This window comes from Flavobacterium daemonense (assembly GCF_007341385.1).
Lineage (GTDB): Bacteria > Bacteroidota > Bacteroidia > Flavobacteriales > Flavobacteriaceae > Flavobacterium > Flavobacterium daemonense.
In genome coordinates this window covers 1-57,671 of record NZ_VJYD01000004.1, presented here as the reverse complement: position 1 = coordinate 57,671, position 57,671 = coordinate 1, and the positions used below count along the sequence as shown (strand labels likewise).

Sequence of the window (57,671 nt, the reverse complement as noted above, 5' to 3'; positions counted from 1 at the left end):
GGATATACATCAGGAGCAGTAATGCAGGCTATTAAGCAATATGCTGAAGAAGGCGAGTTTACAAAAGACAGCAACATTATTGCTATTTTCCCTGATCACGGTTCTCGTTATATGAGTAAAGTATTTAGCGATGACTGGATGAATGAACAAGGATTCTTTGACAGCATCAACGAAGAAGAAGTTCAAAAAATTGAATTCGTAAAATAAGAGAAAGATCATTAGATTTTATATAACAAAACTCCATCGTAATGATGGAGTTTTTTTTTGTTCTTGATTGGTTCAATTTTTTAAAGTTTGATATTTTTTCAAAAACGCCTAAAAAAGACGATTTGTAAAAATCAATAATTATTATAAATACCGTATTTATACGTAAGAAAGTTTAAGTTTGATTGAAGTAATACTATTATTTTAATAATATTACTGAAAGTATAAAAAAATGCAATTGATCGTTTAAAATCATCAATTTTGGTTATTTAAACGATTATTTAGGTTAGTTATCGAAAAAATTTTCGGTGAAAAGCATAAAAATATAGTTTAGCAGTGTTAAAATGACACAATGTTTTTTAATAACCCTAAATCTATCGCTATGAAAAAATTACTGCTCTCTTTAATGTTTGTAAGTTATTTGAATGCAACTGCGCAAAATCCTATTCAGGAGTTTAACTTCAACGGAACTTTAAACAATACTCAAAATACAATTACCTTCATGGGAACAAATAATTTTGTTCCAGATCGTATGGGAAATCCAACTGGTGCACAGCGTTTGAACAATAAAGCGCTTGAAGCTGTAATTGATGATTTGCCTCAAAACAATGCTGCAAGATCAATTAGTGTTTGGGTGAAGTTAAACGATATTTCAAAAGCAAACTATATTTTAGGGTACGGAACAGCTTATAATGCTCAATATTACGGTTTGCTGCAACAAGGAACCCCTTCTTCAAATTCAGATTTAAGTTTAGCTGGCTGGGGTGCAAGTAATGATGTAATTGTTTCGGTTCCTTTAACGAAAGGAAAATGGTATAATTATACAATAACTTTTGATGGATCAGTTTCTAAAATATATCGTGATGGCGTACTTGTAAAATCATTAGATGGCATGACTCGTGCAACAAAAGGCAATATTTTTAGACTTGGTGAAATAAATACTACAGTAGGTATTAATGCAGATATTGATGATTTGAAAATTTTTAATGTTGCGCTAACAAATGAGCAAGTTGCTGCATTTTATGAAGAATCAAAACCTGTGATTGCTATTGCTGCCGACGCTGCGCCAGCAATAAAAACGGCAACTACTAAAACGTTGGCTGTAAAAAGTAAAACTCCAGTTAAAACGGCGCCTTCAACAACAATTATAGCTACTAGTGATGTAAATGTGTCTGGTAAAAATGTTGAGGTTTATTCGCAAGGGCAAAAAATAATTGGAGATAATTCAATGAGTATTAGTGATTTGCCGGAAGGAACGTATCTGTTGAAAATAACAAATGCACCATCAAAAAAAATCACTTCAAAGTAAGCATCAAAAATTTGGTTAATAGAAATAGTTAGTTTTTTAGTTTTTTATTATGTTGTTTAGTAAGCATTTATTTTGGATAGTGGAAAAAACCTTTTGAAATTCAGAAGGTTTTTTTTGTAAAGATGTTTTTACAAATAGCAGACTGAAATTTATCAGTTTTTACTTTATCATCATTTTAATAAGAATAATGTACTAATGAGTTGTGAATGTTTTGTAGCTTTGAATTAAATTTATATTTTTAACAAAATATTGAAATTATTTATTGAGAATGCTTTTGGTCATTCCATCCGTTTTAAGAAGATTTTTAAATACCCTAAATCATATCTATGAAAAAATTATTACTTACATTACTGTTTGTAGCTTTTTTAAATTCTAATGCCCAAAATCCTGTACAGGAATTTAATTTCAATGGTACTTTAAGCAGTGCTGATAATACGATCACACTATTGGGAGCTCCTAATTTTGTAAACGACAGAATGGGAACGCCAAAAGCAGCACAAAGGATTACCAATAAAGTATTGCAGGGAGTAGTGGGGGATCTTCCGCAGGAAAATAAGCCTAGATCAATTTCTTTTTGGGTGAAATTCAATACTGTTGCTTCCGCAAATTATATTTTTGGTTACGGTACGGCTGTCAATGGGCAGTTTTTTGGATTATTGCAGCAACCTACAACTTCTGGAAATTCCGATTTGAGCCTTGTGGGTTGGGGAGACGCTAATAATTTAATTGCTTCTGTTCCTCTTCAAAAAGAAGTTTGGTATCAATACAATATTACGTATGACGGCACTATATCTAAAATATATAGAAACGGAGAATTATTAAAATCGGCAACGGGAATTATTCGTGCTACAAAAGGATATATTCTTAGATTAGGACAAATAAATACTACAACTGTTCTTAATGCCGATATAGACGATCTTAAAATTTATAATGTTGCAATGACCGACGAGCAAGTTAAAGATGCTTTTATGAGTTCTAAACCAGCATCTATGGCTGTAGCGACTTCAGCTTCTAGTACGGCAAAAAAAGTAGCTGATGCTCCTGCAAAGACTGCCGTTCCAGCAAAAACACCAACTTCTAATACACCAACTTCGGCTGAAAACAGTGGAGAATCGAAAACCATTGAAGTTTTTTCGCAAGGGAAAAAAATAACTGGAAACGCTTCTAGCATTACTGATTTGCCAGAAGGAACGTATTTGCTTAAAGTAACTAAAAATCCTTCGAAAAAATAGTTTTATTTAGTCATAAATTTTTCGCTATTTATGTAAAAAAGCCTTCTGAATTATATCTCAGAAGGCTTTTTTTTTAGTTTTTCTTTTGTTGTCCTGGAGCGTATGCTTTTGCACTTTGGCTTCCTGACATTTTTTTAGCTTGTCCTGGTGGCACTTTTTTTGTTGTTGGTGCTGGTGCAGGAGCGCTCGTATGTACATAAGTACTACAGCTGATTACGCTTAAAGCTAAAAACAAAAGGACCAGTACAACGACTGCTATTTTGGTGTATTTTGATGTTTGCATTTTTTATTTTAATTTTTGTTTGAGGTTTGGCAAATATAATAGTAAATATATTTTTCTGACTATTTTGCTCTTAGTTTAAAACCATTACAAACAAAAAAGCCTTAGAAAAATCTAAGGCTCTATTTCAGTATTTTTTAGAATATTATTCTTCTTTCATTGTATGATAAACGTTCATGACGTCATCATCTTCTTCGATTTTCTCGATTAATTTTTCAACGTCAGCGATTTGAGCTTCAGTTAATTCTTTTGTGATTTGCGGAATACGTTCAAAACCAGAAGATAAGATTTCAAGACCTCTGTTTTCTAATTCTTTCTGTAAAGCACCAAAACTTCCAAAAGGAGCATAGATCAAGATTCCGTCTTCATCTTCAAAAACTTCTTCAGCACCAAAATCAATTAATTCTAATTCCAATTCTTCAGCATCAAGACCGTTATTAGCGATTCTGAAGTTGCAAGTATGATCAAACATAAATTCAACAGAACCTTGAGTTCCCATTGTTCCGTTGCATTTGTTGAAGTAGCTTCTAATGTTTGCAACTGTTCTGTTATTGTTGTCAGAAGCAGTTTCAATCAAAATTGCAATTCCGTGAGGCGCATATCCTTCAAACAAAATTTCTTTATAGTTGGCAGTATCTTTATTGCTTGCATTTTTAATAGCGCGCTCCACATTGTCTTTCGGCATGTTGGCCGCTTTCGCATTTTGTATTACAGCTCTCAATCTAGAATTGGCGTCTGGGTTTGGTCCGCCTTCTTTAACAGCCATAACGATATCTTTACCAATTCTGGTAAATGTTTTGGCCATTGCTGACCAACGTTTCATTTTTCTTCCTTTTCTAAATTCGAACGCTCTTCCCATTTCTAATTTTTAGTTTTGTGATGCAAAAATACGGTTATTCCTTATTTTTCCAAAAACAATGCAGTTCTTTTTTTGTTTGAAGTTTAAGGTTGAATGGCTTGTGTTGAATTAACCGCAAAGCACGCAAAGTTTTTTTGTTTGAGATTGCGCCTATAAACGCAAAGTTCGCAAAGCTTTGTATAAAATCTTTGCGAACTTTGCGTAAACTTAGCGTGCTTTGCGGTTAAACTTCAAACCTGAAACCTGAAACCTAAAACAAAAAATCTATTTTGAGCCATTAAATTCATTGATAACATTTACGGCTTCGTTCAAGTACGGATTAGTTTTTAGATTATCGATTTGGTATTGATTTACCGTTTTGTCGTTTGGATAAACGCCAAGTAAAAACTGATTTACAGTTGAGTTGTAAACATCCAGCGGATTATTCTCATCGTTGAAAGTATTGATTTCTTTCCAAAGCGAATTCACCAGTTTTTTTTGTTTGAAAACAGCGTCTAGTGTCATTGGAAGTTCGGCTTTTGGCGTGTTTACGATGTTGTCAATTTTTTGATTTATTTTTTTGATGTCGTTAAAATAGTAATTGTCAGCCAATCTTGCGGCAGAATTTTTGGCTAGTTTATCGATTAGAGCACGTTTTTCATACGGTCTGTATTTTAAAAATGGCGCAATGCTGTCATTTTTGATCGCAGTAGGGAAATCACTTTCTTTTTGATAAACATCCTCATAAAATTCCGGAAGTACCACATCAGGAGTCACGCCCACATATTGATGGCTTTTACCTGTAACGCGGTAAAATTTATTAATTGTAATTTTCAAAAAGTCGGTATTTTTTTGTTCGTCAAGCGAAAGGATTGTCTGCATGGTTGCTTTTCCTAAAGTAGTACTTCCCATTAAAAGCGCTCGATTATAATCTTGCATTATCGAAGCGAAAAATTCACTTGCCGATGCCGTATTACTGTTTACCAAAACTACAATTGGTCCTTTATAAATTAAGCCTTTATAAGGATCATTTATCACAGATTTTTCTTTTTTGTTGTCTATTACAATCGAAATCGGGCCGTAATCAATAAACATTCCGGCTAATTTTATGGCTTCTTCCATAGAACCGCCACCGTTGTCAATCAAGTCAATAACCAATCCTTTTATATTGTCTCTTTCGAGTTTCATTATTTCTCGTGCAACATCATCGGCACAGCCTTTTCTGTTGTTTTCATCTAAATCAGCATAAAAACTCGGAATTTTGATGTAGCCAATTTTACTGTCTTTTCCAATTATGAAGCTGAAAACCGAATTGTCTTCATCTTTCATAACTTGTTTTTCGATAAAAACATCAAAGCTTTTTCCTGAGTTTCTTTTCAGCGTAAGCGTAATGCTTTTATTCGATTCTGATAAAATCATGCTCGAAATTGATTCCAATGAAGCACAGGAAACTTTCAAGGTTTCTTTTTGGTTTGAGATCGAAATAATCTGATCACCTTTTTTAATAAGTCCGGTTTGATAGGCCGGGCCATTTGGGTCAATTTCGGCTATAATTATTTCGTTTTTTTCATTCAGATTAACGCTCATTCCTAGTGAAAGATGCTCTTTAGACAATGAAGCTACAAAACTGGTTTTAGAATCATCGCTGAAATAAGCCGTATGCGGATCGAAATACGTGCAAAAATAGTTGTATAGATTTTCTTCCTGTTTAAGTTTAGTTTCTAAAAGTGTATTGATTCTGCAAATTTCATTTGATAAAATCACACGCTTTGCTGATGCTTCAATTGAGGTAAAGTTTGCTTTAATCGAATCCAAATTGTCGCTTGTTTCGGCTATATCGTCTAAAATTTGATAGCGCAGTTTTTTACGCCAAACTTTTTCAAGATCTTCTTTTTTAAGATAAAAAGGAAAGGCTTTTTTGTAGAAACGAATAGTGTCTTTTGTTGTGTAATCAATTTTTTCTGCCTGAATTTTTTCTAAAACCGCTTTAGTTCTCAAAAGTCCCGTTTTATATTTTGAAGTAATGTCATCAAGAAAACTGCAGTCATTGCTCAAGATTAAATCATCAAGATTTTTGCGGTATTTAGTAGACATTTCGTCATATTCGGTCTTAAAGAAAATGTTTCTGGAAGGATCTAATTCATTGATCAGATTATCAAAAACAAACACAGATAAACTGTCGTCTACAGGTTTTGGCCGAATGTGTTCGGATTGAATAAGGGCATTGATTTTGTTTAAAATCTGGCACGTCTGAGTACTATTTTGACCAAATAGAACAGTTGAAGTCAGCAGAAATACTAATAATAGGTTTTTCATAGATCTGTAAATCATCAGTTACATTAAAATTACGGTATTTTTTTGATAAAAGACAGTAATTTCCGCAGAATATCGACAACGAAATGATTTTATCTATGAATGACATCAAATGAGAAAAATGCCAGCTGAAAAATGGAAAAACACTATTTATTATTTCAAAAAAAGTGCGTTTTTGGAAATAAAAAAATGCATTACAATTTTAAAACTGTAATGCATTTCAGATTTTTTTTAAGTCGAAAGTCAAAAGTCTAAAAGTTTTGTATTTCAACTTTATGACTTTAAGACTTTAAAACTTTAAGACTTATTGAAAACTATTTCTTGTAAAAAGGCAGTTTTACCACTTTTGCAGGAACGTCATTTTTTCTGATTCTGATAAAAATATCACTATCAACAGCGCTGTTTGCAACTGTCACGTATCCTAAACCAATTCCTTTATTCATAGAAGGCGACATTGTTCCAGAAGTCACAATCCCGATTACAGCTCCAGAACCGTCAACAATTTCATAATCGTGTCTTGGCACTGCACGCTCTTGCATTTCAAAAGCAACTAGTTTTCTAGAAACGCCTTCTTCTTTTTGTTTTTTCAGGTTCTCAGAATTAGTAAAATCCTTAGTGAATTTAGTAATCCATCCTAAACCAGCTTCAAGAGGAGAAGTCGTGTCGTTGATATCGTTTCCGTATAAGCAGAATCCCATTTCTAAACGTAAAGTATCGCGTGCTGCAAGTCCGATTGGCTTGATTCCGAAAGCTTCTCCAGCTTCAAAAACTTTGTTCCAAATTGCTTCAGCATCAGCGTTTTTGCAATAAATCTCAAATCCGCCAGAACCAGTATAGCCAGTTGCAGAGATAATTACATCATTGAAACCAGCAAAATCAGCCACTTCAAAATGGTAATATGCAATTGCAGACAAATCTATAGACGATAAAGATTGCATAGCTTCAACTGCTTTTGGTCCTTGAATTGCCAATAAAGAGTAATCATCAGAAAGATTCTTCATTTCAACTCCTAAATCATTATGAGATGAAATCCAGTTCCAGTCTTTTTCAATATTCGAAGCATTTACAACAAGTAAATATTCTTCATCTTTCATTTTATAAATGATCAAATCATCAACAATACCGCCTTCATTATTAGGAAGACAAGAATATTGCGCTCTTCCAATCGTTAAAACTGATGCATCATTTGAAGTTACTTTTTGAATCAAAGCCAAAGCATTTGGACCCGTCAATAAAAATTCGCCCATGTGCGAAACGTCAAAAACGCCCACGCTGTTACGAACCGTTTCGTGTTCAGCATTAACTCCTTCATAAGTAATAGGCATGTTATAACCAGCAAAAGGAAGCATTTTTGCTCCTAAACCTTCATGTATGTGCGTAAGCGCAGTATTTTTCATTGTGTTGTTTTATAAAATTGAGTCGCAAATTTATTCAAAAAATATCGAATTTTTATAGTCTAAATTATAAATTTCGCAATTATTTAGGGGTAATTCTTGTGATACTCTAGCTTTGGAATGGATTTAAAAGATTGAATGATTGAATGATTGAAAGATTGAAAGATTGAAAGATTGAATGATTGAATGATTGAAAGATTGAAAGATTGAAGAATTTAAAGATTTAATGTTTTGGTTTTAATCTTAGAATTCCGCCGCTTGCATCTTTTATATATTGGATGTACATAAATGCGTGAGCATCAAGCTGGCTTATTTCTTCTTTAATTCGAAGCAATTCAAGGCGCGTGACAATAGTTACGATAATATCGCAATCCCATTTTTCATCAAAACTGTCTGGCAAATAACCTCTTTCGCCTTTAATAATGGTAATTCCTTTTCGGAATTTATTGGCAATCAAATCTTTTATTTCATCACTTTTTGCCGAAATTATATGAAGCGAAATATACTGCTCAACGCCCTGCGAAATATAATCTAAAGATTTTACCGCTGAAAAATACGTAACGATAGAATATAAAGCAGTGGAAATTCCGAAATACCAAGCCGCTGCTAAAAATAACAAACTGTTGATTCCGAAAATTACTTCAGAAACATTTAAACCGATTTTTCGGGTAGTCAACAAAGCTAAAATCTCGATTCCATCGGCAGTTGAACCGCTTCTGATGCAAAATCCCATTCCAATCCCAATTAAACAACCACCAAATAAAGCGATCAATAATCGATCTGAGGTTACGGCTTCAATATGAACAAAATTAATGCTCAAAGCAATCAGAACAAACGTAATAAGACTTTGCAAGGCGAATGTATTTCCGAGGATTTTTTTTCCAATAAAAAGAAACGGAATATTTAAAACCAGCACCAATGCACCAAACGGAAGATGAAGAATTTCATGAAGAAGAATGGAGATCCCAATTACGCCACCGTCCAGAAATTTATTTGGAAGCATGAAACCTTTAAGCGCCAGAGTGATAAAAGCGACTCCAATTATATTTAGAGCAATGTTTTTAAAGTTGAAAATTTCGTTCCAATCTATCGTGTGTTTGTTTACGTTCATGAGCGTTTGTGTTAGCTGAAATTTATTCGAAGTAAACTTGTAATTGGTTTATAGATAGATAATTGTAATTATAAATATAGAGAATTTACTTGTTTTATTAACTAAAAATCCGATGAAACGATACTTTAATCCGATTAAAGCGCAACTTGAATATTTTATAATTCTTTAAATAAAAAAATCACTAAATTTGAGTGTATTAAAAATGTTACCCCTTAAAAATCAACCAGTTAATCATGAAGTCCTAAACTAATTTTTGGCCTGTAAAAAGTAAATTAATTAATTCTAAATGATTGAATTATGGGTAAAAATGTGCAGATAGTTTTGACTGTTGATGCCAGCAGACTCTATCATATGGCAAATCCTTCTCAGGATGATATTCACGAGAATTGCTCCCTCTCTGATGATAATGACGGAAAATCCGAAACAGGTAAAATCGTTGATTTTATAAGCGATGTTTACATAGCTCAAAATGTAGAATGGGTTGGAGAATCTAAAGATGTTGGATACGATATTGCGATTGAAAGTATTGTTTATGATTTTGATTTAAATGACCCGACTGACATTTATTTTCTAGATGACGATATTACCATTACAGGTTCTGGTGGGAAAAACAGCAAAGTGGTTGCAACCGTTAAAGATCAGGCCGAAATTGCTGAGACAAACAATATTTACAAAATCAATTTCAGCATTTACTACAAAAAGAATGTCAAAAAGTACCTGATTGATCCTAAATTAAGAGCAAATAGTTAAGCATTTTGAAGAAAAGTATCGCAGTAGCCAGAGTTTGTTTTTTGATCGCTGTTGTCTGTTTTTTGCCTTTTTTTAGTGAGGCTCAAAATCAAAAAGTAGCCGACAGCTTGAAGAAAATTTATATGGAGAATAAAGTTTCTGGCGAAGCAAAGCTCGAGTTATTGCGAAATTTATCATTCAACGAAGTCAGTGATCTCAAAACATCATTAAAATATGCTAACGAGCTCATTAGGTTATCAATAAAAGAAAAGAATTATCTCTATCTGCATCGCGGTTATCTGCAAAAAGGAAATTCGTACCGCGTTTTGGGCGATTTGAATACGGCACTCGAAGCTTATTTTAAAAGCAAAGATGCTGCAGTTCAAGCTGATTTTCCTGCTGGCGAAGGTGCCGCAAATATGTCGATTGCCGATGTATATTCGGTTATGGATAACGCTATCAACGCCCAAATTTACTATAAGCAAGCAATTTCAATTTTACGAAAAACTACCGATACAATCTCATTAGCCACTGCCTTATTGAATGCAGGCGAAGAATATTCGAAAAGTAAAAGGTATGAAAATGCATTAGCTTACTATAAAGAGTCCGGTATTCTTTTTAAGAGGGCTAATTATTTAATTGGTACAGCCTATAATTTAGGGAATACCGGAATGCTTTATGCAGAGCAAGGAAAAGACGATTTGGCGATGAAGAATATAAATGAAGCCATTGCGATTCTTGAAAAAGTCGGGGATTATTACGCCATTTCGGACTATCTAACTTATATGTCCGATATTTATTTGAAGCGAAATAATTGGAAAAAAGCATTGGGTTATGCCGAAGAAAGTTTGAGCTTGGCGCAGAAATACGGTTTGAAAGAGCAGCTGAGCAATACAAATTTAAAACTCTCAGAATTATATCAGAAATCGGGAAATTTCAGAGAATCACTTTATTATTTTAAAAATCACATTGTTTATCGCGACAGTGTAAATAATATTGAAATGGTTCAGAAAATGGCCGACATTCGTACAACGGCAGAAATTGCGCAAAAACAAGTTGAAGTCAATTTACTGAATCAGCAAAAAAAGACACAAAAAATTATAGCTATTTCGTCTATAATTTCTTTTGTATTGGTGCTTTTGCTGGCTTTTGGTTTGTACCGAAGATATAAATTTGTGCACAAAACCAACAAAATTATTGAAAATGAAAGAAATCGTTCGAATTCTTTATTGCTCAATATTCTGCCAGAAGAAACGGCTGCCGAATTAAAAGAAACCGGAAAAGTATTGGCTAAAAAATTTGAATCGGTTACGGTTTTGTTTACAGATTTTGAAGGTTTTACCAGTTATTCTGAAAATTTATCACCAGAAAAATTAGTAAAAACGGTCGATTATTACTTTTCGAAATTTGATGAAATAATTGAGAAATACGATTTAGAGAAAATAAAAACCGTTGGCGATTCATATATGTGCGCCGGCGGATTGCCATATCCGTCTGATAATCATGCAAATTTAATGCTTCTTGCTGCTTTAGAAATGCTTAAATTTGTTGAAGACTCAAAATCAAATTTAGATTTTAATGAAACTGGTTTTAATATCAGAATCGGAATTAATTCGGGACCTGTTGTTGCCGGAGTTGTTGGCACTAAAAAGTTTGCCTACGATATTTGGGGAGATGCCGTAAACATTGCCTCAAGAATGGAATCAAACTCGGAATCCGGAAAAATAAATATCTCCGAAAACACGTTTGAGTTGATAAAAGATAATTTCGATTGCAGTTATCGCGGCGAAATCGAAGTTAAAAATAAAGGCAGAATGAAAATGTATTTTGTAAATAAACATTTGAATTGAAAATTTCAGTCAAATTGATGATTATTTTTTGCCACAGATTATTGGATTTTAAAAGGATTTAAATTCTAAAAGAAAGAAAATAATTTTTTAGTGTAGCAAAAAAAAAATCTTTTTAATCCTTTAAATCTGTGGCAAAAAAACTTAAACAAAAATGAAAGCTCCATATTTAGTTACAAAAGAAGAAATCTTAAAAATCTACAAGCCTGTAAATCCGCAAACACATAAGGGAATTCAAGGTCACGCGGTGATTATTGGCGGAAGTTATGGCAAAATAGGTGCTGCAGTTTTGGCTTCAAAATCGTGTTTAAAAACGGGTTGCGGTCTCGTAACAGCGTTTGTGCCAAAATGCGGTTATCAAATTCTTCAAATTTCAATTCCCGAAGTTATGGTTGTGACTGATGAAAATGCAAATTTCATCACCAATATTCAGTTACCTTTACTTCCGCAGGCCATCGGAATTGGGCCAGGAATAGGAAAGGAACTCGGAACTCAAAAAGCATTATTTGAGTTTTTGAGGATAAACAAAATGCCATTAGTTCTTGATGCCGACGCTCTGAATATTATTTCCGAAAATTTGTCTTGGCTGGAATTAGTTCCTGAAGATACGATTTTGACTCCTCATCCTAAAGAATTGGAGCGTTTGATAGGAAATTGGAATTCGGAATCAGAGAAGTTTCAAAAAACAATTTCTTTTTCGGAAAAATACAAAGTGATTATCGTTATGAAAGGCGCACCGACATTCATCATCAACAAAACCGAAATCTACCAAAATACAACCGGAAACGCAGCTCTTGCCACAGCGGGAAGCGGCGATGGTTTAACCGGAATCATAACCAGTTTGCTCGCACAAGGTTACGAACCAAAATACGCTGCAAAACTAGGCGTTTTCCTCCACGGTTTAACAGCTGATATTGCGTTGCCAAAAACGGGTTATGAATCTTTTATTGCCTCGGATATTATTGAAAATCTGGGAAAAGCTTTTTTGAGTTTAGTTTAACCGCAAAGGGCGCAAAGGTTTACGCCAAGAACGCTAGTGTTTTAATATTGTTGCTGAATTTGCTCGCAAAGACGCAGAGTCGCAAAGAATATAAAACTTTGCGACTCTGCGTCTTTGCGAGATTAAAAAAACACTGCGAACCTTGCGTAAACCTTTGCGCTCTTTGCGGTTAAATTACTAAGTTTGTAATATGGAAAACAACTTCGATCTCAGAACGGTAAACGTCATGCGATATATCACGCCACTGCGCGAAGGTGGTTCTTTACCCGCTTTGGCAGAAGCCGATGACGATTTTAAATACGTATTAAAATTTAGAGGTGCCGGTCACGGCGTAAAAGCCCTTATAGCCGAATTAGTTGGCGGACAAATAGCAAAAGCTTTAAAACTACAATTACCAGAATTAGTTTTCGCAAACCTCGACGAAGCTTTCGGAAGAACCGAAGCCGACGAGGAAATTCAGGATTTACTACAAGGAAGTCAGGGATTAAATCTGGCGCTTCACTTTTTATCTGGCGCAATCACTTTTGATCCTGCAGTAACAACGGTTGATGCTAAATTAGCTTCACAGATTGTTTGGTTAGATGCTTATATCACAAACGTTGACAGAACTTTCAAAAATACCAATATGCTGATCTGGCATAAAGAATTATGGCTGATTGATCACGGCGCGTGTTTGTATTTCCATCATTCCTGGAACAATTGGGAACAGCATGCTAAAAGCCCGTTTGCGTTGATTAAAGATCATGTTTTATTGCCTCAAGCTTCACTTTTAAAAGAAGTTGATGCCGAATTTAAAGCGATTTTGACTCCGGAAATTTTGGAAGAAATTGTAAATACGATTCCAGTTGATTGGTTGCAATGGGAAGATGCAGATGAAACGCCAGAAGCATTACGAAATGTGTACCTGCAGTTTTTAAAAACAAGATTAGAGAATTCAGAAATATTTGTAAATCAGGCTCAAAATGCAAGATAATCACTTATACGAATATGCTGTGATTCGTGTTGTGCCAAGGGTAGAGCGCGAAGAATTCCTGAATATCGGAATCATTTTGTTTTGCAAAAAAGCCAAGTTTATAAATGTTCTTTTTCATTTGAATAAAGAAAAAATAGAAGCACTTTCTAACGATTTTGATATCGAACAATTAGAATGCAATCTAACCTCTTTAGCAAAAATCGCCAACGGTGCCAAAGATGGCGGTCCAATTGCTGCATTTGAGATTCCGGAGCGTTTTAGATGGTTAACCGCGATTAGGAGTTCTGCAATACAAACTTCCAGACCTCATCCTGGTTTGTGTCAGGATTTGGAGAAAACGATTCAGCGTTTGTTTGAAGAATTGGTTCTTTAAAGAGGGACAAAGTTACAGAGGGACAGAGCGACAAAGGTTTTTCGTAGAGACGCTCTGCAGTGCGTGTAACGTATTGTAAAAATCTCGCAAAGACACAGAGTCGCAAAGTTTTTAGACAAAGTTCCCATAACAGTTTGTCATTTCGAGGAACGAGAAATCCTCGCAAGAAACTCTACAAAGATTGGCAACATTTCTGTGCGGAGCTACTTGCGAGGATTTCTCGTTCCTCGAAATGACAATATTGAGGATAATGCGGGGATAAAAAAAAACTTTGCGACTCTGCGTCTTTGCGAGATTAAAAAAACGTAGATCAAAAACCCAATATTCCAACAAGACATTCATTAGAAAAATCAAGCATTATATTTTCCTTTTCTTGATTTTCAACTACCAATAAATCATAAGGTTCCAAATGGTATGATTTCTCATTAATTTTAATAACTGTTGTATCTAAAAAAAATAAAATTATTATTTGAGCATTATAATGCTGCTCACTATTCGTTTTTATCAGTTTGTGTTGGCTTATTTTTTCAGAAACCATCCAATTAAAATCAATCCCTTTTGTATAAGAAGTCACGTCATCATCCGAATTAAATTCCAAGATTTCATATTTCTCATACGTTCTTTTTTCTTTATTTATCTCAATATTTAAGCAGTTATCAAGCATAACCAAATATCGATAATAGCCTTTAAATTTGGTAAACTCTGAAGGCGCTTCCTCTATTGTAGCACTGCTAATTCTGAATAGAAAATCCTTATCAGCATAGTTTGCTGTTTTCGGATATATCATATATTCATATGTCAATCCGCCACTCCAAACAGAGGCTTTGCTACTTTCTTTAGATAAAAGATGTATGTTCATTTGTTTTCTAAATTTTCAAAGCTGTTTCTCTAAGAAAATAAATTCTAAAGGTTCTTCAGAAACCATAACATGAACACCGCTTTCAGGAAAAGCTTCTCTTTCGCCTGTATCCACATAACCATGACGTTTGTACCATGCAATAAGTTCTTCACGAACCGAAATAACCGTCATAATAATACTTGACAATCCCAAAGATTTGGCATGATTTTCGGCTTCAGCCAAAAGCTTTTTCCCGATGCCGCTATTTTGAAGTTCTGGAGAAACCGTGAGCATTCCCAAATACAATTGATGCCCTTTTTCAACCAATAAAGCCGAACCAATAATCTTTTTATTTTCAGTGAATTTCAGAATCGTATTTTTTGAATTTTGGAAAATTTCTGTCATTTCCTGTTCGTCGGTTCTTTTTCCCTCTAGCAAATGCGCTTCGGTTGTCCAGCCTTTTTTAGAAGTTTCACCTCTGTAGGCAGAATTTATGAGAGTTGTTAATGCGGGAATGTCTTGTAATGTTGATTTTGTAATCATTATGTATTAAAATGAAATGTATTTTATAAAATTAAATTGCCTCCAGCTTTAACAGGAGGAACAAAATTACATTAGAAAATGGCTTCAGCCTAATCTTTAACGTTTTTTGGCTAAAGCCGAATTATTCTATAAAACAAAACCTCCAGCTAAAGCTGGAGGCAATTGATTTTGTATTTGTTTTGAATAAAGAAATCAGATTTAATATTTTGCAGGCTCGCCAGCTTTAGGCAATGATTGTTTTATGAATGTTCTGATGTCTTCATTTGCAGCTTCTAAGTCAGCTTTTCTCAAATACATCATATGACCGCTTCTGTAGCCTTTCCATGACATTCTATCTGTTAGTTTTCCACTTGGATCCATTTGCCATAAATCGTATTTCGCATTAAAATAGTCACAGGCGCCATCATAATATCCGGATTGCACCATTACATGTAAATATGGATTTTGTGCCATCGCTTGTCTCAGGTTTTCGCCAGTTTTATCATTAGACCTGTCCCAAGGATGTACAGAGCCAAACATCATGTATTTAAAGTCCGTTTTGTAATTAAGATTATTGCGTACATACATATTGATTGCAGGAGTAAACGAATGCAACCAAGAAGTAAGCTCAGCATTAAAATCAACACTTTCGCCTGAGTCTTTACGGTCAATTCCTTTGTATCTTGAATCAAGTCTTCCTACAGTGTAACCTTTGTCTCTTAAGAGTTCTTTCCAAAAATAATCATAAGGAACGTCTAGATTGTTTTGCAGAATAACTTTCTCTGATATACCAGAATAACGTGCCATTTTAGTCGCAATTTCTTTTCTTTTTTGTTCTTCCAAAAATCCTCCTTTGCTCATTGCAGGAAGAAGTTCGTTTATAGTAAAATCTTCAACCTCGGGTAGCATATCTGTTAAATCTTTGTTTTGGAGATCAGGACTAAGCATTTTATGATACCAAGCAGTCGCTGCAAAATAAGGTAATTTAAGAGCAGCATCAGAAACAACACCACGAGTTATTCCTAAATCAGTAGGAGAGACCAAAATCACTCCATTTAGATACATCCATTGATTGTTTTGCAATTGAAGCGCTAATCCAGAAACACGAGTTGTACCATAACTTTCACCAATCAGATATTTAGGCGAAGCCCATCGATTCGTGCGGGTTACAAAACCATTGATCCAATCGGCTAAATATTTAATGTCGGCATTTGTGCCAAAGAATTTTGCAGCAGGGATTTCTTTGCTTGTAGGTCTTGAATACGCTGTGTTTACAGGGTTTACAAAAACGATATCAGCAACATCTAAAATAGAATACGGGTTTTCTTTGATTCCGTAAGGCTGTACCGGATATCCTTCATCATCAATATTTAATAAACTTGGTCCCGTATAAGCAATCTGCATCCAAACTGAAGCCGATCCAGGACCGCCATTAAATGAAATAACCAAAGGACGCGAATCCCTATCTTTTACGTCAGAACGCTCATAATACGTATAAAATAATCCAGCAATTGCTTTTCCGTCTTCGTCCCAAACAGGCATGGTTCCGGTTGTTGCTTTGTACGGAACTTTTTGTCCTTTTATCGTCGTTGTATGATTTGTTACGACTTGAGAATCTGGATTGAAAGTAAGGTTGGCAGGTGAATTTTCTTCTTTTTTAGCCGGAGGTGTATCCGTAGTTTTTGGTTTTGCTTCCTGCGCGTGTGAAGTAAGAAATCCCGCTAAAAGGAATAAAGTGAATATTTTTTTCATCGAATTTGGGTATGTTATTAGAGTTTTTAAAGATATAAAAAAATAATAAGCGATGATTTTTAGTCTTAAAGAGAGTTTTGTATGTGCTGCTAGCGCGAGCGTCTCGCTCGTGAACGTTCCAATTGGGTTTTGAATTTCTTTGTGTTCACGAGCGGGACGCTCGCGCTAGCGAGGAGCAACTTTTTTATATAAGGTCTAATTGAAATTATAATTAGATTCGCCTATTTGCAAAATTAGTTCATAGACAAAAACAAATACTTGTCAAATCTATTATTGTAGCAGTTCATGATAGTTATTTTGGATTTATAATTTTTTCAATTAAGTTTTTAGTTGAATTTATCTCATCCATTTCTTCTTTTGTAATAATTGTGGGGTCAACAATTGTAAAATTTCCTATATTATTCTTGTTAAAAACAGAAGATGTTTTTAATTGTTTGTCATAAAGAAATAAGTAGTTACTAGTTTCACCAATGTAAATTAAATTACTTTGTAATAATGTTGAATATTGTTTTTCATTGTCGCAGAACTCTATTTTTTTATTGCTTTTATTTTCTTTTAAATCCTTAGCGTCTTTGAATGCAAAAAAGATGAGAATTAGAAGAAAAAAAAAGAAAAACATCGAGGTAAATACTTCAGCCAAACTAATTCCAATATCTATTTTATCATCTTCGGGATTCCATTTCTTTACTAATTTGTGAAACTTTATGATAAAAAGACAAAAATAAATAGAAAAGGGGTAAACAAATTCTTTTGCAAAAAATATAGCCCAAATTAGAATAAAAGTTAAAATTATTAATGACGATCCTGTGTAATTTTCTTCCACTCTTTCTTCTACTTCTTTCTTATAAAATTCTTCGTCTGAATTATATTTTTTTCTTTGGGATTTATAAAAATGTTTAAAAAAGAATAATAAAGGATAATGAGTTAAGATCATAAGAATGATTTCTGTCAATAAAAGTAGAAATCCTATAAAAACAATAAAATTTACAGTAAAAAAGAGCAAATCACTAAATGATGTATAATATTCTATTTCAATTCCAAAATGAGAATAGAATATTTTTTGATATATATAACCAAAACCGTACATAATCAAGGCGATTATCGGGAGATATTCTTTGTAATTTAAAAGTTTTTTTATCAATTTTTTCCGTTTAATTTCTGATTTCAGTATAATTATCGCCAACTAAGTATATGTGAAATTTCCTTTACATGTTTTATAAATCCAGAGTTGGATTCTTAATTTCATTTATTTTACAAAGAAAAGAGTAGTGTTGTCCTGTAATTTCAATGGAGTAGAATTTCTTCTTATATTCTATCTCAATATATGGTTCTTCATTTATGTCAATTTCATAATTGTTATCTGACGTTTCTCTATTTATTTCTAGTTTATTTCCATTTTTTCCACGAGTATTAATCTTAATTCCGTCAATATTAGCTCCGCCAACTATAAGAGAATTAAAATAATATTTTAGAAACAAACCTTTGTCTAATATTGGATAATTTTCTAAGTATGGTAAATTAAAAGTTTTAACAATAATATCTTTATTACTTTCTTTTAAAAGTTGTTTTTGGCTTTTAGAATCATCTGAAAACCTTGATACCAGATTGTTACCGAATAATAAAACAGTAAATGCAATAATTAGACCTATCAAACTGATAATTGTTCCTTTCTCCCATTTTTTCTTTTTATCAGAATTTGCAATTGACTGATTATGAACATTGCTATTATTGTTAATTATTAAATTCCCAGAGTTTTTAATTTCCAAATCTTTTTCATTGTCAATTTTTACTCCTTTGGTTTTTAAATAATCTATAAATTCAGTTTTTTCATTTTCAAACCAATTTATGAATCCAACTATGTCATCTTTATTAAAATCTGGAACAAATTTTAAGTCTCCATCTTCAATTGCTAAATCTCCATCTTTAATCTGTAAATCAAACTCTTTGTTTTCTAGAAACCATTTTGTAAAATAGTCTTTTACTTTTTCCTTGCTTAGTTTAATTATTCCTTGTTCGATGAGAATGTCGAGAAAAAAATCAGCATCTTCTGTTCGTTTTTCAACTTTTTTCTTTGTGTATTCCTCAAATTTTTTTTCAAAATCTTTTCCAAGGAAAGAATTTCCCCACCAATTATTATTTTCCATTTGCGATGCTAGGTTGTTGAATTCTTGTGTTTTCAAACATAATAATTTTCCTTATAAAAAGCTAATACGAATTACAAATAAAAAACCACAAATTACACTAATATAAAGTCAGTATAATTTGTGGTTTTATTTTTTATAAAATAAATTCTTATCCCAAGAAATACTTCAACTCCTCATAAGTCCCAATCTTCACACTAACCTTCTCCTCATTAATAACACTCTCAATTTGAGCAGGAATAGGAAGTGTAATTCCTAAAGCAGGTTCAACAACATCCAAAAACTTAATAGGATGCGCTGTTTCTAAGAAAATACCAATTGCGTTAGGGTGTTTTTCCAATTCTTTTTTCAAACCTAAATAACCAACAGCGCCGTGCGGTTCTGCGATATAACCATCTATGTTATAGATTTTCTTTAGAGCAACTAGGGTTTCTTCGTCAGTATAACTATAAGAAGAGAAATCTTTTTCGAAAGCTTTTAAGTCATTATTGTACAATTCCTGAATTCTAATAAAGTTACTTGGGTTTCCAACGTCCATTGCGTTAGAAATTGTTGCTTTAGAAGGTTTTGGGTCGTATTTTCCGTTTTCCAAGAATCTTGGCACCGTATCGTTTACGTTTGTAGACGCTACAAAATGTTCAATTGGCAAACCTAATTTCTTTGTCATAATTCCGGCACAGATATTCCCGAAGTTCCCGCTTGGACAAGAGAAAACTAAAGGTTTGTTTTGGCTTTTCAACGCTTTGTAAGCAAAGAAGAAATAAAACATTTGCGGTAACCAGCGCGCAATATTAATAGAATTCGCCGAAGTCAGGTTTTTATGTGCCAAAGTTTCATCTAAAAACGCTTTTTTCACCATGTCCTGACAATCATCAAAAACACCATCCACTTCAAGCGCTTTAATGTTTTGTCCTAAAGTAGTCAATTGTTTTTCCTGAATATCGCTCACTTTTCCTGACGGATATAAAATGACAACATCAACGCCGTCAACGCCAAGAAATCCGCTAGCAACTGCTCCTCCAGTATCACCGGAAGTGGCTACTAAAACAGTGTTTTTAGCGTCTTTTTTATCTTTGTTGAAATAACCCAAACAACGTGACATAAAACGCGCTCCAACGTCTTTAAAAGCCATTGTAGGACCGTGAAATAATTCTAACGAATAGATTCCGTCTTCGACTTTCACCACCGGAAAATCAAAAACTAAAGTCTCGGCAATGATTTCTTTTAATTTGTCTGCAGGTATTTCATCGCCAACGAATTGTTTGATCGCTTCAAAAGCAATTTCTTCGTGGCTTAAACTTTCGATTTTATCAAAAAATGAAGGATCTAAAGCAGTAATGCTTTCTGGGAAATATAATCCTTTGTCAGTTGCTAATCCTTGTATTACGGCTTCTTTGAAAGAAACTTTTGGGGCATTATGGTTTAAACTGTAGTATTTCATTTCTAAATTTTAGATTTTAGACTTTAGATTTTAGATTTTTTGGAGGGAAATTCCAAATTTTTAAATTCTAAATTCCAATAATTATATTCGTTTTTCTTGTCATTTCGACGGAGGAGAAATCTCCGCAAGTAACTCCGCAACGAAATTCCAATCTTTGTCGAGCTTCTAGTGAAGATTTCTCCTCCGTCGAAATGACAAACTATGTCTTCTTCTTACTTAATACATCTCACATTTTACAAGATCCTAACGCCATCGGGATTGATTTTCGAAACGTGAATTTCATACGGTAAATTCATTTTTTCGTAAACGTCGCTCATGGCTTTTGCGATTTTTTCAGCGGTTTCTTTTCCTCTGCTTAAAGCAAAAATTGATGGACCAGAACCCGAAATTCCTGAACCTAAAGCACCATTTTCATAAGCCGTTTGTTTGATTTGATCGAATCCCGGGATCAAAACACTTCGTAAAGGTTCTACGATTTCATCATGAAGCGATCTTCCGATTAATTCGTAATCTTTAGTGTAAAGACCTGCTACAAGTCCGCCTACATTTCCCCATTGCATGATGGCGCTTTTTAGGGAAACGTTTTGTTTCAAAACCGAACGTGCGTCAGAAGTTTTTAATTCAATTTGAGGGTGAACCACCGTTGCGTATAATTCCTCTGGACTGTCAATTCTGATAATATCAAGTGGCGCATAACTTCTTACCAAAGTAAAGCCACCTAAAAGGGCAGGAGCAACGTTGTCGGCATGTGCGTTTCCGCTGGCCAATTTTTCCCCCTGCATCGCAAACTGAACTAAATCTTTACGAGAATACGGTCTTCCTAATAATTCATTAATTCCAAAAACTGCTCCGGCAGAACTTGCGGCGCTGCTTCCAATCCCGCTTCCGGCTTTTATGTGTTTATAAATTTCGATTTCGAAGCCAAAATCCAAATCGCCTAAAGTTTCAAGCATCGCCAAAGCAGCAACTCCAGAGACGTTTTTCTCGGTTTCCAAAGGCAAATCGGCACCGACAATTTTAGTGATTCGAACTCCTTTTTGATCGACTTTTCGAACAATCATTTCATCGCCCGCATTGTCTAAGCAAAGTCCAAGTACGTCAAATCCGCATGAAAGGTTTGCAATTGTAGCGGGACAGAATAATTTTATTTCCATTTCTTTTTAAAGGTTCATAGTGGCAAAGGCTCAAAGGTTTAGAGGTTTACTACTTATTGTTTTTTTAAGGTTCATAGTGGCAAAGATTCATAGGTTTAAAGGTTTTTAACTTTGTCCCTTTGTGCCTTTGCACCTTTGTACCTCTTTAGATATTTCCAATTCTAATAACGTCAGCAAAAATTCCTGATGCTGTTACCGCTGCTCCAGCTCCAGCTCCTTTTATCAATAAAGGCTGATCTACGTAGCGATCAGTGTAGAACAATACGATGTTGTCTTTTCCTTCTAAATTGTAGAAAGGATGATCTTTCGGAATGAATTGCAGACCAACGCTTGCTTTTCCGTTTTCGAATTGCGCTACATATTTCAATCTTGAATCTTTGGCTAAAGCTTCTTTGTAAATGTTCTCAAAATGAGCGGCGTGTTTGATTAACGAAGCAAAAAAATCATCGTTGTTTGTTGTTGCTAAACATTCTGCTGGTAAAAACGATTCATTTGCAATGGCATCGATGTCCATTTCGTAACCGCTTTCGCGAATAAGAATCAGGATTTTACGAGCTACGTCAACGCCACTTAAGTCAATTTTTGGATCTGGTTCTGTGAATCCTTGAACTCCGGCTTCTTTAACCACATCGTGGAAAGAATTGTTTTGATCGAAATTGTTGAAAATGAAGTTCAAACTCCCCGATAAAACCGCCTGAATTTTATGCACTTTATCACCAGATGCAATAAGGTTTTTTACAGTATCAATAATTGGCAATCCCGCACCAACATTCGTTTCAAATAAAAACGGAGCGTTGTATTGGCGAGATAAGCTTTTTAATTTTTTATAGTTGTCGTAAGCAGATGAACAAGCAATTTTATTACAAGTTACAACTGCAATACTTTCTTTCAAGAATTTCTCATACATTTCAGAAACGCTTGCATTTGCTGTAATATCTACGAAAATGCTGTTGCGTAAATTCAATTCTTTTGCACGCGCGATGAATTCTGTTGGAATTGCAGTTTCTCCTTTTTCTAAAGTTGATTGCCAGTCTTTTAATGAAATTCCGTCTTCGTCAAAAAGCATTTTTCTTGAGTTCGACAACGCAATTACGCGAACATTGATTTTTAAAACTTCTTTTAAGAACTTTCTTTGATTGTGAATTTGTTCGATGAATTTCTCGCCAACGTTTCCAACACCCATTACGAATAAATTCAGCTGTTTTGTGTTTTCTTCGAAGAAATTTTCGTGCAAAGTATTCAGCGCTTTTTTAACATCTCTTTCATTGATTACAGTCGAAATATTTCTTTCAGAAGCACCTTGCGCAATCGCACGAATGTTGACGTTGTTTTTCCCTAAAGTGCTGAACATTCTTCCACTCAAACCTTGGTGGTTTTTCATGTTTTCACCAACCAAAGCAATAATGCAAAGGTCTTTTTCTACATAGCAAGGATCGATTTTGTTCTGCGCAATTTCGATTTCAAAAGCTCTGTTGATCGCAGCTTCGGCATTATCAGCATCCGAATTTAAAATTCCGATACAAATTGAATGCTCAGAAGAAGCTTGAGTAATAAAAATTACGTTGATTTTTTCCTGAGACAATACTTCAAACAAACGTCTTGACGAACCAGCAACTCCAATCATTCCGGGACCTTCAAGCGTTAAAAGCGAAATATTGTCGATATGGCTGATTCCTTTTACAACAGTATCTTTTGATACAACAGTATCAGAAATTAAAGTTCCAACAGCTTCCGGTTCAAAAGTGTTTTTGATTAAAATTGGAATATTTTTTCTTAAAACTGGCTGAATTGTTGGCGGATACAAAACTTTGGCACCAAAATGCGATAATTCCATCGCTTCCTGATATGAAATGTTCGCAATAGGCTGTGCTTGTTTTACGATTTTAGGGTTTGCAGTAAACATTCCGTTCACGTCAGTCCAGATTTCAAGTTGTTCTGCATCAATTGCTCCCGCGATAATTGCCGCAGTATAATCCGATCCGCCACGACCTAAAGTCGAAGTGATTCCGTCTAAAGTCTGCGCGATAAAACCTGGTAGAATATTGATTTTTGAATCATTTGAAGCAAAATATTCCTGAATTAATTTGTTTGAAATTTCGAAATTTACAACCGCTTTCCCAAAATCAGCATTTGTTTTAATCAGTTCACGGCTGTCTTTATAAACCGCGTCATTGTTGATTTGCTGATACGCCTGAGCGATGATGTATGACGAAAGCAATTCTCCGAAACTTAAAATAGTATCAGCAGTTCTTGGAGATAATTCGCCAAGCAAGAAACAGCCGTCTAACAACGTTTCTAAGTGATTAATGATTCTTTTTACATGGCTCAACAAACTGCTTTGCCCGCTTACCGGAATCAATTCTTTTAGTGTATCAAGGTGTTTTTTCTCGATTTCGGCAACAACTTCTCTAAAGCTTTCATCGTTTGCTGCCGCTTTTGCCGCTGCCAATTGCAGTAAATCGGTCACTTTGCTTAAGGCAGAAACTACAACAACTAATTTGTCTTTTTCGGCTTTTTGCTTAACAATTTCGAGAACGAGTTTTATATTTTGAGCATTGGCAACCGAAGTTCCGCCAAATTTTAATACTTTCATTTTTTTGATATTTTTTAATAAGGTGCAAAGGTTTGAGTAACAAAGGTTCAAAGGTTATCAACTGTGAACTGAAACGGAAAACTTCGACTATTTTTTCTTTTATGCAATATTTTTTATGTATCCAATAACTCTCTTCTTTCAAGAAAAAAGTATAGGTAACCTAGGATTATATGTAAAAATGTATACCCCTAAGGGGTAGTTGTTGTTGTAGTAGAAATTGTTGTAGCAGCAATTGCAACTCCAGTTTGAGTTGTTATTGTAGAATGATATTTTGTGCTGTTACTTTTCATTTTTGATTTTTCAAAAGTACAGCTTTTAAGTAGGATTTAAAATTGTTATTGCCTTTTTACGAATATTTTAATAATTCAAATCTCAAAAAATCAATATTGAGTATTTGTTAAAATTAGATAAGCTAAATTGAAGTTTTGATATATTTAAGAATGCTTTTTTTGCTTGTAAACCTTATACATTGAATTGATTTTTAACGAAAATGTTGTCAAAAAATGTTGATTTTGGTGAAATCTCAGATTGCTGAATAAATAAAACGGAAGAATTGTCGGGATTCAAATTTTAATTATTGTGATAAAATGTTGCTTTTTAATATTGATTTGTTGAATTTTGACGTTTTAAATTTAAAATAATCATGAGAGAGATTCATTATATAAGTACGGAAACCATAACTTTAGAAACCCTGCAGGAGATTTTAGTAAACAATAAAATGCTTGAATTATCTGAAGAAGCAAAAGTAAACGTTCAGAAATGCCGTGATTATCTTGACAAAAAAATGGCAACACATTCTGCGCCAATCTACGGAATCAATACTGGTTTTGGATCACTTTATAGTGTAAAAATCTCAAATGAAAATTTATCTAAACTTCAAGAAAACCTTGTAAAATCGCATGCTTGCGGTACAGGCGAAGAAGTTCCTGCAGAAATCGTAAAAATGATGCTTTTGCTGAAAATCCAGTCTTTAAGCTACGGAAATTCTGGAGTTCAGTTGATTACTTTGCAACGTTTAGTACATTTTTATAATAACGATATACTTCCTGTTATATATACTCAAGGTTCGCTTGGCGCTTCTGGCGATTTGGCACCTTTGGCACATTTATCTTTGCCGTTATTAGGAGAAGGAGAAGTTTACTTTGAAGGAAAGAAAGTGGCTGCTGCCGAAGTTCTAAAACATTTCAATTGGGAGCCAATTGTTTTGCAGTCAAAAGAAGGTTTGGCTTTATTGAATGGAACGCAGTTTATGAGTGCTTATGGAGCTCATATTTTAATTAAAGGTTACAAATTATCTTATTTAGCCGATTTAATCGGGACGATTTCGCTTGAAGGTTTTGATGGAAGAATCGAGCCATTCAACGAATTGATACATTATATACGTCCGCACAAAGGACAAATTGTAACGGCGCAACGAATTACCGAGTTTTTAGACGGAAGTGAAATTATCGCTCAGGAAAAGAAACACGTTCAAGATCCTTATTCTTTCCGTTGCATGCCTCAGGTTCATGGAGCTTCAAAAGATGCGATTGATTATGTTCGAAAAGTATTCAAAACCGAAATCAATTCCGTTACCGATAATCCAAATATTTTTGTTGAAGAAGATCAAATTATTTCGGGAGGAAATTTCCACGGTCAGCCTTTGGCTTTAGCCTTGGATTTTATGGCAATTGCTTTAGCAGAATTAGGAAGTATTTCTGAAAGAAGAACGTATCAGTTAATTTCAGGATTGAGAAATCTTCCAGCATTTTTAGTTGATAATCCGGGATTAAATTCAGGATTTATGATTCCGCAATACACAGCAGCAAGTATTGCAAGCCAGAATAAACAATTGGCTACTCCGTCAAGCATTGACAGTATTGTTTCTAGCAATGGTCAAGAAGATCATGTAAGTATGGGAGCAAACGGAGCGACTAAAGCTTTACGTGTTTTAGATAATTTAGAGCGTATTTTGGCAATCGAATTGATGAATGCTTCTCAGGCAATTGCGTACAGAGAGCCTTTAAAATCAAGCGATTTTATCGAAATGTTCTTAAGCAGTTATCGTGAAGTTGTACCTTTGGTAAAAGAAGATAGAATCCTTCATTATGACATTGAGAAAACAGTTTCATTCTTGGCTAGTTTCCAAATTGAAAACGATTTGTTAACAATGGCTTAACATTATAGAACATTATTGAAGTAATTTTGCACTATCAAAAATATAAAAATGTCAATAAACAGTATTTTCCAATTTTTAGTGCCGAAAGACAAGAAATTCTTTCCACTTTTTGAAGAGGCTTCAAGCAATTTAATTGAATTAGCATCTAACTTACACGAAGCTGTAAACTTACCATTAAAAGAAAGAGAAGTTCTTTTTCAAAAAATTGATGAATTAGAGCAAAAAGGAGAAGATATTACGCGTCAAACCAATCTGGAATTGAGCAGAAACTTTATTACTCCATTTGATAGAGAAGATATTCATACGTTAATTACTTCAATTGACAACGTTGCAGATTACCTTCACGGAGCTGCAAGCCGTATGAGATTATATCAAGTTGACAAGATTACAAAATCAATCAGAAAAATGACAGAAATCAACCTTGAAGCTTGTCAAAATATTGATAGTGCTGTAAAGGAATTGAGCAACTTGAAAAACATGAAAGTTATTAAAGATTCATGTGCTAGAATCAACAAGCTAGAAAACAAATCTGATAACGTATATAACAAAGCAGTTTTTGAAATTTTTGAAAACGAAACAGACGCTAAAAATATTATTAAATATAAAGAAGTGTTATCTGTTTTAGAATCAGCAACAGATAAATGTAAGAGTGTTGCGAATATACTAGAATCTATTTCTGTAAAACATTCTTAATTCAATTTTTCATTCTGAAGTTATAATTTTATGACGCTACTTATATTAATTATAGTATTAGCCTTAATTTTTGATTACATCAATGGTTTTCATGATGCGGCAAATGCTATAGCGACAGTTGTTGCAACAAAGGTTTTGACGCCTTTTCAGGCGGTTCTTTGGGCAGCATTTTTTAACTTTTTAGCTTATTGGGTTTTCGGATTTGGTGTTGCAGATACTGTTGCTAAAACAGCGCACACAATGGAAATCAACCTAGTAGTGATTCTTGCCGGAGTTATTGCGGCAATCTGCTGGAACCTATTGACTTGGTGGCTCGGAATTCCTTCGAGTTCTTCACATACACTTATTGGGGGTTTTGCAGGGGCAGCCGTTGCGCACGCAATTGCAGTTCACGGATTTTCAGGATATATTGGTGAAGATGGTACAACACATTATTGGTACCAAATTGTAAGCTGGTACAAAGCCGGAAAAGACGGTGGGATGCCTTCTGGAGTAATAATTATTATTGCTTTTATTGTTTTAGCACCGTTAATAGGAGCAATAGCATCTTATTTGATTTCGATTTGGCTTTTAAATGCTTCACGTAAAAGTATTGGTCCTAAAATTTTTACTGTACTTTTAATGATTGCTACTGTTTGGTTTGTATATTCTCAAATGGTTCCGTTTTCTGAAATAGAAAAACCTAGATTTGAATCTCATTTTTGGAGTGTAGTCTTTGATTCTCATAATATTAAATGGTTTTTAGTTGCCTTTATTATTTTAACTGTTAGTGGTTTCTGTTTGATATTCAGCAGTCTGAATCTTCATCAAGCTGATGCTGCACTGAAAAAAATGCAGTTGATATCTTCTGCAGCCTTCAGTTTAGGTCACGGAGGAAATGACTCTCAAAAAGTTATGGGTATTATTGCTGCAGCTGTAGCGGTTTATATCAATACAAATCATGGCGTTCATATGGATCCTTGGTTAGATGTTGTATTGCCAAATGATGATACAGGAGTAAAAGGGGTAATGCCAAGCTGGATTCCATTAGCTTGTTATTCTGCAATTGCGGCTGGAACTTTGAGTGGTGGGTGGAAAATTGTGAAAACAATGGGTTCTAAAATCACAAAAGTAAGCTCATTTGAAGGAGTTGCTGCAGAAACTGCTGGAGCTTTGACATTATACTTTACGGAACACTTAAAAATTCCAGTAAGTACAACGCATACTATTACAGGATCTATCATTGGGGTTGGATTAACAAAACGTGTTTCTGCCGTTAGATGGGGAGTTACTGTAAGTTTGATCTGGGCTTGGATTTTGACTATTCCTATTTCAGCTATATTAGCAGGTTTGGTTTATTTTGTGCTAAGCGTGTTTATTTCGTAAAACGATTATTGTGAAATGTGAGATATAAAAATCGCATTTTCCTAAATATTAAAAAAGCCGATTTCAAATTTGAAATCGGCTTTTTTTGTTGAATAAATAATGATTTTTCATGCTTTGTAAAAGTCTTAAAATTGTATTTTAAGAACTTATTTGATTGATTGCTTTAGTTGTCAGAGGATATTTTTGTAAAAAAAAATCTAATGATTGTGTAATTATGTCAAACATTAAAAATAGTCTAAAATTATACTTAGCAATTATTATTTTCTCTTTGTTTTCATGTAAGTCAGATGATGTGAGGAAAGTTTATTTGGCTCAAGATCAAGAAAAGGTTACAGAGTTTCCTGATGCGAAAACAGATCCAGTTTCTTATTTTTTAAAAGGATTTGTAAATAGAACCATAAAAGGCATCAGCACCGATGAATTGGAGTATTATTCGCGAGAAAGAAATGATACTTTGTTGGTTATTGTTAAAGTCAGAGATATATTTAATATTGAGAGGTCTTCAAGAAAATCTTTGCTCTATTCTGTTCAGGATGGCTTGCATGCTTCTGAGCATGCATCCAATAAAACATTTTATATTGACATTGAAGGAAATTTCAATACGCTTTTAGTTAAAAGTCCTATAAAATATGATTTAGACGGCAGATTTGCTAATGAAGAGCTAATACTTCCTTTTTATGGAAAAAAACGACCGATAAATTAGCGTTCAAAGTTTGATTGCTTTGATGTAATAACTTTATTAAAATTTCTGTAGATTTTTATGATTGTGTTTTCTTTTGTAATGTGTTTGTTTTAGTTTTTTGTCATCTTCAGAAATGATGCTGATTGTTCCATCGATTTCTAACATTGCTAGTTTTACATTTTTAAAGAATTCGATTCCGTGTTCACGCATAGCTTCTTTTAATTCTTCGTCAGAAATATCAAGTCGGCTTAAGGCTTTAAAATCAAGTTTTCCGTCGTGAATCAAAACTTCTGGCTTGTCTAATATCAAATCTCCAATAACTTTATATCTGCGAGTAAGTTTTTTAATTGCAAAGTTGATTACAAACAAAACCAAAGCCGCTACTAAACCGCCCGCTAAACTCGTATCTGGGCCAACCATTGCATTTTGAACCGAGTTACTGATCAGTAAAATCAGAATAATATCGGCGGTATTTAATTGGGAAAGTTCTTTTTTGCCAAAAATTCTCAAAGCAATCGTCATGAAAAAATACACAGCGACACTTCTAATTATAATATCGAAATAGGGGAATTGTATCATTTTTATTCTTTTGTTTTATTAAAGTTAAATAAAAAAGCTTTGCCAAAGTTTTAAACTTTGACAAAGCTGCTAAATTATTTATGTGGAATTAAGTTGAAATGAACTTAATTATAGTTTGAAATTCTTTTCAATAGCTTTTATCATTTCTCCAGCGACATCTTTATTGGTTGCGCCTTCAATTCCTTCAAGACCTGGAGAAGAGTTTACTTCAAGCAATAATGGTCCTTTAGATGAACGAATAATATCTACACCAGCTACTTTTAAATCCATTGCTTTTGCGGCTTTAATGGCGATTTTTTTCTCTTCGGCAGTTACTTTTATCACAGATGCAGTTCCGCCAAGGTGAATATTAGCTCTGAATTCGCCTGGCATGGCTTCACGCTGAATTGCTGCTACTACTTTTCCGTCGATTACAAAACAACGTATATCTTTTCCGTTAGCTTCTTTGATAAATTCTTGAACTAAGATATTGGCATTTAAACTTTTGAAAGCATTGATAACACTTTCTGCAGCTTTTTTGGTTTCGGCTAAAACAACGCCTTTTCCTTGTGTTCCTTCTAATAATTTTACAATTAGAGGTGAACCGCCCACCATTTTAATTAAGTTGTCTGTATCGAGCGGAGAATTGGCAAATCCGGTTGTTGGAATATCGATTCCGCTGTTTAAAAGCAATTGAAGCGAATATAATTTGTCTCGTGATTGTGTGATGGCTGTCGCCGAATTTAAACAGAAAACTTTCAAAGCCTCAAACTGGCGTGTCAAAGCACAACCGTAAAAAGTAATGCTCGGTCTGATTCTCGGAATAATAGCATCAAACTGATTTAATATTTTTCCGCCTCGATAGTGAATTTCTGGCGTTTTAGCGTCTAGTTTCATATAACATTCTTTGATGTTCAAAAAATGCATTTCATGACCGCGCATTTCGCCGGCTTCCATGATTCTTTTATTGCTGTATAATTCGGGATTGCTGGCTAAAAGTCCAATTCGCAAACCAGAACTTGCTTTTTCTGAATTTTGATATAATTCCTTAAGAGATTCTGGAGTAGGCTGTCCTAAAAGGTATTTTTGTTCTGGATCAACTAATACGCGTCCGCTCATGGCTTCACGGCCTAAAAGCATACGGAAACCCATTGAATCACGATTGGTCAATGTCATTTCGATTGGCCATTTTGCATCGCCAATTTTTAAATGAGTTTGAATAACATAACGATGTTCTCTAAAACCGCTTGAACTTTTTACAATTCTCTTATCAACCAGCGGCGCTTCGCAATGAATGATAGTTTTAATATTATTCTGAATTGGATTAATGTCGAATTTTACCCAATTGGCATCATTTTTTATAAAAGGAGCTATGTTGATAGCGTGCATTGCCGAAGTTTTGGCACCAGAATCGACACGAGCTTTAATCGTTGGGATTCCAAGTTCTGGAAATGAGCACCATTCTTCGCTGCCTAAAATGACTTTGTGTTGAAGCATACGTTATTTTATTATAAAATTTAATATTCAAAAGTAGCTATTTGCTTTTACTAAAGATAGTAAATTATCTAAAAAAAACACCCGTTATGTTATGAAAACGTAACGGGTGTATTATTTTTGGTATAAATTTTAAGTAATTTATTGATTTGTCGGTTCTTCAGCTTTATGAATTTCTACTGAAAGTTCTTGCGAGTCATCTTTCAAATCCATCATGATTTCGTCACCAGAATGTATTTTCGAAGTAATGATTTCTTCTGCTAACAAATCTTCAACGTATTTCTGAATAGCTCTTTTTAGAGGTCTTGCTCCAAACTGTTTGTCGAAACCTTTCTCAGCAATAAATGCTTTTGCTTTGTCTGTCAAGCTTAATTTGTAGCCTAACTCAGCGATGCGAGAATATAGTTTTTTCAATTCGATTTCGATAATCAAATCAATATCAGCTTTTTCTAAACTATTGAATACAATTACATCGTCAATTCTGTTTAAGAATTCAGGAGCAAAAGTTTTCTTCAAAGCGTTTTCGATAATGCTTTTAGAGTTTTCATCGGCTTGAGCCACTTTTGCAGCAGTTCCGAATCCAACACCTTGACCAAAATCTTTCAATTGACGTGCACCAACGTTAGAAGTCATGATAATAATAGTGTTTTTAAAGTCGATTTTACGACCTAGACTATCTGTTAAATATCCATCATCTAAAACTTGAAGCATCATATTAAACACATCTGGATGTGCTTTTTCGATCTCGTCTAAAAGAACAACACAATATGGTTTTCTACGAACTTTTTCAGTTAATTGTCCACCTTCTTCATAACCTACGTATCCTGGAGGCGCTCCAACTAAACGAGAAATAGCAAATTTCTCCATGTATTCACTCATGTCAATACGAACTAAAGCATCTTCAGAATCGAATAATTCTTTAGCTAATACTTTTGCTAATTGCGTTTTACCAACACCAGTTTGCCCTAAGAAAATGAACGAACCAATTGGTTTGTTTGGATCTTTAAGTCCGGCTCTGTTACGTTGAATAGAACGTGCAATTTTAAGAACAGCTTCATTTTGACCAATTACTTTATTCTGAATCAATTCAGGTAATTGAGCTAATTTATTGCTTTCTGTTTGTGCAATTCTGTTTACAGGAATTCCAGTCATCATCGAAACAACATCGGCTACATTATCTTCAGTAACTTCAATTCTGTTGTTTTTAGAATCCTCTTCCCATTGTTCTTGAGCTAAAGCAAGATCTTTCTCAATACGTTTTTCATCATCGCGAAGTTTGGCAGCCTCTTCATATTTTTGTTTTTTGACTACCATGTTTTTGTTCTCGCGAACTTCTTCCAATTGACGCTCTAAATCCAAAATTTGTTTCGGAACATCAATATTAGTAATGTGAACACGTGATCCAGCTTCGTCCATTGCATCGATTGCTTTGTCTGGCAAGAAACGCTCAGACATATATCTGTTTGTTAATTTAACACAAGCTTCAATTGCTTCTGGAGTATAGGTTACGTTGTGGTGATCTTCGTATTTGTCTTTAACATTGTTCAAAATAGCGATAGTTTCCTCAACAGAAGTTGGTTCCACAATTACTTTTTGGAAACGTCTTTCAAGAGCGCCATCTTTTTCAATGTATTGTCTGTACTCGTCAAGAGTAGTTGCTCCAATACATTGAATTTCACCTCTTGCTAATGCTGGCTTAAACATATTTGAAGCATCTAGAGAACCAGTTGCTCCACCGGCACCAACAATAGTATGGATTTCGTCAATGAAAAGAATGATATCGTCATTTTTCTCAAGCTCGTTCATTACGGCTTTCATTCTTTCCTCAAATTGTCCTCTATATTTAGTTCCGGCAACTAAGCTCGCCAAATCAAGAGTTACAACACGTTTATGGAAAAGAATACGAGACACTTTCTTCTGGATGATACGCAAAGCTAGTCCTTCTGCAATAGCAGATTTACCAACTCCAGGCTCTCCAATAAGAAGCGGGTTGTTCTTTTTTCTTCGGCTTAAAATTTGCGAAACACGTTCAATTTCTTTTTCGCGTCCTACAACCGGATCTAGTTTTCCTTCCTCAGCCATTTCTGTTAAATCTCTCCCAAAATTATCTAACACCGGAGTTTTAGATTTTTTGTTTGACTTATTGGCGGGATTATTGAAACTACTTTCTTTAAGACTGTCATCTTGTCCTGAATCGTCATTGTATGACTCATTCCTTGGCAAGTTTTCTAAAAATTCTTCTTCGTTTGGCGTCATGTTTAGATATTGTTCTTTAGCTATGTCATAATCTATTTTAAGTTTATTCAATAGCTTGGTTGTTGGATCGTTTTCGTTTCGTAAGATGCATAAAAGCAGGTGAGCCGTGCTTATCGACGAGCTCTGAAATACTTTTGCTTCAAGAAATGTTGTCTTAAGGGCTCTTTCAGCCTGGCGTGTAAGATGAAGGTTTTTCTTTTCAGTGTTTATCTCAATGCTGTGATTGGCTGGACTCAGTATTTCTACTTTCCTGCGTAAATGATCTAAATCGACTGCTAGGTTATTAAGTATATGAATAGCTTTTCCGTTACCATCTCTTAAAATGCCTAGCATCAGATGTTCAGTACCAATAAAGTCGTGCCCTAAACGAAGTGCTTCTTCCTTACTGTATGTAATAACATCTTTTACTCTTGGTGAAAAATTATCATCCATAATATATAATTCGATATGTAAATTTAATTATTTACTGGTTGAAAAACAAAAATCATACCTATTGAGATCTGCTGTCAGCTAATTGACAAAAAAAATAACAATAAAAGAGTTAAAAAACGCTTAATTTATTAACTAAAATCGAAAATAAAGTTGTTAATAAATCATTGAAATAAGTGCAAGTAAATAGCGGAAAAAATTTCAAAAAAACGTATCTTGGCACGCTTTGAAACTAATATAATTATTTAAACATAACAACTTATGTCTGAAGGAGAAAAGTTAATTCCTATTAACATTGAAGATGAAATGAAATCAGCTTACATCGATTATTCGATGTCAGTAATCGTATCCAGAGCACTTCCTGATGTTAGAGATGGCTTGAAACCAGTGCATCGAAGAGTTCTTTACGGAATGTATGATTTAGGTGTAACTTCAAGATCTGCCCACAAAAAATCTGCGAGAATTGTAGGGGAAGTACTGGGTAAATATCACCCGCACGGTGATACTTCTGTTTATGATGCAATGGTTCGTATGGCTCAAGAATGGAGCATGCGATATTTATTAGTTGATGGTCAGGGTAACTTTGGTTCTGTCGATGGAGATAGTCCTGCAGCAATGCGTTATACTGAGGCTAGAATGCGTAAAATCTCAGAAGATATTATGGCTGATATCGAAAAAGAAACAGTTGATTTTCAGCTGAACTTTGACGATACTTTATATGAGCCAAAAGTAATGCCTACAAGAGTTCCTACTTTGTTAGTGAACGGAGCAACCGGTATTGCGGTTGGTATGGCGACAAATATGCCACCTCACAATTTAACTGAAGTTATCAACGGTACTTTGGCTTATCTTGGCAATAATGATATTGAAGTTGATGAATTAATGACTCATATCAAAGCTCCAGATTTCCCGACTGGAGGTGTTATTTACGGATACGAAGGTGTTCGTGAAGCTTTCAAAACAGGAAGAGGGCGTATTGTAATGCGTGCTAAAGTTGGTTTTGAAGAAGTTGACGGAAGAGAGTGCATTATTGTTACTGAAATCCCATACCAGGTCAACAAAGCCGAAATGATCAAACGTACGGCTGATTTGGTAAATGATAAAAAAATCGAAGGTATTGCCAATATCCGTGATGAATCGGATAGAACGGGAATGCGTATCGTTTATATCTTGAAACGTGATGCTACGCCAAACGTAGTTTTAAATACCTTATATAAATACACTCAATTACAATCTTCTTTCAGTGTAAACAACATTGCATTGGTAAAAGGACGTCCTCAATTATTGAATCTAAAAGATATGATTCATTATTTTATTGAGCACCGTCATGATGTTGTGGTTAGAAGAACGCAATTTGAATTGCGTAAAGCGGAAGAAAGAGCGCATATTTTAGAAGGTTTGATTATTGCTTCTGATAATATCGACGAAGTAATTGCGTTAATTAGAGGATCTAAAAACACAGACGAAGCAAGAGAAAAATTAATCGAAAGATTTAAATTGTCTGACATTCAAGCTCGTGCAATTGTTGAGATGCGTCTTCGTCAGTTAACTGGACTGGAGCAGGACAAATTAAGAGCTGAGTTTGAAGAATTAATGAAATTAATTGAGCACTTAAAAGCTTTATTAGCAGATGTTAATTTAAGAACTGATTTGATTAAGGAAGAATTAATTGAAATTCGCGATAAATATGGTGATGATCGTCGTTCGCAAATTGAATATTCTGGAGGAGATGTAAGTATTGAAGATTTGATTGCCGATGAAAATGTGGTAATCACGATTTCTCACGCAGGTTACATCAAACGTACAAACCTTACAGAATACAAAACGCAGAATAGAGGAGGAGTTGGACAAAAAAGTGCAGGAACAAGAGATCAAGATTTCCTTGAACATATGTTCGTAGCAACCAACCACCAATACATGATGTTCTTTACACAGAAAGGAAAATGTTTCTGGATGCGTGTTTATGAAATTCCAGAAGGAAGCAAAACAGCAAAAGGAAGAGCAATTCAAAACTTGGTAAATATTGAAAGCGACGATAAAGTAAAAGCTTTCATTTGTACACAAGATTTAAAAGACAAAGATTATATCAATACACATAACCTTGTAATGGTTACAAAACAAGGACAGGTGAAGAAAACTTCTTTAGAGAAATATTCTAAGCCTCGTGTAAATGGTGTTGCCGCGATTACAATTAAAGAAGGTGATGAGTTGATTGGAGCGCAATTGACAGACGGAGAAAGCCAAATTATTTTGGCGGTTAAATCTGGTAAGTTAGTTCGTTTTGAGGAAACTAAAACACGTCCGATGGGAAGAACAGCTTCTGGAGTTCGCGGAATTACCTTAAAAGACGATACTGATGAAGTAATTGGTATGGTAACTGTTGGTAAAAATGATGTGAACGATTCTCAGATTTTGGTTGTAACTGAAAACGGTTACGGTAAACGTACGAAGTTAGTTGATGAAGACGGAGAGGATGTTTACAGAATTACAAACCGTGGAGGTAAAGGGGTTAAAACGCTTAATATCACAGAGAAAACTGGAAAATTAATCTCGATCAACGCTGTAACAGATTCTGATGATTTAATGATTATCAATAAATCAGGATTAACAATCAGAATGGCGATTGAAGATCTACGTGTTATGGGTCGTGCAACTCAAGGTGTTAGATTGATTAATCTTAAAGGTAAAGATTCGATTGCAGCAGTTACGAAAGTAATGAAAGATGAGGCAGAAGAAGTGGTTGTTGATGAGGATGGAAATGTTGTGGAGTCTGCAATTGAAAGAGTGAAGCCAGATCTTGATGAAGTTCTTGAAGATGACGGAACCGCAGATGATGACGATGACGACGCTGATGATGTAGTTGAAGACGAAGAAGAAGAATCTGATGAGTAGGAATCTGAAGAATAATAAAAAAAGAGAAAATTAAAATTAAATACACAAATTGAACACTATGAAAAGTAAATATGTACTACTTGCTTCAGCACTATTGATTTCGGCAGCAACGTTTGCTCAAAAAGATCAAATCAAAAATGCTGAAAAAGCGCTGAAAAGCGGCGACGCACAAGGGGCAATTGCAATATTGAAAGATGCTGAAAATTTAGTAACAAATGCTAAAGATGTAGAGCAAGCACAATACTATTTTGTAAAAGGAAACGCTTACTTAGATTTAGCAAATAAAAAAGTAGAAGAAAGCAAAAACTTAACTGCTGCTGCTGAAAGCTATAAAACATTAATTGATGTTGAAAAAACTTCTGGAAAACAAAAGTATTCAACTCAGGCTGCAGCTTCAATTACTGAGATTAAAGGAAAATTGATCAACTCAGCTATTGCTGATTCTCAGGCTAATAAACACAAAGAAAGCGCTGCTAAATTATATGATGCTTATTTGTTAGATAAAAACGATACAATCAATTTATACTACGCGGCTTCTACAGCTGTAAATGCACAAGATTACGATACTGCATTGCCAATGTATGAAGAATTGAAAAAACTAAACTATTCTGGAAAAGGAACTCTTTATACTGCTGTAAACAAGATTTCTGGAAACGATGATGGTTTTGCTAATGCAAAAGATAGAGATTTAGCTGTAAAATTAGGAACTCACGAAAAACCTAAAACAGAAGCTATTCCTTCTAAAAGAGGAGAAATCTATAAAAACTTAGCATTGATTTTAGTTCAAAAAGGAAAAACTGAGGAGGCTAAAAAAGCAATTGCTGACGCAAGAAAAACAAATCCAGATGATTCTTCTTTGATTCTAACAGAAGCTAATTTATATCTTGAAACTAAAGATTATGATACTTATAAAAAATTAGTAAACGAAGCTTTAGAAAAAGAACCAAACAATGCTGATTTGATTTTTAACTTAGGAGTTATCAGTGCAGGTGCAAAAAATACTGCTGATGCTGAGAAATACTATTTAAAAGCAATCGAAATCAAACCTGATTATGTAAATGCTTACATTAACATTGCTGCTCTTAAATTAGAGGCTGAAAAACCAATCATTGATGAAATGAATAAATTAGGTACTTCAGCTAAAGATATGAAGCGTTATGACGTATTGAAAGCGCAAAGAGAAAGTGTTTTCAAAAGCGTTATTCCTTACCTTAAAAAAGCAAACGAATTAGATCCTCAAAACGAAGATGTTAAAAAGACATTAATTGGGGTTTATAGTGCTCTTGAAATGACAGCTGAAGTTAAAGCTTTAAAAGCTAAATAAACTCAAAATAGTTAAAAATGAAAAAACCATTCACTGCGGTGAATGGTTTTTTTATGGTATAAAGTCTTGATTAACTTTCTAAAGTTGCATTCAGCGTTATTGTAGTATTTAAAAGTTTTGAAATCGGACATATCTCTTTTGCTTTTGCAGCTGTTGCATTAAATTCTTCTGCAGAAATTGAAGGAACTTTTCCTTTTAATTCTAAATGAATTAAAGTAATTGTTCCGTCTTCAAAAGTCACTGTGGCTTCTGTAGTCAAATTATCTGCGGTAAAGCCACCTTCGTTTAACAAAAAACTTAATTGCATTGTAAAACATCCCGAATGCGCTGCTGCAACAAGTTCTTCTGGGTTTGTTCCTACTCCGTCAGCAAATCTTGTTTTAAATGACAATTGTGCGTTGTCTAAGGTAGTACTTTGTGTGCTAATTGTTCCTTTTCCTTCCATTCCGGTTCCTTGCCAGTTGGCGTGTGCTTTTCTAGTAAATTTCATTATTTAAGTATTTTGAATTAATAAATCGTATTTAAAGTATTGATTTTCAATTAAAATCAATCTATCAAATATAAGTATTATTTTGATTTGCAGTTTTATCAATTCGTTACCAGAAAGTGAAAAGCAAAAAAAATAGAGCGATTTTGGGAATGGCGCATAAAATAAAATTCCAAATTCCAATCAAAATAGTTTTAATTGGAATTTGGAATTTAAAAATTGGAATTTAAATAGTTGGTTTATTCCTGATTTAAATTTCTAAGTTGTTTCAGTTTATCTTTCCATACTTCAAGGCTTTCCTTGTGGATGGCAATATTTTTGCGTACTTCAAGAACAATTGAATTTTCTTTTTTAGCGTTTTTAGTATTTGTAAAAAACTGAATATTGTTTTCTAATTGAAAAATTTCATTTTGAACTTCTTCAATTTTACGCATTATAAAGATTTTCTCATTATCAAGCTTGCGTGTATCGTTACTTTCTGATAAAGTGTCAAGACGGTTTGAAAAACGCATCATTTCGCTTTCTTTTTTGCTCAAACTTAATTTTTCAAAAAGCGCATCTAGAATTTTATTGAATTTACCTTCAATATGACGTCTTGAAAACGGAACTTTTCCATAACCTTTCCAAATTTCAATATGCTGTTTAATAGCATCTAAGTCGGTTTTGTGATCGCCTGTAAGTTGATATGCTCTTAAAATATCTAAATAAGCTTTTTTATTATCAAAAGCAGCAACTTCATCTTGATTTTCTTCCGATTTATGCTCTTTTAATTTATCAAAATAATGATTGCAGGCATCTTTGAATTCTTTCCAGATTTTATCCGAATATTTTTTAGGAACGTGACCAATTTGTTTCCACTCTTCCTGAATTTGCTTCATAATTGGAGTAGTGCTACCAAAATCAGTACTTTCCTGTAATTCTTTAGCTTTTGCAACCAAAGCCATTTTTTTGTTCAAATTATCGTTTTGATCTTTTTTAATGTCTTTATAAAACGAATTTTTAAATGCATTAAAATTTCTAACGGCAGTTTTGAAAGCCGACCAAGTTTCTTCATTTACATCAGATGGGACTTTTCCAGCTGCAAAAAACTCATTTCTAAGTGCTTCAACTTTTTGGATTTGTACAAGCCATTGTGAATGAGAATTTACTTTTTCGGTTCCTAAAACTTCGATTTTGCCAATTATTTCTTTTTTGATTTCAAGATTTTTCTGTTCGTTGGCTCTTTGGCTTTCAAACAACAATTCTCTTTTATCATGTATTTTTTTGGTCAATTCACTGAATTTATTCCAGATTTCATCACGATGCTCTTTAGAAACAGGTCCAATATCTTCTTTCCAGATTCTATGTAAATCCTGAAGTTCACGGAAAGCTTTGCTGATATCAGTTTCGTTTGCTAATTCTTCAACGCGCGCTATAATTTTTTGTTTTTGTTCCAAATTATATTTGAAATCCAAATCTCTTGCCTCACGATCTAAATGAAGGTAATCATAAAAATTTTCAACATGAAAATGATAATTATTCCAAACGTGGTTGTATTTGTCTTTAGGAATTGCTCCAGCGTTTTTCCATCTTTCTCTCAAGTCATTAAAATGCTTCAGAGTATCCTTGATGTTTTCCTGCGGATTAATAAGTTCTTTTAATTCCTCAACAATAGCAAGTCTAGTCTCTAAATTTGTTTTTAAATTACTTTGTAAATGTTTAAAGTGAGCATTTCTTTTTTCTCTGAAAACATTATAATATTCGTCAAATTTAGATTTTAGTGGAGAATGGTATTCAAATTCTTCGTTAGGATCTTGTTTTGAAGCGTTAAATTCTTCTCTTTTTTCTTCAATCAAGTGATTGTATTGCAGTAAAAAAGATTTTTTAATTTCTTCAATATGATCTTTGACAGACATTACTTTATCTGTCTGAATTAATTTTCTTAGTTCATCTACAAGTGCATCTAATGAGAAAGTATCGTAATCCTGCATAGGAATATCATGACGCTCTTTCAGCGTTTCATCTTCACTTTCTTCTGCATTAGAGTTTGTAATGGCGTCTAGCGCATCTTGATGATTGTCTTCTTCTGCAACAGCTTTTGTTTCTGTTTCTGTAGCCAATGTTTCATCAATCGCGTTTTCTTGAATAGAATCAGTTGTTTCGATTCCTACTTTTCCGTCTGCATCCTGCAGGTTATCATTCTTTTCTTCTAACATTTTTAAATGTATAAGGTTTTTATTTAAACAGTGCGAAAGATAGTAAAGGTGTTTCTAAATACAAAATAAATCGCTTGTTTATACGCTATTTTACGACGAAATTCTTATTTTATACATTCATATTGTATATATCATATAAAGTTTTAAATCTTTATTTGAAGTAAATGTAAATTCAATGTGAAGAAAGAAATTAATAAAATGCTGAAATTACATTAAAGTATATTGAAATACTAAAACAGAATCAATACACCGCCTTCTATGCCATAATTGTATGTTTTATCGCCACCAAATGCAACACTTGGATGGATATACACTAGATTTGTTGGCGTAATTTTTCTTCCATATTCGACGTAAGCATTATTTTGATATCCTTTTATGGTACTATTATATCTTAGCGCGACGTCGCCGGCAATCCAGTTTTTGCCAAAGAAATGAAAGAGTACACTTTCGAGCACGCCAATGCTGATATCAGAACGCTGACTTGAGCCTGCAAAACTTTGCTGGTATTCAAAAGAAGAAATCCAAAGGTCTTTTTTCTCATTAAAATAGCGACCGTAGAAGAAAGCAGGCATGAACACCCATTTACCAGATCCAAAAGCAGGATCTACCGCAGAATTAGCATAAACTCTTGCTCGAACCGCAATACCTTGGCTGTTTTTCATAAAAGGTATGTAGCTGATACCTGCGCCAACATCTCCAAGACCTGTTTTGTTGGTTTCATTGGTATTTGCAGAAACCAATGGAAGATCAAATCTTAGATTCCAGGCTTTACTGCCAATAGGAATTAAAGCACGTGCTTGGGTAGTATTAAATGAACCGTTTTTAGTATCCAGATATTCGTTATAAAAAAGTAACGTTTGCAGGTAATAACGAAAACGAGGTTCGGTAAAAGGAATTTTTCCTTCAACTTCTGTTCCTTGTGCATTTGAAGTTGCGATTCCTAAAAAAACAAAAATAAAAAGTAAGTATATTTTTTTCATAACTACTTATTAATGAGTAGTCTAAGTTACGAAAAAAACGTTAACATTTAATTTGTGGTTATTTTTTTATTTATTCCAAATTTTCCATGCTTTTTCGGCTTGAAATATAAGCATATCGTAGCCATTTTTTATTATTGCGCCTCTTTCTTTAGCATTTTTTAAAAATTGCGTTTCAGCAGGATTATAAATCAAATCGTACGCAATATGCTTATCGGTAAAAAACTCGTAAGGAAGTTCAGGACACGCTTCAATATTAGGACTTGTTCCTACTGGTGTACAATTGATTATGATTTGGAAATTATCAAAAGTGGTAGCATTAATGAAGTTATAGTCAATAATGTTTTCTTTCGCTTCGCGCGAAACAAAAGTGTATGGAATATCAAGTTCTTCCAAAGCAAAAGCGACACCTTTCGATGCGCCTCCAGTTCCGAGGATTAATGCTTTTTTATGATGTGGCTCTAATAATGGTTTTAATGATTTTTTAAAGCCGTAATAATCAGTGTTATATCCTTTTAGTTTTCCTTTTTTGGTAAATTTAATGGTGTTTACAGCGCCAATCAGTTTTGCTTTTGTTGAAAGTTTGTCTAAAAAGGGAATAACTTGCTCTTTATAAGGAATAGTTACGTTTAAGCCTTTTAAATCAGGATTGTTTTTAAGTAATCCTTTAAAATGACTTATTTCTGAAATGTCAAAATTTTCATAGGTATTTCCGGCAAAAACCTCATTGTTGAATTTTTCTGTAAAATATCCTTTTGAGAAAGAGTAACTAATATTACGGCCAAGCAAGCCAAAACGTCTTTTTAGAGTATCAATCATTCTTATTTCTTATGTTTTTCAATATAATTTTTAACCATTTTTTTGGACCAGACAACCGGAAACAAATCTTCAATCAAAATATAATTGTCGAAGTTTAAACGTAAACCATTGCTTAAATGAAATTTAGCTTTTGTATTGTCCTGAATCATAAAATACAATCCAGCAAGACGGTACTCGATTTCGTTTTCTTCTGGAAAATATTCTGTTGCCTGCAATAAAGTTTGGATAGCACTTTCGAATTCACCCAAAAATTGAAGAATATCTACCCAAAACAACCAAGTATCTAAGGCATAATCTCCAAATTCTACCGCTTTTCTATAACCAAATTCAGCTTCTTCAAAAAAGTTCATCTGTTTGTTTATCGTTGCATAACGTTTCCAGTACAAACGATTTTGATTGTCAATTGCCAAAGCTTTATTGACAAAAAACAAAGCTTTCTGGAAGTTTTTCTGACGAACATAAAAATCAGTAATAGCAATCCATCCTTTGTCTAGCAATGGATCTTCATGCACAGTCTGATTGTAATATTGAAGCGCTTTTACTGCATTTCCAAGTTTTTCATAACATTTTCCAATACGCAATAATGCATAGGAAGTCGCGTCATCAAGCTCGATCGTGCGATTGTAGCTTTCAATTGCTTCGTTATATTTTTTAAGGCGCTCATAAGCTTTCGCTTTTTCCATAAACGCTCCTAAAAACTCATCATCAATCAACGTAGCATAGTCAAAAGCGCGAATTGCTGCTTCGTATTCTTTTACGCCATAATGCAGGCGCCCCAGCTGATGCCAAGCGATTTCGCTATACGGATTTCTGTTTATATATTCGTTAAGATAAACGATGGCTTCCTGATTTTGATCTAAAAATTCAAAACAGTAAACCACGTTGTATAAAGCCGATTGATCTTCTAAATCTTCCTCAAGACATTTGATGAAATTGTCTTTTGCCATCTCAAGATTATCCATAAAAAGATATTCCATTCCAATCAAGTTGTACACATCGGCGTAATCATCTGTATATTGCAGTGCAATTTTCAATAATTCTACCGCTTTTTCGTGTTGATCTCTCTTAGAACAGATATTTGCTTTCTGGATATAAATCTCTTCGTTGTTGGGTTCAATTGCATACAACTCATTCAAAAGCTTTTCAGCGATATCAAGTTTGTCGTCGTAAACCAGCATTTCTACTTGTACTAATTTTAAGCCTGTAGATTTTGGATGCTGATCTAATGCAAGTTTTAAGGCCTTTTTTGCTAAATTAGCCTTACCTATGTCTAAATAATGAAGAATGATTTCCTCGAATTCTTCAGAATCAAAAAAGAGTACTTTGTTAGTTTTTAACATCGACTCAAATTTAGATAGGGATAGGTTATAATCTTCTTCTTCGTTGCTTAATTGCATACTTTCTCTATTTGAAATTAGCCTGTTATAAATTTAGGCAACCATATAATTGTTGTAAGGAAAGAGAATTAATTGTTTTGAACAATTTAATTAACAATATATGATGTTTTTTATTCTATTTTGGGAAGAAATCTCCTTTATTCTCAAGGGATTAGCTTCATTTGTTGTTATTTTTATTTAAAATCGAAAATTTTAATCGACTGTAAATCTGATATTTAATATTCTGCTTGTAGCTTGCTATGAAGAAACGACCGTTGAAATAATTTTAAAAACCTATTTGTTGCGCTTTTCTAATATTTCATCCATCACTGCTAAAATTACGGCGCAGCCTTCTCTGATTTCATCTTCGGAAATTGTTAAAGGAGGCGTAATTCGTATCGCACATCCTTCAAATAAAAGCCAGAATAATATCAAACCTCTGTCTTGACAATTTAAAATGACTTCGTTTGTAATTTCGGCTGATTCTGTCATCGCAGCCAACATTAATCCTTTTCCTCTAACTTCTGTTATCAAAGGATGTACCAAAAGTGATCTGAAGAGTTTTTCCTTCTCCAGCGTTTCTGCCATTAAATTTGTTTCAGTTAATTCCTGCAAAGTAGCTAAACAGGCTGACGCAATGACAGGGTGCCCACCAAAAGTAGTAATATGCCCGAGTTTTGGTTTTTCGGTCAAAAGATCCATTTTTTCGGCAGAAGCAGTAAAAGCGCCAACAGGCATTCCGCCTCCCATTCCTTTACCCATAACCACAATATCCGGAATGACATCGTAGTTTTGAAATCCAAAAAGCTTTCCGGTCCTTCCGAAACCTGGCTGAATTTCATCAACAATCATTAATGCGCCAACTTCATCACAGCGTTTTCGCACTTTTTGCAGAAAATTGTTTTCTGGCTGAATAAATCCTGCACCGCCTTGAATGGTTTCTAATAGAATTGCTGCCGTTCGAGTTGTTATTTTCTGTAAATCTTCTTCGTTGTTGAAAGTGATAAAATCGACATCAGGAAGTAAGGGTCTAAAAGCTTGTTTTCGTTCTTCAAATCCCATAACGCTCATAGATCCCATTGTGTTCCCATGATAGGCATTATGACAAGAAATAAGTTGGCTGCGTCCTGTAACTCGTTTTGCTAATTTTAACGAACCTTCGATTGCTTCTGTACCAGAATTTACTAAATAAGTTTTGTTTAAAGATTCTGGTAGGAGTGAAGCCATTAATTTGCAGTATTGAACAGCAGGACTTTGTGAATATTCGCCGTAAACCATTACATGTGAATATTTGTCCAACTGATCTTTTATTGCTTGATTTACACGTGGATGCTGATGTCCAAGCGTACAAGCAGAAACACCCGCAACAAAATCTAAATATTTTTTATCGCTTGTGTCGTAAATATAAGAGCCAATGGCATGAGAAACTTCCATTCCTAAAGGATAAGGAGAAGTTTGTGCCTGATATTTTATAAAATCTGGATTCATTTTTTTTGAGATACTAAGTTGCTGAGATGCTAAGATTCTAAGTTTTTTGTTTCAAGTTTCTGAAAACTGCTACTGAATACTAAAAACTGAACACTGAATACTATTTCTTAGTTTTAGCTTTCGGTTTCTTTTTGTCGTAATTCAAAGTCTCTTTCCTGACTTTCATCGGGACGTTTTTGTCTTTTTCTTCCTGATCTTTTCCTTCTTTGACTAATTTGTCATTGAGCTCGTTGTCTTCTTCGGTAAAAATATCATCTTTCGATTTAATTCGTTCATCGCCACGCCAGTGTAAGCCTCGCAATTTACGCGCGTTTTCGGGCAAATCAGCTTCAGGATATAAATCTCCATCAACATTATTATAAAGTGTGATAGATTCGATTGCATTATTTTCCAAAATCAAATTGATTTTGCTGCTCACGCTTTTGTCGATTCCAACTAACTCATTTTGATCATTTCGACTATAATAGAGAACTTCGGTATTTTTGATTATATCGACATCATGGAGTTTTCCGTCAAGGAATTTCCCAAATAAATTGAGCCCTTTTACTTGGTTAAAACCGGTTCCTAAAGTGTCCCGCGAGACCAAAAAAGTATTGTTGAGGACTTTTAGAGAATCAATTTTTCTGGTGTTTTTGTCGCCAATTAAATGCATAATATCACCTGTAATCTGACTTTCGCCATTCCATAAAATTGGATTTCCAATTAATTTGGTCAATGCCGTTTTAGAATTAGAATGAATCGAATCGCATTTACCGCTCATGTCTGTTTTGTAAAAACGAACATTTTTGAAAGCTCTTAAAATTCGTTCGCCTTCTTTTCCCGTTACCATTAACTTTTGTCCATGAATGTAAACCGAATCGTTGTCGACAAAATTTACCGCCACAGCTCTTTTGGTAACAAACATCGAATCTTTTAACTTGAAAATTTCAGCATAATGGCCTTTTACAATACCACGATTTATCGAATCGGTTATTTTTACATTTCGCGTTGCCGATGCAAATTCTACATTTCGGTCGTAATATAAACTATCGCCTTCTATGAGTCGGTCGTCATATCTTATATACGATTTTCTGAGAAAATGAGCGAGATTTTTCTTGGTATCATAAAAACCTTTTTCGGTATAAATATAATTGGCTTTACTTGTAATTGTCGAAGGTCCAAGTAAATAAGTATGTCCAGAATTACTGTAATAATCCAAATGATTTGATTTGATCACATATTTCGGATTCGTAATAGTCACTTCGGTTAAAAACTGAAACTTTTTCTCGGCAACAAAATAACGTCCAGATTTGCTCACTAACGTATTGTCTTTGTTGACAATTGTTCCTTTAGTGTTATAAAAAACCTGCTGTACATTTCGGTCAAAATTGATTGTATCGGTTTGTAAAGTAGCGTCTGGTGAAGTCATTACGGCATCTCCGGTTGCAAATGCTTTTTTTAGATTTCCGTTATATTCAGCATATTTACTGTTTAAGTATAAAGTATCACCTTGCACTAATTGCACATTTCCAAAGGCTTTTAAATAATTTTCTTTCTGAAAAAAATAAGCTTTGTTGCAAGTCAAAACCACTCCGTCGTGATTTATTTTTACATTTCCAGTCAATAAAAGGGCATCTGGCGCTAATTCTTGATTGACATCAGAAAAATCAGCGTTCTCTATAATGATTTTTTTAGGTTCCTGTTTATTTTTTGATGCCTGCGCAAAACCGAATTGCACAGTGAATAACATCAGACAAAAAGATATGAAAAAGAGTGATTTCTTCAATTGATTAAATTTTTGTCAAATTTATGAAAAAGGATACAACCTTATAATGTTATTAGGATTAATTTATATTTTTAGATTCAGAGGCACACAAGGTCTTTGTGCCTTTGCTAATTTAAAACTTTGAGGCTTAAATTTATTAACAAAAACATTTACTCTCACGTTGTAGTTTACTGTTTTGAATCGTATTTAGAATAATTTGAAATCTGTTTTTATTCAAGTTTTAAAAATTAGATTAAATTTAGAAAATGGTTTTGGAAAATAATTTTAATTCCAAAATCTCAAAAAAGCAAGATTATATAGTGAATATGATAAATAAACGATTTTTTGCTGCAGGAATGGCAGCAAGCATGCTTTTTTCGGCATGTAAAACAAACGATTTAAAAATGAGTACAGCAAAAGAAGAAAATGCTGCAACCAAGAAAGTTGTAGTTTATCAAGTTTTTACGAGATTGTTTGGAAATAAAAATACAACAAACAAACCTTGGGGAACAATTGAAGAAAATGGCGTTGGAAAATTTAATGATTTTACAGACAAAGCTTTGCATGAAATTAAGGATCTTGGCGTAACTTATATTTGGTACACTGGAGTTCCACATCATGCTTTGGTTCGTGATTATACTGCAATTGGGATTTCAAATGATGATCCTGAAGTTGTAAAAGGCCGCGCAGGGTCACCATATGCCGTAAAAGATTATTATAGTGTAAACCCTGATTTAGCAGAAAATCCTGCTCACAGACTTCAGGAATTTGAAGCGCTAATTGATCGTACACACAAAGCCGGACTTAAATTGATTATTGATATTGTGCCAAATCATATTGCCAGAAAATATGAAGGAAAAAACAATCCTGAAGGCGTTCGTGATTTTGGTGCCGATGATGATGTAACGGTCGAATACAAACGAAATAATAACTTTTATTATATTCCGAATACGGCGTTTGTAATTCCTGATGGAGATGTTCCATTAAATGGAGAAAAAAATCCGCTTATTGATGGAAAGTTTAACGAAAATCCAGCAAAATGGACAGGAAATGGTTCGCGTAAAGCAAAACCAGACCAAAATGATTGGTATGAAACAGTAAAAGTAAATTACGGAATTCGTCCCGATGGATCAAAAGATTTTCCTGAACTTCCAGCAGGTTATGACCAGAAATCTTATAAAGAGCATTTTGCTTTTTGGCAAGACAAAGACGTTCCAGATTCTTGGAAGAAATTCAGATCTATTGCTTTGTATTGGACAGCAAAAGGCGTAGATGGTTTTCGTTACGATATGGCTGAAATGGTTCCGTATGAATTTTGGAGCTACATGAATTCGGCTATAAAAATGAAAAACCCTGATGCCTTTTTATTGGCAGAAGTTTATAATCCAAACGAATACAGAAATTATATCCGTTTAGGAAAAATGGATTATTTGTATGATAAAGTGGAAACGTATGATAAATTGAAAGACGTCATTAGGGGAAAATCTTCGCCAGATGGTTTGTCAGACATTCAAAAGGGAATGGCAGATATTGAGCATCATATGCTTCATTTTTTAGATAATCATGACGAACAGCGTTTAGCAAGTCCAGAATTTGCAGGAACGCCAGAACGTGGAAAACCTTTAATGGTGGTTTCGACAACAATAAGTACTTCGCCTACAATGGTTTATTTTGGACAAGAAGTAGGGGAGGCAGGAAATGAAGATGCAGGTTTTGGAAAACGTTCCAGAACGTCGATTTTTGATTATATTGGAGTTCCAAATCATCAAAGATGGATGAATGATGGAAAATTTGACGGCGGAAAATTATCTGATTCAGAGAAAAATTTACGTGATTTCTATAAAAGGCTTTTGAATTTTTCTATTAATAGTTCTGCTTTAATGGGAAGTTTTCAAGAAATTCAGTCGGTTAATCGTCAAAATAATCCAGGATATGACGAATTGATTTATTCATTTGTTCGTTGGTCCGAAAAGCAAAAACTGATTGTTATTGCTAATTTTTCTTCAGATAAAACAAGCGAATTCGAATTAAAAGTTCCAGCTGATGTTATTTCAAAATGGAAATTAAAAGATGGTAAATATGTGCTTGTAGATAAATTATATTTAGAAAGTAAAACCTATTTTACTGTAGAAAATGGCGAAGGTACAGCAAGAATCAAAATAAAGCCTTCAGAATCGTTTATTTTTGAAGTAAACTAAAAAAAGAACGATTTTGAATTAAATGAAACTTGTTTGGATTAATTGAATCTAAACAAGTTTTTTTGTTTTATAAATCTTTTAAAAGCGAAAGAATTTCTTTGATTGAAAATAGAGCACCACAAACAAATTCATCAGAAGCTCCGTAATAAACTGTCAGAGTATCGTTGTCAGAATCAAGTATATGTCCATTAGTAAAAACAACGTTTCCGAAAAAACCGCTTAATTCATAATCGGTTGAAGGAAACATAATTGGGTCTTCAGTTCTCGAAATCACTTTTGATGGATCATTCAAATCCATTAAAAATGCACCTAAGCAATATTGATGTTGTTCATTGGCTCCATGATAAATTTCTAGCCAGCCTTTTTCAGTTTTGATGGGCGCAGCGCCTGCACCAACTCTTTTACTGTCCCAATATTGTTTTCGGGTCCTCACAATACATTTATGATTTCCCCAGTGAATACCGTCTGGAGATGATGCAATCCAAATATAATTTCCTCCAATATCAACACTGCTCGGACGATGCAGAGCGTAAAACAATCCGTTTATCTTTTCTTCAAAAATGGCACAATCTTTATTATGGGGCGGTAAAATCATTCCGTGTTTTTGAAAAACTTTCCAGTCTGTTGTAGTCCGCAATCCCACGCCAACGCCATTGCTTGATACAGAAGTAAATGTCAGGTAATATTTTCCTTCAATTAACGAAACACGACAATCTTCGATTCCAAATGCCTCCAGAATTCCTTCGCCAACAAGATGTGGATAACCTTCGGGTTCGTAAAAGTGACGCCCGCCATCGCTGCATAGAAGTCTAATATGAGATAAAGTCGTTAAGTAATCAGCGCCTTGATAGTTGATAACACGCGCGTCTGTTGCAGTTAATTCTGGATGATCTTTTATGATTTCGATAATTTCGATAGCGCCAAGATCAGTTAAAACAGGAAATGAAATACTGCTTTCAATTTGTTTCGGTCTTTCAGCTACGCGTACGGCCAGCCAAATTTTATTTTGGAATTGAAAAACTCCTGGATTCAACAGGCAAGTAATCTCTAATCCATCATGGCTTGCGCGCAGATCTTTTGGCGATAATAGGGGATTTTCTGTAAAACGTTTGGCGATATCTTTCATGTTCTTTTAAATCAGAACATTAAGATACAAAAAAAGCTGATACTTGTTTTGTATCAGCTTTTTTTAAATTTATACTTTTTTAACTTTCGTTAAAGCCTCTTTGTAATATTCATTTGCTTTTTCCCAATTTATGTGTTTGTAAAAAGCATCAATATAACTTCCTTTTCTGTTTTGGTAATCAAGATAATAAGCATGTTCCCATAAATCAATTCCTAAAATTGGAGTTCCCGGAATCAAGGCATTTTTCATTAAAGGGTTATCCTGATTTTCTGTAGTTGTTATTTGGAGTTTGCCATAACGATCCACAACCAACCAAACCCATCCAGATCCAAATTGTTTTTCTGCTTGCGCTTTAAACTGATTTGTTAAATTATTAAAAGACCCAAATTCCTTATTTATTGATCCAGCAAGTGTGTCTTTTGGTGTTTGTTCTTTTTGCGTCAAAAGATTAAAATACATCGTGTGGTTATAATAACCACCAGCATTTTGACGAAGTTTTGCATTGCTGAGATCCATTTTCTTTAAAATATCCTCAATAGGCATATTTTCATATTCCGTTGAAACAATTTCTTTGTTGAAATTATTTGTATACGAAACATAATGTTTAGAATAATGAGTTTCTAAAGTAAGAGAACGAATATCTGGTGCTAAGCCATCGTAGCCGAAAGGCAGCTTTGTAATTCCAAAAGAACCCGGCGCAACCGTAACTTCATCAGGCGATCCAATCGTAATTTTTTCTTCTTTTGTTGGCAAAGGAACTTCAACAACTTCGGTAAGTTTATTGCTGTCATTACATGAAAATAATACGAAAAATGAAGCCAAAATGCCAAAACGAGTAATGTTTTTCTTCATAATGTAATTTATTTTGATGTTAGTGAATTAATGATTTCGATATAACTTTCTTTCGCTTCTTCAATCGAGATATGACTGATCTGCATCCATGCATTTGTTTTGAAAGCATCTCTTAAGTCAAAATTTTGAGATTGATTGTAGACTGCTGTTCCAAAAGTTGCTTGTTTGTAATAAGCATAAAGTCGCAACTGCACATCTTGAGGCAGTGAGGCCTGTGTCATTTTTAGAGCATTTTCGACAGCCTCTGCGAAACGTGTATCTAAATCTTTTTTGGTCATTAAGCTTTTGTAGCAATAATTGTTTTTCCGCCAATTGCTTTTTGTCCTAAAACAACATCAATTGGAGTACCTAAAGGTAAAAATAAATCTACTCTCGAACCAAATTTAATAAATCCAGCATCAGTACCTTGAACAACTTGCATGCCTTCATTTGCATAATTTACAATTCTTCTTGCTAATGCTCCAGCGATTTGTCTGTAAAGAACAGCTCCAAAAGTATCATTTTCGATTACCACTGTAGTTCTTTCATTTTCCTCGCTTGCTTTTGGATGCCATGCTACCAAAAATTTTCCAGGATGATATTTACTGAATTTTATAATTCCGTCCATCGCATAACGAGTAACGTGTACGTTTATAGGTGACATGAAAATAGAAACCTGCAAACGTTTATCTTTAAAATATTCACCTTCGTAAACTTCTTCGATAACCACAACTTTTCCATCTACAGGCGCAAGGATGTGATCGCTGTTGCGAATTGCAATTCTTTTTGGGTTTCTGAAAAATTGCAGAATAATAATCAAAACTACTACGCCAGCAATTTGAACAAGCATTCTCAGCCAGGTAATACCTATAAATTTTTCAGCAATTAACAGTACAGCAACGGCAAAAATTGTACCTAGTAAAATAGATGGTCCTCCTTCTTTATGAAACATAATATAAAATTTGATAAAATAAAAATATAATTGGTGCTACAAATATAACACTATCTAAACGATCTAAAATACCTCCATGGCCTGGCATAATTGAACCACTGTCTTTTACGCCTGCAATTCGTTTAAATTTGGATTCGATTAAATCTCCAATTGTGCCAAAGATACTCACAATTATTGCGATCGTTGTCCAAATTAAAATTGATTTATTGCTAAACTCAGGTTTGGGCTGAATGTATAATTTTGATATTAAAAAACCGGCGAAAGCGGCAAATACAGCTCCGCCTAAAAAACCTTCGATTGTTTTTTTAGGAGAAACACGTTCAAATAACTTATGCTTACCCATTGATTTTCCAACCAAATACGCAAAAGTATCGTTGGTCCAGATTAAAATGAATAGCCCAAGAATAATTTTCGGGTTATAATCATTAGTTCCAAAGGAAATTTTTACAATAAAAATAAATGGAAGAGTGATATAACCTAATAAATACAAATATTTAGAAGAAGTACTTATTTTTTGAACCGAATCATAAAATAAAAACAGAATGCATTTGATAGATATTACCAGCGTAACTGCTAAAAGTATTAAGTCTAATTGTTTGATATTGGTACTTAAGTCAAGATTTGCGCCAAATAAATCATTTAAATATGCAGTAGTTTGCTTATTATAATGACTAACAAGTATAATGGCAGAAAATAATATAGTTCCAAATAAAATAGAAAATATTTTATTCAGGTTCACTAAATTGGAAAATTCATAAATTGTGATAATTAAGAAGATACCAAAAAGAACAATAAAGCTTTCAGTCGAAAACAGAATAGAGGTAAGCAGCAAAGCGATATAAACAGCACCAGAAATGGTTCTCTTCAGTGTTTCGTTCATCTTAAAGATCTTCTAAAAGCAATAAATAAAGATTCTTCGCAACACTTCCGTATTGCGTAAAATCTTCCTCTTTTGCCTTTTCGAAATATTTTATAGTGGTAATGTTGGTAGGATAGTCTCTTTCGTATTTGCGTTTAATTGCACTTAATCCGTCGCTTTTCATTGGTAGAATCTGACTTGTAGTAGCAATAATTACAATATTTGCCGGAAGCTCGTTGGGTTTGTCTTGTCTGATTTGTTTAGACGAAAACAAAATAGAACCTTCATCAGCAATTAAATTTTCACATGAAGCCAATAAGAATTTTGGGCTTTTTGGTGAAATATGAGGTAGTTTATTTTCTTCTAATAAATGAAAAAGACCCGGCTCGTAACATAAAACTTCATTTTCAAACCAATCATTTTCTTCTAAAATATTTTCAAATTGTTCAGCAACTTCTTGTGTGTTTTCACAATACAAAAATTTGCCACCATTTTTCTTAAAATTGAAAATGAATTGTTCGTCTATAGATAAATGACTGTTTTGAATAGGATTTCTTCCGTATTCGCTTTCATTTTCTTCATCAGAAGCGGCTTCACTGGAACCAAATATTTTTTTGAAAAAATTCATTTTTATATGAAATACTTTACATGTTAATTGAAAACGTTCAAAGATAAAAAAATCTTAATTCAAAAGGCTATTTTGAATTAAGATTTTAAAAAATATTACATATTTCTGAATTATTTACGAAACCACTTCTTCCAGATTTTTATCAAAAGTGCGTTTTCCGAAAATAGTTTCTAAGTCATCTTTAAAGATAACTTCTTTTTCTATTAAGATATCAGCAAGCTGATTTAACTTGTCTTTGTTTTCTTCAAGAATTTGAATAGCTCTTTGGTATTGGCCTTCAATTAATTCTGAAATTTCAGCGTCAATAATTTTTGCTGTTTCGTCAGAATATGGTTTTGAAAAGTTGTATTCGCTTTGTCCGCTTGAATCGTAATAAGTAACGTTTCCGATTTTATCATTCAAACCATAAATCGTTACCATTGCACGAGCTTGGCGCGTTACTTTTTCCAAATCGCTTAATGCACCAGTCGAAATTCTGTCAAAAGTTACTTTTTCAGCAGCTCTTCCGCCCATAGTTGCACACATTTCGTCAAGCATTTGATCTGTTCTAACGATTTGTCTTTCTTCTGGCAAGTACCAAGCAGCTCCTAAACTTTGTCCACGAGGAACAATAGTTACTTTAATAAGTGGGGCAGCATGTTCCAACATCCAGCTTACAGTTGCGTGACCAGCTTCGTGAATTGCGATTGCTCTTTTCTCTTCTGGCGTAATGATTTTGTTTTTCTTTTCAAGACCACCGATGATTCTGTCTACAGCATCAAGGAAATCTTGTCTATCAACTGCATCTTTGTTGTTTCTTGCGGCAATTAATGCAGCTTCGTTACATACATTTGCAATATCAGCACCAGAAAAACCTGGAGTTTGTTTTGCTAAGAAATCAAGATCAAGACCTTCAACTTTTTTAATTGGTTTTAAGTGAACTTGGAAAATTTCAGCTCTTTCACGAATGTCTGGTAAGTCAACAAAAATTTGTCTGTCAAAACGTCCTGCACGCATTAAAGCTTTGTCAAGAACGTCAGCTCTGTTTGTTGCAGCCAAAACAATTACATTTGAGTTGGTACCAAAACCATCCATTTCTGTCAATAATTGGTTCAGAGTGTTTTCTCTCTCGTCGTTTCCGCCTGACATATTGCTTTTTCCTCTTGCTCTACCAACAGCATCAATCTCATCAATGAAAATGATTGCAGGAGATTTTTCTTTTGCTTGTTTGAATAAATCACGTACACGAGATGCACCTACACCCACAAACATTTCAACGAAGTCAGAACCTGACAATGAGAAGAATGGAACTTGAGCTTCACCTGCAACCGCTTTTGCAAGCAACGTTTTACCAGTTCCCGGAGGTCCTACAAGTAAAGCGCCTTTTGGGATTTTACCTCCAAGGTTTGTATATTTTTCAGGATTTTTAAGGAATTCAACAATTTCTTGAATTTCTTCTTTCGCACCTTCTAGACCTGCAACATCTTTAAAAGTTGTTTTGATGTCTGTTTTTTCGTCAAAAAGTTTAGCTTTTGATTTTCCAATATTGAAAATTTGTCCGCCTCCGCCAGCGCCTCCGCCAGACATTTTACGCATGATGAAAATCCATACACCAATAATGATGATGATAGGAAGCAAGCTGATTAAAATATCGCTCCAATTGTTTTTTTGAAGGAAATTGAAATCTTTTAATTTTCCTTCACCAACAGCTTTTTCAAGTTTAGTTTGGAAGATTTGGTCGTTACCAATTTCTAAAGTATAATGTGGCCCTTTGTTAGGGTTTTTAAAGATATCTTTAGAGACTTTCTCGTTTGCTTTGTCTTTTAGAGCTGCAGGAGTCAAGTAAACTTCAGCTTCAGCTTTATTATAAACGATAACTTTTTCAATTTGTCCTTTTTCTAACAACGTATTGAATTTAGAAGAAGTCAATTGAGCAGGCTCGCTTAAGTTAGATCCTCCGGTTGCAAAACTTATAAATAAAAAAACTAGAAGTATTGCGGTGTAAATTAACCAAGGACTTATTTTAAATTTATTCGGATTTGGATTATTATCTTTAGCCATTAGAAAAATTTTTCTTTAGTATTTGTTTTCGATTGTAGTTATTTTGGCGTCACCCCAAAGGCTCTCGATATTATAGTATTCACGAATGTGTTTTTGGAAAACATGTACCACGATATGCACATAATCCATCAGAACCCATTCTGCGTTATCGGTTCCTTCTACGTGCCAAGGTTTATCTTTTAAGTCTTTAGATACTGTTTTTTGAATAGAGTTTACGATGGCGTTAACTTGGGTGTTTGAAGATCCATTGCAAATGACAAAATAGTCACATACAGCCGTATCTATTTCTCTTAAGTCAAGAATATCGATATCATTTCCTTTTACTTCCTCAATCCCTTTGATTATGTTCGCCAGTAGAACATCATTATTAATAGTCTTTTTCGCCATGAATTATTTTTATGAATTTGTAAAGTTACCAAATTTTGTGATTATTTTTGAACCTTAACAAAATATTAAATTAAGTTATTATAAATTACTTGGATGAAACTAATCAAACTCGATGCCATAGATTCTACAAACGACTTTCTAAAAGCATTATCTAGCCAGGATGAACTTGATAATTTTACTGTGGTAACGGCTGAAAATCAGACAAAAGGGAAAGGGCAAATGGGAGCAAAGTGGCGATCCGAATCTGGTAAAAACTTAATTATGAGTGCCTTGGTAAAGGATTTTATTGCTAATAACGAACAGGTTTTTAATCTAAGCTTAATAGTGTCATTAAGTGTAATTGAGGTTTTAAAATCATTAAATATTCCCGATTTAAGCATAAAATGGCCAAACGACATTATGTCATACAATAAAAAAATTGGTGGCATACTAATTGAAAACACTATTAAAAGTGATGGCAGAATCGTGTCAGTTGTCGGTCTAGGATTGAATGTCAATCAGACTAATTTTGATGAATTGCCAAATGCTTCTTCATTGGCAGTTATTTTAGGAAATTCTCTTAATAAAGATATTTTACCTGAATTGATTATCGAGAAAATTAAACAAAAAATAGATTGTTGGTCAGATTCAGCTTCCGTTTTTTGGGATAATTATTTTAATTCGCTTTTTAGAAAAGGTGTTCCAATGCCTTTTAAAAATCTTGATACTAATTCATCTGGACAAAATTTTATGGGAATTATTCAAGGTGTTTCTCCTGTGGGGAAATTGCAGGTTTTGCTCGAAGATGATTCTGTTTCCGAATTTGATATTAAGGAAGTTCAGATGCTTTATTGAGGAAGTTGCTAAGGTTCTGAGATACTAAGATGCTAAGTTTTTTAAAACGAAGCGTTTGTTATTTCGATGTAAGGAGAAATTTCACTAGAAGCTCTACAAAGATTGGTGATCTTCTGTACGGAAAATCTAGTGTGATTTCTCTTTACATCGAAATGACAAAAAAAACAAAAAAGGCCAATCGTTAGATCGGACTTTTTCATTTATAATTCACAATTAATAATTTACAATTATTAAAGTTTGTGCATGTTAGTTGCTAAAGTTTCGATAAACTTGCTGATTGGCCCTTTGATCATCATGGCCATCATAGCATTGAATTCACCATCAAATTTCAATTGAACAGCACTTTCAGAATCTGAAATACTTTCAATGTCAGAGACCAAAGTAAATGGAAGTTTATCGCTTGCAGCACCCAAAACAATTTTGTTTGGAGCTGTTTTGTCTTTCATTTTCAATTTGATTTCCGGCATGCCTTTCAATCCAAAAATAAAAGAGTCTTCGCCAGTCACTTCAAATTTAGCGATATTATCTGGCATTAATTTTTCAAAATTCTTTACATCAGTCAATTGATCAAATAAATCTTGAGCTGATTTCTGAACAGTAACTTTTGGACTTTCTAAGTTCATATTGTTTTTTTTATTTTTAACGCAAAGGGCGCTAAGATTTTTTTAATATATAAGGTTTTATAAATAAACGCTAAGCTCGCAAAGCTAAAACTTTAGATGAATTCCAAAAGGAGCAAAGCGACTTTTAGAAAATCTAAAATCTAAAATCTAAAATCTAAAATCTAAAATCTAAAATCTAAAATCTAAAATCTAAAATCTAAAATCTAAAATCT

Annotated in this window: 48 protein-coding genes (1 of these 48 running past the window's edge); 16 read left to right on the top strand and 32 right to left on the bottom strand. The window is 33.9% G+C overall.

Going from position 1 to position 57,671, the window contains the following annotated elements; all coding sequences use genetic code 11:
- The 3 genes from FND99_RS06465 to FND99_RS06455 all read left to right on the top strand — a co-directional run.
- Positions 1-207 carry the final stretch of a PLP-dependent cysteine synthase family protein gene (locus tag FND99_RS06465; protein WP_144337154.1) on the top strand. It extends 834 nt beyond the left edge of the window, so the window shows 207 of its 1,041 coding nt (coding positions 835-1,041); its start codon lies off the left edge, out of view; it ends in the stop codon at positions 205-207.
- Between the two features lie 379 nt (positions 208-586).
- The gene (locus FND99_RS06460; RefSeq protein WP_144337153.1) at positions 587-1,513 is read left to right on the top strand and encodes a LamG domain-containing protein; all 927 of its coding nucleotides are present in this window, start codon (positions 587-589) and stop codon (positions 1,511-1,513) included.
- Between the two features lie 326 nt (positions 1,514-1,839).
- On the top strand, positions 1,840-2,745 hold the full coding sequence (locus FND99_RS06455) for a LamG domain-containing protein (protein ID WP_144337152.1): 906 nt from the start codon (positions 1,840-1,842) through the stop codon (positions 2,743-2,745).
- Positions 2,746-2,818: 73 nt separating this feature from the next.
- On the opposite strand, the gene FND99_RS06450 is transcribed toward FND99_RS06455, so the two are convergent.
- The 5 genes from FND99_RS06450 to FND99_RS06430 all read right to left on the bottom strand — a co-directional run bounded on the left by FND99_RS06450 (position 2,819) and on the right by FND99_RS06430 (position 8,681).
- Positions 2,819-3,028, bottom strand: coding sequence for a hypothetical protein (locus tag FND99_RS06450; protein WP_144337151.1), 210 nt, complete (start codon positions 3,026-3,028; stop codon positions 2,819-2,821).
- 142 nt (positions 3,029-3,170) lie between these two features.
- Entirely contained in the window at positions 3,171-3,884 is a 714-nt protein-coding gene (locus FND99_RS06445; RefSeq protein ID WP_026729302.1) for a YebC/PmpR family DNA-binding transcriptional regulator, read from the bottom strand.
- A 264-nt stretch (positions 3,885-4,148) separates the two neighbouring features.
- Positions 4,149-6,179: a S41 family peptidase gene (locus FND99_RS06440; RefSeq protein WP_144337150.1), complete on the bottom strand. Its 2,031-nt coding sequence runs from the start codon at positions 6,177-6,179 to the stop codon at positions 4,149-4,151.
- Positions 6,180-6,490: 311 nt separating this feature from the next.
- Positions 6,491-7,573: a glycine cleavage system aminomethyltransferase GcvT gene (gcvT, locus tag FND99_RS06435; protein WP_144337149.1), complete on the bottom strand. Its 1,083-nt coding sequence runs from the start codon at positions 7,571-7,573 to the stop codon at positions 6,491-6,493.
- Positions 7,574-7,793: 220 nt separating this feature from the next.
- The gene (locus FND99_RS06430) at positions 7,794-8,681 is read right to left on the bottom strand and encodes a YitT family protein (RefSeq protein ID WP_144337148.1); all 888 of its coding nucleotides are present in this window, start codon (positions 8,679-8,681) and stop codon (positions 7,794-7,796) included.
- A gap of 297 nt (positions 8,682-8,978) precedes the next feature.
- On the opposite strand from FND99_RS06430, the gene FND99_RS06425 reads away from it, so the two are divergent.
- The 5 genes from FND99_RS06425 to FND99_RS06405 all read left to right on the top strand — a co-directional run bounded on the left by FND99_RS06425 (position 8,979) and on the right by FND99_RS06405 (position 13,603).
- On the top strand, positions 8,979-9,431 hold the full coding sequence (locus FND99_RS06425) for a hypothetical protein (protein WP_144337147.1): 453 nt from the start codon (positions 8,979-8,981) through the stop codon (positions 9,429-9,431).
- Between the two features lie 5 nt (positions 9,432-9,436).
- Positions 9,437-11,260, top strand: a complete 1,824-nt coding sequence (locus FND99_RS06420) for an adenylate/guanylate cyclase domain-containing protein (RefSeq protein WP_246074186.1) — start codon at positions 9,437-9,439, stop codon at positions 11,258-11,260.
- Positions 11,261-11,411: 151 nt separating this feature from the next.
- Entirely contained in the window at positions 11,412-12,257 is an 846-nt protein-coding gene (locus FND99_RS06415; RefSeq protein WP_144337146.1) for an NAD(P)H-hydrate dehydratase, read from the top strand.
- Positions 12,258-12,447: 190 nt separating this feature from the next.
- Positions 12,448-13,230, top strand: a complete 783-nt coding sequence (locus tag FND99_RS06410; protein WP_144337145.1) for a HipA family kinase — start codon at positions 12,448-12,450, stop codon at positions 13,228-13,230.
- Positions 13,220-13,603 carry a DUF3037 domain-containing protein gene (locus tag FND99_RS06405; protein ID WP_144337144.1) on the top strand — a complete coding sequence of 128 codons (384 nt, stop codon included), beginning with the start codon at positions 13,220-13,222 and terminating at the stop codon, positions 13,601-13,603. The genes FND99_RS06410 and FND99_RS06405 overlap by 11 nt, the downstream gene beginning before the upstream one ends.
- Positions 13,604-13,913: 310 nt before the next feature.
- Here the strand turns inward: FND99_RS06405 and FND99_RS06400 are convergent, their stop codons facing one another.
- The 8 genes from FND99_RS06400 to thrA all read right to left on the bottom strand — a co-directional run bounded on the left by FND99_RS06400 (position 13,914) and on the right by thrA (position 24,044).
- Complete coding sequence (locus FND99_RS06400; protein ID WP_144337143.1) at positions 13,914-14,462, bottom strand: HutD family protein; 549 nt, start codon at positions 14,460-14,462, stop codon at positions 13,914-13,916.
- 15 nt (positions 14,463-14,477) lie between these two features.
- Entirely contained in the window at positions 14,478-14,984 is a 507-nt protein-coding gene (locus tag FND99_RS06395; protein ID WP_144337142.1) for a GNAT family N-acetyltransferase, read from the bottom strand.
- Positions 14,985-15,182: 198 nt separating this feature from the next.
- Positions 15,183-16,715, bottom strand: coding sequence for a S10 family peptidase (locus FND99_RS06390; RefSeq protein ID WP_144337141.1), 1,533 nt, complete (start codon positions 16,713-16,715; stop codon positions 15,183-15,185).
- Positions 16,716-17,007: 292 nt separating this feature from the next.
- Positions 17,008-17,856, bottom strand: a complete 849-nt coding sequence (locus FND99_RS06385; protein ID WP_144337140.1) for a hypothetical protein — start codon at positions 17,854-17,856, stop codon at positions 17,008-17,010.
- Between the two features lie 73 nt (positions 17,857-17,929).
- Entirely contained in the window at positions 17,930-18,895 is a 966-nt protein-coding gene (locus tag FND99_RS06380) for a hypothetical protein (RefSeq protein ID WP_144337139.1), read from the bottom strand.
- A 112-nt stretch (positions 18,896-19,007) separates the two neighbouring features.
- Positions 19,008-20,297: a threonine synthase gene (thrC, locus tag FND99_RS06375; protein ID WP_144337138.1), complete on the bottom strand. Its 1,290-nt coding sequence runs from the start codon at positions 20,295-20,297 to the stop codon at positions 19,008-19,010.
- 233 nt (positions 20,298-20,530) lie between these two features.
- On the bottom strand, positions 20,531-21,451 hold the full coding sequence (locus FND99_RS06370; RefSeq protein WP_144337137.1) for a homoserine kinase: 921 nt from the start codon (positions 21,449-21,451) through the stop codon (positions 20,531-20,533).
- 145 nt (positions 21,452-21,596) lie between these two features.
- On the bottom strand, positions 21,597-24,044 hold the full coding sequence (gene thrA / locus FND99_RS06365; protein WP_144337136.1) for a bifunctional aspartate kinase/homoserine dehydrogenase I: 2,448 nt from the start codon (positions 24,042-24,044) through the stop codon (positions 21,597-21,599).
- Between the two features lie 643 nt (positions 24,045-24,687).
- Here thrA and hutH point away from each other — a divergent pair.
- The 4 genes from hutH to FND99_RS06345 all read left to right on the top strand — a co-directional run bounded on the left by hutH (position 24,688) and on the right by FND99_RS06345 (position 28,963).
- The gene (hutH, locus tag FND99_RS06360; RefSeq protein WP_144337135.1) at positions 24,688-26,202 is read left to right on the top strand and encodes a histidine ammonia-lyase; all 1,515 of its coding nucleotides are present in this window, start codon (positions 24,688-24,690) and stop codon (positions 26,200-26,202) included.
- Between the two features lie 48 nt (positions 26,203-26,250).
- Positions 26,251-26,895, top strand: a complete 645-nt coding sequence (locus tag FND99_RS06355) for a DUF47 domain-containing protein (RefSeq protein ID WP_035648449.1) — start codon at positions 26,251-26,253, stop codon at positions 26,893-26,895.
- A 30-nt stretch (positions 26,896-26,925) separates the two neighbouring features.
- Complete coding sequence (locus FND99_RS06350) at positions 26,926-28,260, top strand: inorganic phosphate transporter (RefSeq protein WP_144337134.1); 1,335 nt, start codon at positions 26,926-26,928, stop codon at positions 28,258-28,260.
- 214 nt (positions 28,261-28,474) lie between these two features.
- Positions 28,475-28,963, top strand: a complete 489-nt coding sequence (locus FND99_RS06345; protein WP_144337133.1) for a hypothetical protein — start codon at positions 28,475-28,477, stop codon at positions 28,961-28,963.
- Positions 28,964-28,999: 36 nt separating this feature from the next.
- Here the strand turns inward: FND99_RS06345 and FND99_RS06340 are convergent, their stop codons facing one another.
- The 3 genes from FND99_RS06340 to FND99_RS06330 all read right to left on the bottom strand — a co-directional run bounded on the left by FND99_RS06340 (position 29,000) and on the right by FND99_RS06330 (position 33,682).
- The gene (locus tag FND99_RS06340; RefSeq protein WP_144337132.1) at positions 29,000-29,521 is read right to left on the bottom strand and encodes a DUF421 domain-containing protein; all 522 of its coding nucleotides are present in this window, start codon (positions 29,519-29,521) and stop codon (positions 29,000-29,002) included.
- 108 nt (positions 29,522-29,629) lie between these two features.
- The gene (gene rimK, locus FND99_RS06335; protein ID WP_144337131.1) at positions 29,630-30,997 is read right to left on the bottom strand and encodes a 30S ribosomal protein S6--L-glutamate ligase; all 1,368 of its coding nucleotides are present in this window, start codon (positions 30,995-30,997) and stop codon (positions 29,630-29,632) included.
- Between the two features lie 138 nt (positions 30,998-31,135).
- On the bottom strand, positions 31,136-33,682 hold the full coding sequence (locus tag FND99_RS06330) for an ATP-dependent Clp protease ATP-binding subunit (protein ID WP_144337130.1): 2,547 nt from the start codon (positions 33,680-33,682) through the stop codon (positions 31,136-31,138).
- 258 nt (positions 33,683-33,940) lie between these two features.
- Between FND99_RS06330 and gyrA the strand changes: the two genes are divergently transcribed.
- Together gyrA and FND99_RS06320 are read left to right on the top strand one after the other, a co-directional pair.
- The gene (gyrA, locus tag FND99_RS06325) at positions 33,941-36,571 is read left to right on the top strand and encodes a DNA gyrase subunit A (protein ID WP_144337129.1); all 2,631 of its coding nucleotides are present in this window, start codon (positions 33,941-33,943) and stop codon (positions 36,569-36,571) included.
- A gap of 58 nt (positions 36,572-36,629) precedes the next feature.
- Positions 36,630-37,895 carry a tetratricopeptide repeat protein gene (locus FND99_RS06320; protein WP_144337128.1) on the top strand — a complete coding sequence of 422 codons (1,266 nt, stop codon included), beginning with the start codon at positions 36,630-36,632 and terminating at the stop codon, positions 37,893-37,895.
- 70 nt (positions 37,896-37,965) lie between these two features.
- On the opposite strand, the gene FND99_RS06315 is transcribed toward FND99_RS06320, so the two are convergent.
- The 7 genes from FND99_RS06315 to FND99_RS06285 all read right to left on the bottom strand — a co-directional run bounded on the left by FND99_RS06315 (position 37,966) and on the right by FND99_RS06285 (position 46,966).
- Positions 37,966-38,385, bottom strand: a complete 420-nt coding sequence (locus FND99_RS06315) for an OsmC family protein (protein ID WP_144337127.1) — start codon at positions 38,383-38,385, stop codon at positions 37,966-37,968.
- A 236-nt stretch (positions 38,386-38,621) separates the two neighbouring features.
- Entirely contained in the window at positions 38,622-40,577 is a 1,956-nt protein-coding gene (locus tag FND99_RS06310) for a DUF349 domain-containing protein (RefSeq protein ID WP_144337126.1), read from the bottom strand.
- Positions 40,578-40,807: 230 nt separating this feature from the next.
- Entirely contained in the window at positions 40,808-41,557 is a 750-nt protein-coding gene (locus FND99_RS06305; protein WP_144337125.1) for a lipid A phosphoethanolamine transferase, read from the bottom strand.
- A 66-nt stretch (positions 41,558-41,623) separates the two neighbouring features.
- A complete protein-coding gene (locus tag FND99_RS06300) occupies positions 41,624-42,373 on the bottom strand; it encodes a shikimate dehydrogenase family protein (protein WP_144337124.1) in 750 nt (249 codons plus the stop codon).
- Between the two features lie 2 nt (positions 42,374-42,375).
- A complete protein-coding gene (locus tag FND99_RS06295; protein ID WP_144337123.1) occupies positions 42,376-43,770 on the bottom strand; it encodes a tetratricopeptide repeat protein in 1,395 nt (464 codons plus the stop codon).
- Between the two features lie 273 nt (positions 43,771-44,043).
- On the bottom strand, positions 44,044-45,237 hold the full coding sequence (locus FND99_RS06290) for an aspartate aminotransferase family protein (protein WP_144337122.1): 1,194 nt from the start codon (positions 45,235-45,237) through the stop codon (positions 44,044-44,046).
- A 100-nt stretch (positions 45,238-45,337) separates the two neighbouring features.
- Complete coding sequence (locus tag FND99_RS06285) at positions 45,338-46,966, bottom strand: OstA-like protein (RefSeq protein WP_144337440.1); 1,629 nt, start codon at positions 46,964-46,966, stop codon at positions 45,338-45,340.
- Positions 46,967-47,307: 341 nt separating this feature from the next.
- Between FND99_RS06285 and FND99_RS06280 the strand changes: the two genes are divergently transcribed.
- Complete coding sequence (locus FND99_RS06280) at positions 47,308-49,179, top strand: alpha-amylase family glycosyl hydrolase (RefSeq protein ID WP_144337121.1); 1,872 nt, start codon at positions 47,308-47,310, stop codon at positions 49,177-49,179.
- 67 nt (positions 49,180-49,246) lie between these two features.
- Here the strand turns inward: FND99_RS06280 and FND99_RS06275 are convergent, their stop codons facing one another.
- The 8 genes from FND99_RS06275 to rsfS all read right to left on the bottom strand — a co-directional run bounded on the left by FND99_RS06275 (position 49,247) and on the right by rsfS (position 56,002).
- Entirely contained in the window at positions 49,247-50,305 is a 1,059-nt protein-coding gene (locus tag FND99_RS06275) for a glycoside hydrolase family 130 protein (RefSeq protein ID WP_144337120.1), read from the bottom strand.
- 69 nt (positions 50,306-50,374) lie between these two features.
- Complete coding sequence (locus FND99_RS06270; protein ID WP_144337119.1) at positions 50,375-51,157, bottom strand: superoxide dismutase; 783 nt, start codon at positions 51,155-51,157, stop codon at positions 50,375-50,377.
- Positions 51,158-51,165: 8 nt separating this feature from the next.
- Complete coding sequence (locus FND99_RS06265) at positions 51,166-51,435, bottom strand: acyl-CoA-binding protein (RefSeq protein ID WP_144337118.1); 270 nt, start codon at positions 51,433-51,435, stop codon at positions 51,166-51,168.
- Complete coding sequence (locus tag FND99_RS06260; RefSeq protein ID WP_144337117.1) at positions 51,435-52,088, bottom strand: phosphatidylserine decarboxylase family protein; 654 nt, start codon at positions 52,086-52,088, stop codon at positions 51,435-51,437. Before FND99_RS06260 ends, FND99_RS06265 begins: the two co-directional genes overlap by 1 nt.
- Positions 52,078-52,968 (bottom strand): phosphatidate cytidylyltransferase, encoded by an 891-nt coding sequence (locus FND99_RS06255; protein ID WP_144337116.1) that lies wholly within the window; start codon positions 52,966-52,968, stop codon positions 52,078-52,080. The genes FND99_RS06260 and FND99_RS06255 overlap by 11 nt, the downstream gene beginning before the upstream one ends.
- Position 52,969: 1 nt before the next feature.
- Complete coding sequence (locus FND99_RS06250) at positions 52,970-53,575, bottom strand: lactate utilization protein B/C (RefSeq protein ID WP_144337115.1); 606 nt, start codon at positions 53,573-53,575, stop codon at positions 52,970-52,972.
- 114 nt (positions 53,576-53,689) lie between these two features.
- Positions 53,690-55,615: an ATP-dependent zinc metalloprotease FtsH gene (gene ftsH, locus FND99_RS06245; RefSeq protein ID WP_144337114.1), complete on the bottom strand. Its 1,926-nt coding sequence runs from the start codon at positions 55,613-55,615 to the stop codon at positions 53,690-53,692.
- A gap of 15 nt (positions 55,616-55,630) precedes the next feature.
- On the bottom strand, positions 55,631-56,002 hold the full coding sequence (rsfS, locus tag FND99_RS06240) for a ribosome silencing factor (RefSeq protein ID WP_007809313.1): 372 nt from the start codon (positions 56,000-56,002) through the stop codon (positions 55,631-55,633).
- A 93-nt stretch (positions 56,003-56,095) separates the two neighbouring features.
- Between rsfS and FND99_RS06235 the strand changes: the two genes are divergently transcribed.
- The gene (locus FND99_RS06235) at positions 56,096-56,836 is read left to right on the top strand and encodes a biotin--[acetyl-CoA-carboxylase] ligase (RefSeq protein WP_144337113.1); all 741 of its coding nucleotides are present in this window, start codon (positions 56,096-56,098) and stop codon (positions 56,834-56,836) included.
- Positions 56,837-57,066: 230 nt separating this feature from the next.
- On the opposite strand, the gene FND99_RS06230 is transcribed toward FND99_RS06235, so the two are convergent.
- Positions 57,067-57,459, bottom strand: a complete 393-nt coding sequence (locus FND99_RS06230; protein WP_144337112.1) for an SRPBCC family protein — start codon at positions 57,457-57,459, stop codon at positions 57,067-57,069.
- Between the last annotated feature and the right edge of the window lie 212 nt (positions 57,460-57,671).

Excerpts from the sequence above, each read along its gene's own strand:
- FND99_RS06460 (WP_144337153.1), top strand. The coding sequence starts at position 587 with ATGAAAAAATTACTGCTCTCTTTAATGTTTGTAAGTTATTTGAATGCA.
- FND99_RS06455 (WP_144337152.1), top strand. The coding sequence starts at position 1,840 with ATGAAAAAATTATTACTTACATTACTGTTTGTAGCTTTTTTAAATTCT.
- FND99_RS06450 (WP_144337151.1), bottom strand. The coding sequence starts at position 3,028 with ATGCAAACATCAAAATACACCAAAATAGCAGTCGTTGTACTGGTCCTT.
- FND99_RS06445 (WP_026729302.1), bottom strand. The coding sequence starts at position 3,884 with ATGGGAAGAGCGTTCGAATTTAGAAAAGGAAGAAAAATGAAACGTTGG.
- FND99_RS06440 (WP_144337150.1), bottom strand. The coding sequence starts at position 6,179 with ATGAAAAACCTATTATTAGTATTTCTGCTGACTTCAACTGTTCTATTT.
- gcvT (WP_144337149.1), bottom strand. The coding sequence starts at position 7,573 with ATGAAAAATACTGCGCTTACGCACATACATGAAGGTTTAGGAGCAAAA.
- FND99_RS06430 (WP_144337148.1), bottom strand. The coding sequence starts at position 8,681 with ATGAACGTAAACAAACACACGATAGATTGGAACGAAATTTTCAACTTT.
- FND99_RS06425 (WP_144337147.1), top strand. The coding sequence starts at position 8,979 with ATGGGTAAAAATGTGCAGATAGTTTTGACTGTTGATGCCAGCAGACTC.
- FND99_RS06415 (WP_144337146.1), top strand. The coding sequence starts at position 11,412 with ATGAAAGCTCCATATTTAGTTACAAAAGAAGAAATCTTAAAAATCTAC.
- FND99_RS06410 (WP_144337145.1), top strand. The coding sequence starts at position 12,448 with ATGGAAAACAACTTCGATCTCAGAACGGTAAACGTCATGCGATATATC.
- FND99_RS06405 (WP_144337144.1), top strand. The coding sequence starts at position 13,220 with ATGCAAGATAATCACTTATACGAATATGCTGTGATTCGTGTTGTGCCA.
- FND99_RS06400 (WP_144337143.1), bottom strand. The coding sequence starts at position 14,462 with ATGAACATACATCTTTTATCTAAAGAAAGTAGCAAAGCCTCTGTTTGG.
- FND99_RS06395 (WP_144337142.1), bottom strand. The coding sequence starts at position 14,984 with ATGATTACAAAATCAACATTACAAGACATTCCCGCATTAACAACTCTC.
- FND99_RS06390 (WP_144337141.1), bottom strand. The coding sequence starts at position 16,715 with ATGAAAAAAATATTCACTTTATTCCTTTTAGCGGGATTTCTTACTTCA.
- thrC (WP_144337138.1), bottom strand. The coding sequence starts at position 20,297 with ATGAAATACTACAGTTTAAACCATAATGCCCCAAAAGTTTCTTTCAAA.
- FND99_RS06370 (WP_144337137.1), bottom strand. The coding sequence starts at position 21,451 with ATGGAAATAAAATTATTCTGTCCCGCTACAATTGCAAACCTTTCATGC.
- thrA (WP_144337136.1), bottom strand. The coding sequence starts at position 24,044 with ATGAAAGTATTAAAATTTGGCGGAACTTCGGTTGCCAATGCTCAAAAT.
- hutH (WP_144337135.1), top strand. The coding sequence starts at position 24,688 with ATGAGAGAGATTCATTATATAAGTACGGAAACCATAACTTTAGAAACC.
- FND99_RS06355 (WP_035648449.1), top strand. The coding sequence starts at position 26,251 with ATGTCAATAAACAGTATTTTCCAATTTTTAGTGCCGAAAGACAAGAAA.
- FND99_RS06350 (WP_144337134.1), top strand. The coding sequence starts at position 26,926 with ATGACGCTACTTATATTAATTATAGTATTAGCCTTAATTTTTGATTAC.
- FND99_RS06345 (WP_144337133.1), top strand. The coding sequence starts at position 28,475 with ATGTCAAACATTAAAAATAGTCTAAAATTATACTTAGCAATTATTATT.
- FND99_RS06340 (WP_144337132.1), bottom strand. The coding sequence starts at position 29,521 with ATGATACAATTCCCCTATTTCGATATTATAATTAGAAGTGTCGCTGTG.
- rimK (WP_144337131.1), bottom strand. The coding sequence starts at position 30,997 with ATGCTTCAACACAAAGTCATTTTAGGCAGCGAAGAATGGTGCTCATTT.
- FND99_RS06330 (WP_144337130.1), bottom strand. The coding sequence starts at position 33,682 with ATGGATGATAATTTTTCACCAAGAGTAAAAGATGTTATTACATACAGT.
- gyrA (WP_144337129.1), top strand. The coding sequence starts at position 33,941 with ATGTCTGAAGGAGAAAAGTTAATTCCTATTAACATTGAAGATGAAATG.
- FND99_RS06320 (WP_144337128.1), top strand. The coding sequence starts at position 36,630 with ATGAAAAGTAAATATGTACTACTTGCTTCAGCACTATTGATTTCGGCA.
- FND99_RS06315 (WP_144337127.1), bottom strand. The coding sequence starts at position 38,385 with ATGAAATTTACTAGAAAAGCACACGCCAACTGGCAAGGAACCGGAATG.
- FND99_RS06310 (WP_144337126.1), bottom strand. The coding sequence starts at position 40,577 with ATGTTAGAAGAAAAGAATGATAACCTGCAGGATGCAGACGGAAAAGTA.
- FND99_RS06305 (WP_144337125.1), bottom strand. The coding sequence starts at position 41,557 with ATGAAAAAAATATACTTACTTTTTATTTTTGTTTTTTTAGGAATCGCA.
- FND99_RS06300 (WP_144337124.1), bottom strand. The coding sequence starts at position 42,373 with ATGATTGATACTCTAAAAAGACGTTTTGGCTTGCTTGGCCGTAATATT.
- FND99_RS06295 (WP_144337123.1), bottom strand. The coding sequence starts at position 43,770 with ATGCAATTAAGCAACGAAGAAGAAGATTATAACCTATCCCTATCTAAA.
- FND99_RS06290 (WP_144337122.1), bottom strand. The coding sequence starts at position 45,237 with ATGAATCCAGATTTTATAAAATATCAGGCACAAACTTCTCCTTATCCT.
- FND99_RS06285 (WP_144337440.1), bottom strand. The coding sequence starts at position 46,966 with ATGTTATTCACTGTGCAATTCGGTTTTGCGCAGGCATCAAAAAATAAA.
- FND99_RS06280 (WP_144337121.1), top strand. The coding sequence starts at position 47,308 with ATGATAAATAAACGATTTTTTGCTGCAGGAATGGCAGCAAGCATGCTT.
- FND99_RS06275 (WP_144337120.1), bottom strand. The coding sequence starts at position 50,305 with ATGAAAGATATCGCCAAACGTTTTACAGAAAATCCCCTATTATCGCCA.
- FND99_RS06270 (WP_144337119.1), bottom strand. The coding sequence starts at position 51,157 with ATGAAGAAAAACATTACTCGTTTTGGCATTTTGGCTTCATTTTTCGTA.
- FND99_RS06265 (WP_144337118.1), bottom strand. The coding sequence starts at position 51,435 with ATGACCAAAAAAGATTTAGATACACGTTTCGCAGAGGCTGTCGAAAAT.
- FND99_RS06260 (WP_144337117.1), bottom strand. The coding sequence starts at position 52,088 with ATGTTTCATAAAGAAGGAGGACCATCTATTTTACTAGGTACAATTTTT.
- FND99_RS06255 (WP_144337116.1), bottom strand. The coding sequence starts at position 52,968 with ATGAACGAAACACTGAAGAGAACCATTTCTGGTGCTGTTTATATCGCT.
- FND99_RS06250 (WP_144337115.1), bottom strand. The coding sequence starts at position 53,575 with ATGAATTTTTTCAAAAAAATATTTGGTTCCAGTGAAGCCGCTTCTGAT.
- ftsH (WP_144337114.1), bottom strand. The coding sequence starts at position 55,615 with ATGGCTAAAGATAATAATCCAAATCCGAATAAATTTAAAATAAGTCCT.
- rsfS (WP_007809313.1), bottom strand. The coding sequence starts at position 56,002 with ATGGCGAAAAAGACTATTAATAATGATGTTCTACTGGCGAACATAATC.
- FND99_RS06235 (WP_144337113.1), top strand. The coding sequence starts at position 56,096 with ATGAAACTAATCAAACTCGATGCCATAGATTCTACAAACGACTTTCTA.
- FND99_RS06230 (WP_144337112.1), bottom strand. The coding sequence starts at position 57,459 with ATGAACTTAGAAAGTCCAAAAGTTACTGTTCAGAAATCAGCTCAAGAT.